The following is a 57463-nucleotide window of genomic DNA, read 5'->3' as shown; positions in this document are numbered from 1 at the left end:
ATCCTCACCCTCTTCGGGCAGATTGAGCTGGCCCAACGCATGCTCGACCAAAGGACGAACGCCCTGCCCGTGCGCAGCGGAAATCGGATAGACCTCGCCCAGACCGAGTTCATAGAACTCCGCCATGTGCAGGGAGTCCTTCATGCCTTCCGCCTTGTTGCCCACCAGAAGCGCGGGCTTGCCGAGGCGGCGCAGATACTTGGCGATCTCGTGGTCCTGCGCCGAAAGACCGGCACGCACGTCCACCACGAAGATGACGACATCGGCCTCGGCAACCGCCTGCTGCGTCTGCTTGGCCATTTCCTTGAAGATGCCGCTGGAGGCATCCGGCTCGAAACCGCCGGTATCGATCACGATGTACTCGTGCTTGCCCTGTCGGCCATTCCCGTAGTGCCGGTCACGCGTCAATCCCGCAAAGTCGGCAACGATGGCGTCGCGCGACTTCGTCATTCGATTGAACAAGGTGGACTTGCCCACATTGGGGCGTCCGACCAAAGCTATAACTGGCTTCATTTTGTGTTTGTTGTTTATTCAGGCCTGAAGCCGTAGATTCCACCGTCGTGGGTGACCACGACGAGCGTGCCAGCCGCCGCCACGGGGGCTGCGGCGACACCAGACTTGTCCGTCGAAAGACGGTTGAGTGGCGCGGAGTCTTCGCGCGAGAGCATGTGCACCTCGCCCGTCGAATCACCGATCACCACGGAGCGGCCCAGCACCAGCGGTGCCGTCAGCTGACGGTAGCGCAGGCGATTGCTGCTCCAGACCTTGGCGCCGTCGGCACGCTTCCAGGCGATGACCGTGCCGTTGCTTTCGACACCGTAGACGGCTTTTTCGTCGCCGTCAATGCCATCGCTGCCGGCAGCGGGCTGCGTCCAGGCCACGGTACCGCGTTCCACGTCGATGCAGCCAACCGTCGTCTGGAAGGCCCGCGCGCAGATGCTTTCGCCCACGCGGCTCACGCGACCGGCGATTTCCACCAGCCGCTCCACATCGTTGGTGCCCCGCGGGCTGGCCAGCGGCGCTTCCCAGCGGATCGAACCGTTGTCGGGGTTGAAGCCCACGAGACGTCCGGCCAGGCCGGTCACCAGCGTGTTGCCCACCGGCATCAGCACGCCCTGCTGGCGCAGCACCAGCGCCTCGCCCGGACGCTGCTGCACCCACAGACGCTGACCGGAGGCCGCGTCAAAGGCGTAGACCGAACGGTCCGCCGCCAGCACGAAAACGCGATTGCCCGCCACCAACGGAGCCGTGAACACCTGGATCGGCAGTTGTTTGCGCCACACTTCGCGACCGCCTTCGACGGCGATCAGTTCGTTGCTCTTGCTGACGACGGCGCTCCAGCGGCCATCGCTGCCCACGCCTGCCGACAGCGGCGTGCCGAGGCTCACGCGCCATGCGACCGCACCCGTGCGGGCATTGAGCGAGAGCACCTCGCCCGCATCCGAGGCCACGGTGACCGCATCACCGATGACGCGAGGCTCGAGAACGATGCCCTCGACCTTGCCCATGCTGCTCTTCCAGGCCTGCGAGACGGCGATCACCGGCACGTTGGGACCCAGATCAGCAGGCTTGGGAGCCGACTTGCTGAACATCGAGCAGCCGCTCAACGCCAGCGCGCTGAGCACCATACCTGCAGCGAAAACGCCGCGCGACTTGCTAGAGGAACTCATTTTCACTGGCTGCTCCCGGTTGTCTGAGCCGCGGCGACCTGCACCTTCGCGCCCAGCGAATTGAGCTTGGCTTCGATCACGCGGCGATAGCTGGAGCGTGAATCGAGCTTGGCATGCGCCTCTTGATATGCCGCAACGGCCGACTTGGCATCGCCGCTGAGCGCCAGCGCATCGCCCCGGCGATCTGCGAAGGAGGCCGCGAATTCGGGCGGCACATTGCCTTCGAGCTGCTTGAGCGCGTCGGGGTATGCCTTCTGATCGATCAACAGGGATGCCAGACGCAGACGGGCCAGCGACTTCTGGCCCTCGAACTTGGCGTCCTTGGCGACCCACTCGAGCGCGGCCTTGGCGCCGTCGATGTTCTTGGCCTCGACCATCACCTTGGCGGCGGTCAGACCGGCCTGCGCGGCCTGCGCCGTGCTGGGATAGCGCGACTTCATGTCGTCAAAAGCGCGCTGCACGCGCTGCGCGTCGTTGGCCTCGGCTGCGGAGTCCACTTCGTCGAACATGACGGCGGCCTGCATGCCTTGGCGGTTCTGCCAGTACTGATAGCCGTTCCATGACGCAAAGCCTCCACAGACCACCACCACCACGGCAGTGATCAGCGTGCCCCACTGTTTCCAGTAGTGCTTGAGCTGGTCTATCTGTTCCTGTTCTTCGAGGTCAAAATGATTGGCCATGATGATGTGTTCCGCTGCTTGTGCTTGAAATACTGGTTAACCGGTGATCTGGAGAGTCGCCGCCCACTGCGCTGCCGTGGCGAGCGGCTGCTCGGTCTGCTGTCCGCCGCCATCGCGCAGCGACTTGACCGTGACCGCGCCGCGCGCCATTTCGTCCGCGCCGAAGATCAGCGCGAAGCGCGCGCCGCTGGCGTCCGCCTTCTTGAACTGGGACTTCATGCTGCCCATGCCCTCACCCGCCGTGGTCGGCGTGTGCATCTGCACGCTCACGCCCGCCACGCGCAGCGTCTGCAGCGCAGCCATGACCGCCGGCAGGCTGCCCGCGTCGGGAACGATCGCATAGGCATCGGGGGTGAGTTCGGGGGCGGACTGTTCCTGCTCCTTGAGCAGCTCCAGCACCCGCTCCACGCCCAGCGCCCAGCCCACGGCCGGAGCGGGCTTGCCGCCGATCTGCTCGATCAGGTAGTCGTAGCGACCACCGCCGCAGATCGTGCCCTGCGAGCCGAGCTGCGTCGTGATGAACTCGAACACCGTGAGGTTGTAGTAGTCCATGCCGCGCACCAGACGCGTGTTCAGGGTCCACTTCACGCCGTTGGCGTCCAGAATCGATTTGACCGTGTCGAAATGCTTGAGCGATGCCTCGCCAAGGAAGTCGAACAGGCGCGGCGCAGCGTTGACCAAGTCCTGCATCGCCGGATTCTTGGTGTCCAGAATGCGCAGCGGATTGCTGTAGAGGCGACGGCGCGCGTCTTCATCGAGCTGGTCGACGTTCTTCTCGAGATACTCGATCAGCGCCGAACGATGCGCCTTGCGCTCGTCAGGCTGGCCGAGGCTGTTGAGCTGCAGCTCCACGTTCTGCAGGCCGATCTCCTGCCACAGGCTGTGGGCGAGCAGGATCAGCTCGGCATCCACTTCCGCGCCGGGAAATCCGAGCGCCTCCGCGCCGATCTGGTGGAACTGGCGATAGCGGCCACGCTGCGGACGCTCGTGACGAAACATCTGGCCCATGTAGTACAGGCGCTTGCCGCCGTCGTACAGCATGGTGTGCTCGACCACCGCGCGCACCACGCCGGCGGTCGCCTCGGGGCGCAGCGTGAGCTGCTCGCCGTTGAGCTTGTCCTCGAACGAGTACATCTCCTTCTCGACGATGTCGGTCACCTCGCCGAGGCCACGCACGAACAGCGCCGTGGGCTCGACGATGGGCGTGCGCATGTTGCGGTACGCAAAGCGCGCCATCAGGTTGCGGACCTTGTCTTCCAGCCACTCCCACTTCGCAGATTCGGGAGGGAGAATGTCGTTCATTCCCTTGACGGCCACCAATTTCTGAGTCTTGCTCAACTGAAATACCTTTTGTTGTCTTGAACGCGTGCAACCCGGTTGCCGCGTCTTGTTCATTCTGTCGAAACGGAGATTCTCGCCTGAATGCGAAAGGGCACCCCGAAAGCAGTGCCCGATCGCGTCAATCCGATGCGAGTTTCCTCGATCCCTCGGCCTCAGGCCGCCTGAGCGCCACCGCCGAAGCGTTTGGCGATATAGCCTTCCACCACCTGCTGGAATTCCTGCGCGATGCCCTCTCCGCGCAGCGTCATCGCCTTTTCACCGTCGATGAACACCGGCGCGGCAGGCGCCTCGCCCGTGCCGGGCAGGCTGATGCCGATGTCGGCATGCTTGCTTTCGCCGGGACCGTTGACGATGCAGCCCATCACGGCCACCTTCATCTTTTCCACGCCGGGATAGCGACCGCGCCAGACCGGCATCTGCAGACGCAGAAAATCATCGATCTGCTTGGCCAGTTCCTGGAACGTCGTGCTGGTCGTGCGACCGCAGCCCGGACAGGCCGTGACGCTCGGCACGAACATGCGCAAGCCCAGCGACTGCAGAATCTCGGAGGCCACCACCACTTCCTGCGTGCGTGCCTCGCCCGGCTGGGGCGTGAGCGACACGCGGATGGTGTCGCCGATGCCCTCCTGCAGCAGCACCGACAGCGCGGCGGTCGATCCGACGATGCCCTTGGTGCCCATGCCGGCTTCGGTCAAGCCCAGATGCAGCGCGTAGTCGCAGCGCTTCGAAAGCGCACGATAGACCGCGATCAGGTCCTGCACGCCGCTGACCTTGCACGACAGAATGATCTGGTCGCCATTCAGACCCATCTCCTCCGCGCGCTTGGCGGAGTCGACGGCGGACGTGATCAGCGCCTCGTACATCACCTGCTTGATGTCCCAGGGCTGGGCGCGACGGCTGTTCTCGTCCATCAAGGTGGCCAGCAGTTCCTGGTCGAGACTGCCCCAGTTCACGCCGATGCGCACAGCCTTGTCGTACTGGATGGCGGCTTCGATCATCTGACCGAACTGCCTGTCGCGCTTGTCGCCCTTGCCCACGTTGCCAGGGTTGATGCGGTACTTGGAGAGCGCCTTGGCGCAGTCCGGAAATTCGGTGAGCAGGCGGTGGCCGTTGTAATGGAAGTCGCCCACCAGCGGCACGTTCTCGCCCATGCGGTCAAGCTGCTCGCGGATATAGGGCACGGCAGCCGCCGCTTCGGGCGTGTTGACGGTGATGCGCACCATCTCCGAGCCCGCACGCGCGAGCTCCTTGACCTGAATCGCGGTACCCACCGCATCCACGGTATCGGTGTTGGTCATGGACTGCACGCGCACCGGCGCATCGCCACCCACGGTGACCACACGGTCACCCCACACCACCCTGGCCTGCCGCGACCGACGCGCCGCGGGGGCCGACATCGCCACAGGCTGATCCGAAAAGGACATGTTCACTTCACCTCAAAACGCGCGACCGAGCCGCGCGGGTAATTGCTCATGGCCATGGGCTGGCCACGCACGATGACTTCCGTGGCATCCGGGCGACCCACGGTCACGTTGAACGGAGGCGCACCGGTCGGCACGATGGTTTCGCCGGCCGACAGCTCGCGCTGCAGCACCACGCCATTCACGGCGCTCACCACCTTGACCCACGATGCCTCACGCGCCTTGATCTCCAGCACATTCGACGGATCGCCCGCCACCGCTGTCGAGGCGGGTGCTGCAGCCGCCACCGCCGCACTGGCAGAAGCAACCGGAGCGCTGGCCGCCGCCATCGCTGCAGGAGCAGGAGCGGCCGTCAGCGTCGTTGTCGCACCGGTGGATGTTCCCGTGGTTGCCGCAGCGGTCACGGGTTCACTCGCGGTGGGCTCCGTCACGGCGACCGCCTCGCGCGGTTCGCTCACGGTGCCACCTGACGATTCCTGAGCACTCCGGCCCTCCGCGCCCGAGGACGAATCCTTGTGCGGGAAGAATGCCACGGCCAGCGCGCCCACGAGCAGCACGACCACGGCAGCCCCCACCCAGCGCGACTTGTTGGGGCGCTCAAGCGAGCTTTCCACCTTGAAGCGACCGGTCGGGTCCTTGAACGATGCGTTGAGGCCGCGCGTCACATTGAGCGCCTGGGGTGCGCCCGAGGGCAGCAGCGCCAGCACCGGCGCGGACTCGATCTTCAGCGTGCGACACACGCTGGCGGCCAGCGCGCGCATGAACACGTTGTCGGGAAACTCGTCATAGCGGCCGGTTTCCAGCGCATCGATCTTGCTGACCGGCACCTTCAGCGCGACGGCCAGCGCAGCGATATGCACGCCCGCCGCTTCGCGCGCGTCACGCAGGATGTCACCTGCCGAGACGCCCGCGTACTGGGCCTGGTTGATGTCGTCTTCAGGCACTGCTGCACCCATGCCCTGCTGCTCACTCATTGAAAGCACCTCTCTCGTAGGCCAGCATTTGTTTGGAATCGGGGAAACGCTTGCGCAACTGGTCCGCCAGCTGTCGCGCGGCCACCGGGTCACCAAGGCCACGCTCGATCTTGATGCCCAGCCACAGCGATTCAGCGGTGGCGTAATTCCCGTTGTTCACGCGGCGCACATAGAACTGCGCACGCTTGAGATCACCCTTGTCGAACTTGAGCTTGGCCACTTCGTAACCGATGATCGGGTTGCCCGCGTCGAGTTCGTAGGCCCGCATCAGGATCGGCTCCGCCTGATCGGGCTTGCCCGCGCGGACCAGGCAGATGCCCTTGGACATCTGCGTCTTGTTGCCGCCCTGATATGTGGGCACGGCAAGCGCCTGATCGAACAGGGCCTCGGCCTTGGCGAACTGCTGCTTCTCGCACAGCAGCCACCCGAGGTTGTGCATGATGTCCGGATCGTTCGGGCGCATGCTCTGCGCGCGATTGAGGCTGTCCTCGGCCTGATTCAGGTCGTTCATCTGCATGTAGATCAGACCGCGCAGATGGTAGGCATCGACGAACGAGGAATCGAGGCTGATCGCCTGGCGAACCTCGTCGAGCGCCACCGCCGGCTGCCCGCCCTGCAGGTAGTTGGCAGCAAGCTCAAGACGGATGCGGGCGCGGCGGCGCACATCGGTATCGACGGAGCTGGACATCTGGCTGCTGTCGACCTCGCTCGTGGAGGTCGTGCTGACGCAGCCGCCGAGGCTCATGGAGGCGACGATCACCGTAGCTGCAGTAGACGCCATCAGCCCCGCACGCCGCCATTCCAAGCCCCATCCGTTCATACCGATCCCCTTGAATTGTTCATGCCCCAGGCCGGATCTCAGGAGATCGGCTTGAGTTCGATGGTCCGGAGCTTCGCCATGCGCTGCTCCACCTTCGTGCGGTCCCGCACGTCGCCCGCCAGCTGACCGCAGGCGGCATCGATGTCGTCGCCCCGGGTCTTGCGCACCGTCGTAACGATACCCGCATCGGACAGCATTTTTGCAAACATCGTCACCTGAGCGGCGCTCGAGCGCTTGAGCCCCGAAGCGGGAAATGGATTGAAGGGTATCAGGTTGAACTTGCAGGACACATTGTCTGCCCCCTGCCCGCGCACCAGTTCTATCAGCTGGTTCGCATGTTCGGCCTGGTCATTCACCCCGTCGAGCATGCAGTACTCGAAGGTGATGAAGTCGCGAGGAGCGTGCTCGAGATAACGGTTGCAAGTCTGCAACAGTTCCTTGAGCGGGTATTTGCGGTTCAGCGGCACGAGGTTGTCGCGCAGCTCGTCATTGGGCGCATGCAGCGAGACGGCGAGCGCCACCGGGCAGTCGAGCGCGAGCTTGTCCATGAACGGCACGACGCCCGACGTGGACACCGTCACCCGACGGCGCGACAGGCCGTAGCCGTGATCGTCGAGCATGGTGCGCAGCGCGGGCACCAGCGCCGAATAGTTCTGCAGCGGCTCGCCCATGCCCATCATCACCACGTTGGAGATGACGCGTTCATCGGTGTTGAAGCGCTTGCGCAGGAAATGCTCGGCGTACCAGAGCTGGGCCATGATTTCGCCGGTCGTCAGATTGCGGCTGAAGCCCTGATGCCCCGTCGAGCAAAAGCGGCAACCGACCGCGCAACCGGCCTGCGAGGAGACACACAGCGTGCCACGGTCATCCTCGGGAATGAAAACGGTTTCGACCGCATTGCCATCACCCACGTCGAACAGCCACTTGATCGTGCCGTCGGAGGAAATGTGTTCGGTCACCACGGGCAAGGCCGTGACATGCGCGACTCCGCGCAGTTTTTCACGCAGCGACTTGGCCAGATCGCTCATCTGGTCGAAATCGCTCGCGCCACGCTGGTGAATCCAGCGAAACAGCTGCGTGGCGCGGAAACGCTTCTCCCCCAGGCCTTCGCAAAAAGCGGTGAGGCCGTTCAAGTCAAAGTCAAGAAGATTCGTGGTCATAACGCAAACCAGTCCATGTCCACGCGGGAGAGAAGAGTTTCAAAAATCCAGCTTGCACGGGGGTGAGACTACCCCAATCCCGTGCAGTTCCCGAATCAACGAGCGTAGATGTTCATGCCGGGGAAGAAGAAAGCCACTTCGACGGCTGCGGTTTCAGCGGCGTCGGAGCCGTGCACTGCGTTGGCGTCGATGCTGTCGGCGAAGTCGGCGCGGATCGTGCCGGGTGCTGCCTTCTTGGGGTCGGTCGCGCCCATCAATTCGCGGTTCTTCAGGATGGCGTTTTCGCCTTCCAGAGCCTGGATCATCACGGGACCGGAGATCATGAAGTCCACCAGATCCTTGAAGAAAGGACGCTCCTTGTGCACGCCGTAGAACTGCTCGGCTTCCAGACGCGACAGGTGAGCCATGCGAGCGGCCACGACCTTCAGGCCGGCAGCTTCGAAGCGTGCGTAGATTTGACCGATCACGTTCTTCGCAACTGCGTCGGGCTTGATGATGGAGAGGGTACGTTCGATAGCCATTTAATGGTTTCCTGTTGATGTATGGACTTTTTTTGCCCGAAGAGCAAAACCGGGTATTTTAGCTTTTCGCCAAAACCTTGGCGAAGGCCTTTTCGCAATGGGTGAAATGCAACGTCCTCAAAGAGGCCGAAAAGGACGCGAAATCTTCGTGCCCCTTCATTTCACCGTCATGAAAACTGAGCGCCGTTCAACGGTCGCGGCGACGCGGGCCGTTGTTGCGCTGCTGCTGGCGCTGGCGCGAGAAACTGTCGCCGCCGATGTAGCCGACCGATGTTTTCATCGGATCGGGCTGCGAGGAACCGCCGCCGGACTTGCCGCCTCGGCCGCGATTGTTCTGGCTGCGGCCACCGGAGGCGGCGCGTTCCTGGCCGAAATAGCCACCCGAATCACGCTCGCCGCCCTGACCGCCGCCTTGGTTCTGGCGATTGCCACCGCGGCCACCATTGCCGAGCGGGCTGCGCAAGCCGCCAGTGCGGCGGTTGTTGCCACCGCGGCCCTGCCCTTGTCCTGCGCCCTGTGCGCCGCCACGCGTATCGGCACTGCCGCCTCCGCGCTTGTCCATCACCTCGCCGGCGCCGGCCGCCGCGACCAGCGCACGGATGTCGCGCTCGTCGAGCTCCATCCAGGCGCCGCGCTTGAGGCCGCGCGGCAGCATCATGGCGCCGTAGCGGATGCGGATCAGGCGGCTCACCGCATGACCCACGGCTTCCATCATGCGACGGACTTCGCGATTGCGGCCTTCCGAGATGGTGACGCGATACCACTGGTTCGCGCCTTCGCCGCCGCCATCCTCGATGGAGCCGAACGAAGCCACGCCGTCCTCGAGCTGCACGCCATCGCGCAGGGCATCCTTTTCCTCATTGCTCAGGGCGCCGAGCACGCGCACGGCGTACTCACGCTCCAGACCAAAACGGGGGTGCATCAGCTTGTTGGCCAGCTCGCCGGAGCTGGTGAACAGCAGCAGGCCTTCGGTATTCAGGTCCAGACGGCCGACCGACTGCCACTTGCCCTGCACGAGGCGCGGCAGTTTGCGGAACACCGTGGGGCGGTTCTGCGGGTCGTCATGCGTGACCACTTCGCCCACGGGCTTGTGATACGCCAGCACGCGCACCGGAGGCGGCGCGATGCGATAGCGGATCGGCTTGCCGTTGATCTTGATCTGGTCGCCGAACTGCACGCGCTGACCCACGTGGGCCGGCTCGTTGTTCACCGAGATGCGGCCTTCGAGAATCAGCTGCTCCATCTCGAGGCGCGAGCCCAGCCCCACCTGCGCAAGCACCTTGTGCAGCTTGGGCGTTTCGGCCTGCGGCGGCAGCACGCGCTTGGTCGGAGCGATGGTCTCATCCTCCTCGTCGCGGTCCATCTGGCCCGACACCACGTCGGCAAACTGGTAGCCATCCTCGGCACCGCCAGCGGCCTGCTGGGGACGACGACCATCGCGACGCTCGCCGCCACGGTCATTGCTGCTGCGCTCGCCGCGGTTGTCATTGCGCTGACGGCCACGGTCATTGCCGCCGCGCTGGTTGCGCTCACGACGCTCGCCATCGCGCGGCTGGGCCTGCTGCTCACCGGAATCGTCGGCCTCGGCCGAAGGCGCATCGGCAACCGGTTCAGCGGGCACAGCCTCCACGGCCTGCGGCTGCGCTTCGACAGGCTCAACTGCAACTGCGACAGCAACCTCGACTGCGACCGGCTCGGCCGCCACCGGCACATCGGCTTCGGCAACCTCGGCAGCCTTGGGCTTGCGGGGAGCACGCTTGCGCTTGGGCTTTTCCTCGCCGTCGACGGATGGCGCAACGGCCTCAGCTGGAGCGGAGGCGGCAGTGTCGGCAGAGGCGGCTTCTTCGGCCTGCACCTTGGTCGTGCGACGACGGCGCGGCTTCTTTTCTTCCGAAGCGGCGGCGGTCTGCGCGGGGTTCTGCTCGTCGGCAGATTGTTGTTCTGTTGAATCGTTCATATCTTCTTTTCCGCGTCGTCGTCATCTTCACCGGAAAGAGGAGGCTCTTGCTGCTCCCGTCCGGCTGACTCCTGCTCAACGCTTTCGCCCGAAGGCGCTGGTGTTGGGGGTACTTGCGTATCCGTCGTCTTGTCTGTGTTGTCTTCGTCGGCAACCACCGCTGCGGTTTCTGTCTCCGCCTCGGCCTGTGCATCCTGTGCTTCGCTGTGATCCTGCGGCTCCGCAGCCGGTTCTGCGATCTCCTGATCGGCGGACTCGGGCACATCCGGTTCCGCGACCTGCGTCTCGGGCGCTTCATGCGGCTCGGGCGACTCAGGTGCTTCCTGCAAGTCCTGCAAGTCCTGCAAGCTGGAGACTGCTTCATCCATCGCCGAATCGGCAAATTCCAGCGGCAATTCGCCGTCCGGGGTCATCCGGGCCGATTCGCCTTCCGCCATTTCCGCTGCGGACGTCTCAGCGGCTTCGGCACCGTCTTCGGTGCCCTGCCCGCCCGTCTCCAGCAGATTGCCCTGCAACGCATCTTCCTGCGCCTGCGCGCCGAGCGCATCCAGCATGGCGGTCTGGGTCGCGGAGTCTTCGAGCACCGGCAACTGGTCAAGCGACTGCAGCCCGAGGTCATCGAGAAACTGCCTCGTCGTGGCGAACAGCGAGGGACGACCCACTGTTTCGCGGTGACCGATCACCTCCACCCAGCCCCGATCCTCCAGTTGCTTGATGATCAGGCTGTTCACCGTCACCCCGCGAATGTCTTCGATGTCGCCACGGGTGACCGGCTGACGGTAGGCGATGATCGCCAGCGTCTCCAGCGTCGCCCGCGTGTAGCGCGGCGGCTTCTCGGGGTGCAGCCGGTCGAGATACTCGCGCATCTCGGGGCGGCTCTGAAAGCGCCATCCCGTGGCCACCGGCACCAGCTCCACTCCTCGCTGCGCCCAGTCGAGCTGGAGGTCGGTGAGCAGGCTCTTGATGGTGTCGGCACCCAGTTCATCATCGAACAATACGCGCAACTCGCGCACGGTCACGGGCTGTTGCGCGCAGATCAACGCGGTTTCAAGGACCCGTTTGGCATCCAGCGTATTCATGGTTCCGCAGTTCCGGGAAAGGAGCAGCGCCAAAGAATCAGGCCGCGGCTCGACAAGAGAGAACGCATGCGGCGCTATCTGCCGCGATAGAGAGACTTCGCTGGAATCCCGGACGCACATCCATCAACCGGGTGTCGACAGCATCTCCGCATTGTAACGCAGCCCCCAGAAATCAAGCGCGCCACGCATGTCTTCGGGCAACTCGGCGTGAAAAACCAACTGCTCGCCGCTCACCGGATGCGCGAACGACAGCCTGAACGCATGCAGCGCCTGGCGCTGCAGCGCGTCAACGACCCGGCCGCCATACATCGTGTCCGCCAACAAGGGATGATGGACCGATGCCATGTGCACCCGGATCTGATGGGTGCGCCCGGTGTGCAGCGTACAGCGCACGAAGCAGCCATCTTCCACGCTGTCGAGCACGGAGATGTCGGTCTGCGCGGTCTTGCCCGGATGGCGATCCAGCTCGACCACCGCCATGCGCAGCCGGTTGCGTGGATCACGCCCGATGGGCGCGTTCACATGGCGCTCGCGCATCCCCACCCATGGCCGGTGAGCGATCGCCAGGTACTGGCGACTGACCTCGCGCGCGGCGATCATGCGCACCAGCGCGTCCATGGTCAGGCGCGTGCGCGCCACCACCATCAACCCGCTGGTGTCCTTGTCGAGCCGGTGAACGATGCCGGCGCGCGGCAGCGTGCGGGCCTGCTCGTCGCGGCCCAGCAGCGCATTGAGCAGCGTGCCGCTCCAGTTGCCTGCCGCCGGATGCACGACCAGCCCCGCTGGCTTGTTGACCACCAGCAGGTGTTCGTCCTCGTAGACCACGTCAATGGGCAGATTCTCGGCCTTGAACGCCTGGCTCTGCTGCGTGGGCCGCATCTCGACGCGCAGCCGGTCGCCCGCCGCGACCTTGGCCGCCGGTTTGATCGCCTGCTTGCCGTTGAGCTCGACCGCCCCCGCCGCCTGCAACTGCTGCAGATAGCTGCGCGAGAATTCGGGTACGCAGTCGGTCAGCACCTTGTCCAGGCGGATCTGGTGCTGCTCGCTGGACACGACAAACTCGCGGACCTCGACGGGCTCGCCCGCCGTGCCGTCCGGCTCGTTGTCGTCATCGGATTCCTGCAAAACAATCGGGCTGGCGTCTGCACCCAGCCCGTTGATTGCGTTTTCAGTGTCATCGCCCGGCTGCGCAACCTGTGTTGCGGCAGCTGCGGGCTTCTTCTTGCTTGCCAAGATGGTCGTCAGATCGTGCGGATCAGCGCGAAGGCAGATAGCGCGAAGGATCGACCGGCTTGCCCTGACGGCGGATCTCGAAGTGCAGCTTCACGCGATCGGTGTCGGTGGAGCCCATCTCGGCGATCTTCTGGCCCTTGCGTACATTCTGGTCTTCCTTGACCAGCAGCGTCTGGTTGTGCGCATAGGCCGTGAGGAAGGTGTTGTTGTGCTTCAGGATGATCAGGTTGCCGTAGCCACGCAGACCAGCGCCCGCATAGACCACACGGCCATCGGCTGCGGCCATGACCGGATCACCGGCCTTGCCGCTGATGTCGTAGCCCTTGTTGCGCGCCTCGTCGAAGCCCGCGATCAGGCTGCCGCTGGCTGGCCACATGAAGTTGAGGTCATCACCACCTGCGGACGGTGCTGGCGTGGGAGCCGGTGCGGGCGCGGGTGCCGGAGCCGCCGTCGCGCTGGATGCGGTCGTTGCCGCAGATGCGGGCGGAGTGGCAGGTGCAGCGGTCTTGGGCGCAGCGGGCGCCGCACCCACGGGACGGGTCTCGGTCGCGGCCGTGGTGGTGGACGGGCTTTGTCCCGGCGGGACCACGCGCAGCACCTGGCCGACCTCGATCACATTGGCGTTCTCGAGATTGCTCCAGCGGGCGATGTCCTTCCAGCTCTGGCCGTATTCCAGACCGACGCGGATCAGCGTGTCACCGGGCTTGACGGTGTAGTAGCCAGGCTTGCCCATGTTCTCGTAGCCCGGCAGCGTGCGCGGATCAACGGCGGGCGTGCCCGATGGGTTGCTGGACGACGAGCCGGTGCCAACCGAGGTGCCACGGTCTTCGACGGGAGCCCTGTTCACCGAGGTGCTGGTGCAGCCGACCATCAGCATCGTGGCCGATGCGGCGCAAGCCCAAGCTACAAGACTACGCGATAAATTCATAACTTCATTCCTTCAGGCGACCCCCGATTTTAGGGGGACGAAATTCACGGCCTCCAAGACGGTTTGCTTGAGACCCGCGGCGGTCTTGTCCACCACGAGAAGTATCTGCCTACCATCCGGGCCAGCCATGGGGGCGACGAGGCGGCCACCCACGGCAAGTTGATCACACCATTGTTCAGGCAGTTTTTCACCACCGGCCGCCGAGATGATGGCCGCGTAGGGCGCCCCCTTGGGGTAGCCCAGCATGCCGTCACCCAGAATCAGATGCACATTGGTGAGTCTGAGCGGGCGCAGGTTGTCACGAGCCTTTTCGTGCAACGCGCGAAGCCGCTCAATGGTATACACCTCTTTGGCAATTCGCCCCAGAACTGCGGCCTGATAGCCACAGCCTGTGCCGATTTCCAGCACCCGCCCGAGCCCCTCGGCCTGCGCCACCGGCGCGCCCAGAAGCAATTCCGCCATGCGCGCGACGATACTCGGTTTTGAGATCGTCTGTCCCAGCCCAATCGGCAAACTTGTATCTTCATAGGCCTGATTGACCAAGGCACTGTCAACAAATCTATGCCGCTCGATCGCACCCATCGCCGCGAGCACCTTTGCCGATCCGATGCCCGAGTCAGCAAGGCGGCGCACCATGCGCTCACGCACAGCGGAAGAATCCAGTCCCACGCCTGCCGGAGCAGGCGCCACGCGCGGCAGCACGCGCGCGGGATTGCCCGTCACCGGCTTGGCAGTGCCGAACGACGTTCCCGAACCCGGGCTGGCGCTCGGCAGGCGGGCCGGGAAACCCGGTCGGCGCGGCTGGTTCATGCGCTCTCCTTGCCGGGATGCTGCAGGGATTGCCCCCAATAGCCCACGCGCTCGTGATCCGTCAGGTCGACCTTGAGGGGCGTCATCGACACATGGCCATGCGCCGTGGCGTGAAAATCCGTGCCCTCGGCCTCATCGAAGGCCGCGCCCGCACTGCCGATCCAGTACATGGTTTCGCCGCGCGGGCTCTGCTGTTCAATCACGCGCTCCGCCGCGTGGCGACGGCCCAGTCGGCACACGCGCAACGGCTTGAGCGCCTCGAAAGGCATGTTCGGAATGTTCACATTGAGCAGCCACGGCACGCCGCCCAGGTGCTTGCCCGCCTCGAGCTGCTGAACGAACTCGCGCGCCTTGGCGGCGGCGGCATCCAGCTCGCCCCAGCCCTTGTCGACTTGCGAGAAGGCAATCGCCGGAATGCCGAACAGATAGCCTTCCATGGCGGCGCCGACGGTGCCCGAGTAAATCGTGTCGTCGCCCATGTTGGCGCCGTTGTTGATGCCCGCGACGACCAGGTCGGGCTTGTAGCCCAGCAACCCGGTGAGCGCGATGTGCACGCAGTCCGCAGGCGTGCCGTTCACATAGCGAAAGCCTTTGGCGGCGCTGTGCACATAGAGCGGCGAATGCAGGGTCAGCGCGTTCGACTTGGCGCTGTTGTTGTGCTCGGGCGCGACAACCTCCACATCGGCAATGGTCTTGAGGGCGTCATGCAGGGCCACAATGCCCGGCGCCTGATAGCCGTCGTCGTTGGAAATGAGAATCTTCATGGTCTCAAATGCTGAATACCGGATTGTAGATGGGGCGGAACGTACCCCCGCCATTGTGATGCCTGCAAATGAAAGGACTCTGGACGTTTGCCCTTCTTGCGAGGACGCGCCGAACCCTGTTCGCGGTATCGTGAGTGTCCCACGAGCCAGCCATTGCCCCTGAAATGTCGATCCTCACCACCCGCCGCCAGTGGCTGATCCGCGCCGCGCAACTCTCCGCCATGTCCACGCTGCAGCGCGGGGCATGGTCGCAGAACGCGAAACTCCAGCACGCCCCTTTCAGCCTCGGCATCGCGAGCGGCGACCCTTCACCCGACGGCTTCGTGCTTTGGACCCGGCTGATGCCAGACGCCGCACCGCCCGCAGGCACGGCCCTGCCGCCGCAGGTGCTGAGCACCCTCGGCACCCAGACTCTGCGCTGGGAAGTGGCGAATGACGAGCGCTTCCGGCAGATCGTCGCGCGCGGCGTGGCCGAGGCCGACCCGCTCTTCGCCCACAGCGTGCACGTCGAGGTGCGCGGCCTGTCGCCCGGCCGCTGGTACTTCTACCGCTTCATGCATGGCGATGCGGTCAGTGCCACCGGCCGCACACGCACAGCTCCCGCCGCGCACGAGCTGCCCGAACGCCTGCGCGTGATCTACGCCTCGTGCCAACGCTGGGAGCATGGTTTCTATTCCGCGTGGCGGCATGCGGCCGCGCAGTCGCCCGACCTCGTGCTGTTTCTCGGCGACTACATGTATGAATACGCCTCCCCCGCCCGTCCCGAGGGCATGGCGCGGGTGCACCACCTGCATCTGCCGCGCACGCTCGCCGATTTCCGCGACCGCTACGCGCTGCACAAGAGTGATCCCGACCTGCAGCTCGCCCACACCGTCGCGCCCTGGATCGTCACCTGGGACGACCACGAGGTGCAGAACGACTACACCGCCAGCCAAGGCAAGGCCGGCATGACGCCCGACTTTCTGCTCATGCGAACCGCCGCATGGCAGGCGTTCTACGAACACATGCCGCTGCGCGCCTCGACGCTGGCGGCCAACGACGGCTTTCACAGCCTGCAGCTCCACCGTCGGTTTCAGTGGGGCCGCCTTGCCAACATCCACCTGCTCGACGCCCGACAATACCGTGACCGGCAGGCGTGCCGAAAGATGGACGGAGCCGCCAAGGCGCAGCATCCCGACCAATGCGCCGAACTCGCCGACCCCGCGCGCAGCTTTCTCGGCCTCGATCAGGAGCGCTGGCTGGAACAAGGCTTGCTCGCCGACGCGCATGGCAGCAAGCCACACTGGAGCGTCATCGCCCAGCAGACCCTTTTCTCACCGCGCACCTATCCGTCAGGCACGCAATCGACCGACAGCTGGGACGGCTACCCACCCGCCCGCGACCGCCTGATCCGCGCCATCGACGCAAACCCGCCACGCAACACGGTATTTCTCGGCGGCGACATCCACCAGAACTACGTCTGCAACGTGGAAGCCCTCAACGCCCGCGAGGGAAACGGCAAAAAGCCGCGTGTCATCGCCAGCGAGTTCTGCGGCACGTCCATCACCTCGCGCTCCGGCACCACGCAAGACAAGGTCGACGCCATCCGTCAGCACAACCCGCACGTGCTCTTCGCCCGCAGCGAGGAACGCGGCTACGGCCTATGCGACATCACCCCTGACCGGTGGACCACCACGCTGAATGCGGTGGCCAACCCGCTGAACGCCGACAGCGGCGTGCTTGAGTTGGCGAAGTTTGTGGTGGAAGACAGGCGCCCCGGGATCCAGCTCGCTTAGAAACCTCGGCGCGAATCCGCCGTTAAACGGCTTGTGCAAATCAGAATGACATACAAGGCGAATTGCGCAGCGGTAGCCGTAGTCATCGCGAGAATTTTCAACGCCGCAGACTGCCCGACTCCGCACAAGCATGCGTCGATCAGATCGGCGCAGAGGGCACTGGCTGCACATCCGCTCGTGCGTCGAATGCACCCGACTTCGCGAGCTGGCGAAGATTCAATAACGGATCGGCCAGCACATGCGAGGGTACAGAAATGCCTTTGGCGATCAACAATTTCGCGGAACGCATCTCGCGCCCCCAATTGACGGTGACGGCGGCCGTGACGAGACCCTCCCTCAGCCCCCAAAACATGAAGTTGCTGGCGAGCGGATCACCGCGTCGAATCCAGTCGGACGCCGCCATATCGCCCGCAAACTGGATGTTCATGCCACATTGATCCGTCCAGAACCACGGCGGTTGAGGAGGGTCGGAGTCAAGTCCCAGCAGCGTGCGTGCCGCGATGATCGCTTGCGTGTTGGCGTTCTCCCAGGTTTCCATTCGGCGTGGAACGCCGCGACCATCGACGCATACCGTGACATCCCCAGCCGCCAGAATTCCAGGCACGGAGGTCTGGCAGTGCTCGTCCACCATCAATGCGCCGTTCAGAAGGTCTACACCGGCAGTTCGCAGCAGGCCATCATCCACAACGGCACCAACGCCGTAAATGACAAGGTCACCTTCCAAGGCCACGCCATCCGACATCACCAGACGGATGCCGGACGCGAGGCGGCATGCCGACTCCACTGAAGTCCCCAGATGAAAACGGACACCCCGCCGCACATGCGCATCATGAAGCAGGCGGCTGACGACCTCCGGTGCATTGCGCGACATGACCCGCGAAGCGGGATCCACCACCTCCACGGTCAAACCCAACTCGACCAGACTCGACGCCAACTCCAGCCCGATGACGCCCGCACCGACCACGACGGCTCGCGCACCTCTTTCCAACTGCGATCGAAGACGCGTCGCGTCTTCCATGGTACGCAGCCTATGCACCCGATCCCCCAGCGCATCGAGCATCGGCAGTCGCCGCGCCCGCGCTCCCGTTGCCAGAATCAGGAAGTCGTACTCAAGCCAGGTGTCATCACTCAGCCACACTCTGCGAGACACCGCAGCGATTTCCACTGCGCGCACGCCAAGCCGGAGATCGACCCGGATATCGGAGTAATGCCGGGCCTCTCGAATCAGCACCCGCGTTTCGTCCGGGCGCAACAATGCCTCTTTGGACAAAGGTGGTCGCTCGTAGGGCAGCTGGCGCTCCTCGCCGACCAACGTGATCGCGCCGACATGGCCGAGCTTGCGCAACTCCATGGCGGCCGCAGCTCCTGCCTGCCCCGCGCCCAGAATCACCACGGGCGCATTGAATGGGTCCTTCATGATGCGTCTCCCATTTTTATGTAGCGCTACAGCGACAAACCACCGGCCACATGGCGGATTCCGCGAATGCCCAGCCCCGCATCGGCCTGAATCATCACGCCGCTCAGCGCACGGTTGTTCTGGCGCGAGGCCAGCAGCACGAACGGCCCCACGAAATCTTCGGGGGATGGGAAGAACTGCAACGGCAAGATCGTCTTGATCGCTTCGGGAGAGCGCGAATCCATGATGCGCCGTCCCGCCTGCCCGAGCGCCTGCGGGCCGCGCAGATCGGTGTTCATGCCGCACGGACCGATGCCATTGACTCGGACTTTGGGGGCCAGTTCGTAAGCCAACTGACGCACAAGGCCCGCTGTCGCGTGCTTGCTCGACGTGTAAAGAGGTCCACCTCCTCCGGGATAGAACGACGAATTGGACATCGTGAAGATCATGCTGCCCTCGCTCTTGACCAACTCGGTCGCAGCCGCCTTGGCGCCCAGCAGATAGCCCTTGACGTTCACCGCGAACAATTCATCAAAGCCCGCAGCAAGCGACGCGGCATCCGTGTCCATCAAGCTGGCACCATGGTCCCAGATCGCCGCATTGCCAATGAAGCAGTCGAGCCGTCCAAAACGCGCAATGGTGGCATCCACGGCTCTGGCGTTGTCTTCCGGAAGGATCACATTCCCCTGCACCGCGACGACCGCATCCCCGAAGCGGCGCACCAGACTCTCGCACTTCTCGAACGAGCGCTCCAGTACCGCGAGGCGCGCGCCTTCTTGCATGAAGCGCTCAACGATGGCCAAGCCCAGACCCGAGCCCCCGCCCGTGATGAGCACCACCTGATCCTGCAGCCAGCCACAGGTCATGCTGCAGCCCCCAAAGTGAGGCAGATCTTGCCGTCCACCAGCGTCACCGGATAGGTTCTGATGGCGTCCGTGGCGGGCTGACACAGAGGCACTCCGGTGCGCACACAGAATCTGGCCGCGTGCAGCGGGCATTCAACGGTACCGTCATCTTCGACATAGCCCTCCGACATCGACGCGTTTCCATGGCTGCATCGGTCATCCACCGCGAAGTACTCGCCGCCGATGTGAAACAGCGCAATCTCCAAGCCGTTTACTTCGACCTTCAGCGCACCGCCCTCGTCGATGGCGCCTGCATCGCACGCAACAATCTGGCTCGTCATACCTTCCCCCTCATTTTTCTTCTTTCAGAACAGCACACTCAGGTTGTGCGAAGTGATCACGACCTGATCCAGCGTGATTTCGCGAAAGTAAATCCGCCAGCCGTTTGCGGTATCTGCGGCGCGGCGAATCCGGTCCACGCGCGTGCCTATGTAGGTATTGAGATCGCGCTCCTTCTGCGAGCGGTGCAGCACATAGTTGCAGCGAACCTCGTAGCCATCGCCATCGACAGCCGCACTGATACGCAGGTTGGTGATCAGATGGCGCGTGCGCGAAGGCGGCTCCTCGGCCCATGCCATTCCCGTCTCGAGGCGGGCGATGCGGCGCTCCAGTTGGCCCCATGTCTCATTGAAGATCCATGTGGTCGGCGGCTGAATGCTCTTGCGCCTATCCCGGGTCTGCGCATTCGTCGTGCTGCGCATGAAGTAACGCACATCGCTGGCGATCACGCCCAGCCAGCCGCGGAAATTCCAGTCGTCCAGAAGCTCGGCCTCCAGAAAAAGAAAGTCCGCAATCTGATGATGAAGAGCCACATCCACCACGGGCGACGGAGTGGCAGGGATGTCGATGACGGATGCATTCATTTGACCAACTCCAGTTCGTAGCTGCGGCTTCGTTCATGCACTTCGGCCCAGGTGTCACAGACCAGCAGATCGACCCAATGCTTGTAGAGACCGCGCGCAGCGGTCTCCGAGAAGATGTAGTTGGTGACGCCGGGCATGTCGTCGCGCTTGCGCTCGTTGCCCAGGCCCATTTCGAGGCACAGCCTGGTCGACCGCGCGAACTTGCCGCGCAGCACCTTCTGGATTTCCGTCCAGTTTTCTGAGTCGTCCTGCTCCAGAAAACCCGCCGGCCCGAAAGCCCGAGTTTCGCTGCGCTCGAACGCTTCCTTGACGTGCTCCGGAGCCGCCTTGTCGGCGATGCAGAAGTTCCAGACCTCCACCCGATTCGGTCCGCGCGGATGCCACACGCGCAGCGTCGCCGTGCCGTTGAGCCAGCTCATCGTGGGGAACATATTGTTGTGACCCGCCAGCCGCAGCGCCCGCACCTCGCCCAGCCGCTCTCGCGCCTCATCAAACGTTTCGCGGAAATACTGTGACACCTCTCCATCGACCCATACGTTCGCGTCCGGCCGTTCGGTGAAGAAGAAACCGCTGCCATGACCGCGCTCGCCGTACTGAACGGCGTCCTTGGCTGTCTCCCAGACCGGTCTGGCCGTCTGGCCCGAGCCCAGATGCCGCTCATCCGCATCAGGCTTCGCGCCAAGCACCTGCACCGCCGAAACATGAGAGAACAGCGCGTGATATTGATCCGATGCAAACTGCTCTGCAGGCAGCTTCCAATTGCAGTCGATGGTCCATTTCTGCACACCGCCGATGATCTCGGTACCGCCTTCCCGGCGATCCAGCACGCCGTCCAGATACCAGGCGATGTCGCCCATGTAGTCTTCGAGCTCCGGAGCTTCCGGATCCCAGTTGCCGAAAATCAACCCCTTGTATTCGCGCACCCTGGTGACCTCGCGCAGCCCCCATTTCTCCTTGCACAGCCCCTGCGGATAAGCCTTGTGCTCAAGTGGCACATCGATCAGCGAGCCATCCACGCCATAGCTCCAGCCATGGTAGGGACAAGTGAATGCCTTGGCGTTGCCGCTGTCCGCATGGGACACTCGCATCGACCGATGACGGCACTGGTTCAGGAAGGCTTTGATTGAGTCATCCTTTTGTCGCACGACGACGATGGGGTCTTCCGCCATGTAGGTGTTGAAGAAATCACCCGCCTTGGGTATCTGGCTGACGTGGCACAGAAACAGCCACGTGCGGCCGAAGATGCGCTCCAACTCAAGCTCGTAGAGCTCAGCGTCGGCATAGATGGCGGGATGAATGCGCCCGGTTTGGACATCGACCATTCCCTCGATGTCTTTTGAACTGATCGCCATGGTGTCTCCTCACTTTGGGGGCTCGATCGCGGCCCGATGATTCAGTCCGCAAATGGTAGGGATGCACTCTGGATGGGTGAAATACTTTCTTCCTCTTTCATGATCGGAAAGTCCGATACATGCCTTGCCACTTCATGGAGCAACATCAAGACACGGCGCCGATTTCAACGGAAGAATCGCTGACCTTCTGGCTCTTGGCAGATCGGATATTGCGATGCACAAAATCTTCGACTTGCCCGGATCGGGTGCACTCAGGACGTTCTTCGTCCCAAAGACACACTGATGAACTTCCGCCGCTTGCGCTGCTTCGTGGCTGTGGCCGAGGAGCTCAGCTTTACCCGCGCGGCGGAACGGCTGCACACGTCCCAGCCCTCGCTGAGCGAGCAGATCCGCAATCTGGAAGATGCTCTGGGTCTCACGCTGCTCACACGCAGCCCGAGAAAGGTCGAATTGACAGCCGTGGGCGTCGTGTTTCTGGAGGAGGCTCGTCAGGTGCTCCGTCAGGTCGAATACGCGGTGGCCCGCACACGATCCGCGGCAGAAAAGGCAAGGGAAAGCCTGAGCATCGGCTTCGTTCCGTCCGCCGAGGTGCAAATCTTCCCTGCGGTGCTCCCTGCCCTGCGCCTGCAGTTCCCACGCGTTCAGGTGGTACTCAAGAGCCTCACCCCACCCGAGCAGCTTGCGGCGCTGAACAGTGGCGAGATCGACATCGCCTTCACCCGCCCGCCGCTCAACGCCAACAAGATCTTCAGCGAGGTCATCCTCAGCGATCCCCTGCGCGTGTTCATGCAGAACCGCCACGCCCTTGCCAGATCGGCACGAATCGCTCCCAAGCGCCTGCATCTGCTGCCCCAGATCGGCACCGACGCCTCGTTCAGCGGCGCGCTCAGCGAGCTCACCGAGGCCTATCTGCAGGACCATGGCGTTCAGGCGGGGGAGATACAGGCGTCTTCCAACATCCTGATGAGCATGAACCTCGTGGCCGGAGGCTTTGGCTACGCGCTGCTTCCTGCCTACGCTGAAACCTTCACCCCGAAAAACGTGGTCTCCCGCGCCCTGCTGGGTGCTGCTCCCACCATCGATCTGATCATGGCCTGCGCCAAGGAAGAGGCCGCCCGCTCACCCGTGCTTCTGACGCTGATGGCGCTGGTGCGTGACTCCATGGAAGCCACGTCGCCGTGAATGAAGACAGGCCTTGCACTAGCGGGCCGCCAGAGGCGGCAGAGCGGGCTTGCGTCGCGACAGCCATCGTCTCGTCCACTCCAACGCGGGCTTCTCCACCAAGAACCATGAAAGCGTCGCGAGTCCGAGCGTCAACACCAAGGAGAGTCCCACGCAGACTGCCAGCGACCATCCGTGCGCCAAAGACACCTCGGTCACCGCCTGCTGGATCGGAAACGCGTAGATGTAGGTGCCGTAGGAAAGATCCGCCCTGGGCTGTCCTCGTATCCATGCGGCGCCGGCGAACGCCAGATACATGGTCAGACAGCTCAGTCCCACCCAGACGCCCATCTGCACCCACATGAACTCCGAGGAGCATCGTGCCGCCGTCAGGGCCGCGACGCCCACCAGTCCATGCCACCAGCGCACGCCCCACCCTGCCTTCGCCCACGCACTACCGACGAAGAAATAAACACCCAATGACGTGATCTGCCTGAGCGACCAAAGCTCCTTGAACCATTGCGGCGCCGCGGCCGGAGCGTCCGGCCAATCGAATGCCGTTGCCAGCAGCCAGATGGCGGCCAGCGACAACGCCATGGCAAGGTAGGCCCAGCGCCACCAACGGATGAGCGTCAGCGAGACCAGCGCGAGCAGCAGATACATCGCGAGCTCGTAGCGGATCGTCCACAGCGAGCCATTCACCGCGCGCGCAAAGGGATTGTTCTCGAAGACCCCCGGCAGGACCTGCACCGTCGCCAGCCCCGCCGCGTTGTTCACGAAATTGGCCCACGTGACGGGACTGCTCCAGTACGCCGCCTGCGGCCAGGTCGTCATCAGCGCGCCGATCACCGCAATGGAAAACACCGTCGCGCAGATCAGCCCCGGATAGATGCGCGCCACCCGCCTGATGACGAAGTCAGACCATCCGGCACTGCGCTCCCAGCTCTGGGCGATCAGGTATCCACTGATGACGAAGAAGACACACACGGCCGCCGAACCAAGGCTGTGCCCCATGAAGGGAATCGGCATCTGCAGATGGTAGAGATAGGCCCCGTGGCTGAAAAGAACGGCCACTGCCGCCAGCAGACGCAGCAGATTGAAATTGTTTCGATGATCGGCGGAGCTGGACACGGCTGAAGACACAGTCAAGGTAGGTGAGGCCCGCCGACTGTAGCGTAAGCCCGCGCCGCCGCGCCGCTCCCGGTGGGCTTGCGGAAAACCACATCAGGATTCCCCACCCCGGAGTTCGCGGACAATACCCGGTTCCCAGAATACGAACAGCCAGTGAAATCGACAGCAATGAACGAAAAGTCAGAACAAAAACAGGCCCCCGCGGAATCTGATTTCTCGGCGCACACGCCGATTGTGAAGAAATAAAGATGCGCCGAAAGGCGCATTTTTCATTTTCCCCTTTATCGACAATCACTTAAGAAGCATGCGCCGCAATACGCTGGAGCGCACCATGGGCGTGGATTGGCATGGTTTGGCGATGGAATTACACCAAAATTACACCAGCAAAATGGCCCGGAAACTGCTGCATATTCCAGCGTATGGCGGCGTACTTTTACGGCACTCGCCAGGACTTTTCCAAGCACGCTGAAATGCCCGTTGCACCTACGCCCACCTGCGCTACAGCAGGTTCCACCCACGGCTGGCGTGTGTCATCGTTGCGCTGCATTACAAAGAGCAAACCAAGTGCCGCACTCACCCTCTGATTTCTACCTGACCCATCTGGTCGATCTGCACCAACGGCTGTGCGACAGCCCGGTCGCACGCGCGTACCTCACCGGCACGGGCATTCGCCTCGATGGCACCGAACTGAGCCCCACAGACTCCTATGACCTGCCGATGGGTCGTTTCTCGATCACAGAGTTCGCACATCTGTTCTCGGTGTTCGATGGCAGCCGCGTTCACCAGCAGGTCGAGCACGCCTTCGGCCCGGATGAGGCGCCGCCGGGCCTGTATTTCACGATCGCCAACCCCCACCTGATCCAGCACCCCGCAAAGAACCGCCTGGGCCTGTACGCCGACCCGGATGGCAGTACCGATCTATTCATCGACGGCCTGCATGTCGATCGCTACGTCCTCAGCGAGCGGAACACCCCGCCCTCGCTAGGCACGGTAGCCTTCGCGCTGTGCGCGATCACGGCTCATTTGGCCGGCCTCTCCCACGTGACTCTGGTAGCCGCAGGCGGGAACGGATTTGACCAGAGGTACATCGGCTACAAGGTCTGGCCCAAACTGGGCTTCGATGCACCGCTGTGGCCAGACGAAGTTGCCCAAGCGCCTCATCTGGCCCACTGTCAGAGCGTGCAAGACATACTGGCAACCGATGCTGCCTGGTGGGACAAGTACGGTAGCCAACGCCTGATGACTTTCGATTTGACCGCCAATAGCACGTCTTGGCGAAACCTGCTACCCTATGTCAATAGAAAGCTCTCTGAAGGGAGACTTCCATGAAGAACCTTGCAACCCGTAAATCCACCGAAGCCCCGCAGAAAACCACTGCAGAGGGTGGTCGCGTCTTTACGTTTCCCCACAAGCGTATCCCTGTCGTCACCCGGGAAATGTGGCAGCAAATGAAAGCCGCTGCACGCACACCGCACAAGGGACGGCAGTACCCCGAGATCATCGAAGTGCCGGACGGCTCGATCTGAGCGCCCTACTCCACTCATGAACCCGCCAGCATCGGCGGGTTTTTTGTTTGTAGCGGCCGTTAGAACGAGGAACGCGCAGCCAGGCTGCGCGTTCTCGGTTCTTGGGTGGCAAGCGACGGGCGAGCCCATCGCCGTCATCCTGGCTTCGGGGCGGAAGCCTTGGGCTTGTCGCCCCGCTTGAATCCCCTGTCCCCGGCCATGAAGGCTTCGAGCATGTACGGAATCAGCGCCGCCGCATCGACCGCCTCGCCATAGGTCTGCGCATGGAGCATGGCGTATCTGTCGAGGTCTGCACGCAGGCTGGTTGGGCAGGTGAAGGTCAATTTCGTGCTCGCCTGGGACGGCAGCGGCCCCAGGCGGAGTTTTCTGGCTGTGCTCATTTCATACTCCCCCGCGGTGGATGAAGAGCGGCTGGTAGGGACGCAAGACCAAATCCGTTTTGACCACAATCCGCACCGGCAACCCCGGCCGCGCCGTCAGCGTCGGCTGGACGTTCATATTGCGCCGGGTCAGCTCTTGGCCCACGTGGTTGATGCTGTCCTGCGCGCTGTCACGCCCGGCGATGATGATGCGGTTGCCGTTCTGCCGGTTCTCCGGCGCGGCCAGTTCGGCGCCCACGCCCAGCAGCGTGGTCAGCGCCGCACCGGCGACGATGCGGCCCCAATGCCTGTCCACCTCATCCTCCAGCCCGGCATAGCCCGACGGGTCGGTGCCCACCAGGTTGTCGAGCGTGAGCGAAGACGTATCCGGCAGGATGATGCGGTTCCACACCATCTGTACGCGGCTCTGCCCGAAGCTCACCTGGCTGTTGTACTTGCCCAGGATGCGCGAGCCCTGCGGGATCAGCAGGAAGCGCCCGGTGGCCGTGTCATAGACCGGCTCCGTCACCGTGGCGATCACATCGCCCGGCAGGTCGGATTTGATGCCCGTCACCAGCGCCGCCGCGATCACCGTTCCGGCCATGACCTGGTACGGCGATGCGGGCATCTGGAGGCTGCCGGAATTGCGGGTTTCCGTAGAACCGCCTTTCAGGAACGCCTCTTTCTGACCCTGCCCGTTCTGCGCCACGGCGGGGTCGGTCGGTTGGGCCGCCGTTGAGGCCGGCCCGGCCGCCATCGGGTCGAAGCCCGCCATGGCGGATGACGGGCCAGCCCCAGCGACTTGGACGGGCGCAGCGCCCCCGGCCTTGCCCTGCTGGCCCGAACGGAAGAACACCGACGAAGCCGCCGCCGCTTCGGCCTCTTTGCGCAAGGCATCGTTGGGATCATGCCCCGGAGGCGTGTAGGTGGGCTGCTGCGCGGCCACGATGGCCGGGCCAAGGTCGCCCGGCAGCGGCGGCCCCAGCTCTGGCACCTTCGGCAGCTTGGAGTAGTCCGAAGGCAACCCGTCCAGCCCTTCAGACTTGGACACGCGATCAACGTTGTACAGCTCCGTCAAACCGCCACCGCGCCGATGCGGCTGCAAGGCCCAGATGGTGGCCCCGAGCACGGCGACCGACAGGCCGCCGGTGAGGATGGCCAACGTGCGCCGATTCAGCCGCGCGACTGCGCGAGGCTGGGCGCGCAGCGCTACCGCCTCGGGCGCCACCTTGGCCGCCGAAGGCACGGCAAGGTCGGGAGAATGGTCTTCCTGCATGTTCAGTCCCTCCGCTTGCCATCGGTGCGCTCGATGCGTACCACGTCGCCCCCACCCTTCCCATTCCCGCCACCCAGGCGCAGCTCGGCTGCGCCGAACAGCCGATCCACGATCAGGTACGGCGAGCGGAAACGGTAGTTGACGAGTTGGCCGTCGCCCTGCGCGCCGATCACGAACAGCGGCGGCAGTTCACCTTGCGCGATGCCCGCCGGAAACTGCACATAGACCTTCTGCCCGTCGTCAAACGCGCGTTCCGGCTTCCACGAGGGATTGCTGCCTCTGATTGCATAGCGAAAACGGATCTTCTCCAGCGACAGGCCGGCATCGACCGGCGCGGCGGTACTGGCCGCCTGCGCCTGTCGCTGCAGGGCCAGCATCCTGTCCTTGGGGTACTCCCAGGAGACCGACGCCATCCAGGTCTTTTCGGTCGAGGCTAGCTCCAGCAGGTAGGTGCGCCTATTCGTCGTAATCACCAGATTGGTCTTCAGGCCCGAGCGAATGGGCTTGACCATCACATGCACGCGCACGTCGGCGCCGGAGCCGCTGGAGGTGTCCCCTACGATCCAGCGCACCGTGTCGCCAGCGGCCACCGTCACCAGCTCCTCGCCAGGCTGGAGCGCCACCACGGTCACGCGGCCCACAGCCGCATAGACCTGGTACAGCGCTCCATCGGTGAACGGCCAGACCTGGATCGCGTTCACGTAACCCTCGCGCGTAGGCGCGACACGGGCCTCCGTGTTCGCACGGGTCACGCGCACCCTCTCATCGGGCGATTCCGGCGTGGTCTTGGCATCGCCGCCAGTCTGCGGCTTCATCTGCCCGGGCAGTGCCAGCGGCTCGGGCACCGTGACGACCTCCACCGGCTTGGGCACCTCAGGCAAGGGCTGGGCCTGCATCGGATCATCGAGCAAGATGGATGGCGGCGGCTTGCCCTGCGAGGCGCAGCCCGCCAGAGTCAACAGAATCACCGGCAAGGCGGATTTACGGAAAAGATCATTCATGGTTTTGCTCCTTCGTTCGACTCCAGTTCACGGCTCCACGCCAGTCCGTTGACGTAGATACCCAATGGGTTCTTGCGCACGCGCTGCTCGGTGCGCGGGGTCTGCTGCACGATGGACACCACCGCGTTCCAGCGCTCGGTGCGGTCGAGCGCGCCGTTCACGTAGCGCGTCTCCGTCCAGCGCACGTTGAAAGACGTGTCGCTGGCGCGGGTCACGGAAGTGATCTGCACCGTCACCGACTCCTTGCCGATGCGAGCGAATGGGTCATTGGTGCGGGCGTAATCGTTGAGCACGGCAGCGCCCTTGTCGGTCGCGTAGTCGTAGGCATCAAGCCAGTTCTGCCGCACCACGATGGGGTCGATGGACAGGCCGCGCACCAGGCCGATGAAGCGGCCCAGGTGGTAGGCCACCTGGGCATCGCTGGGCTGGTACGGCGTGGCGGCTTCGCCCACCGCGCGCACCTGGCCCGCGCTGTCCACTTCGATGACGTAGGGCGTCACGATGGACTGCGCCGAACGCCAGACCAGGCCGCCGGCCATGAGCACGGCCAAGGTGAGGCAGCCGAAGGCCATGAAACGCCAGTTTTTGGCCTGCACGCGGGCCGAGCCGATGCGGTCATCCCACACTTGCGCGGCGGATTGGTAGGGGGTCGCTGGCTGCGGCGTGTCGCCATAGCGCACCTGCGGTCGTTTGAATCGCATGGAAGTTCTCCTTGAAGATCAGGAATCCGAGTCGCGCAGACTCGGACCTTGGCTGGAGCTACCGCCGTCCCCGCCGCGCAGCGTGTGGGCGGCGGTCGTAGCGGCATGGGCGAGCTGCTGCCTGCGATGCAGGCGCTGCGCCCACGCGGGCTGCTCCTGCGGGGCGGCCTTGGATGCGTGTTCATCGCCGGGTTCGGCGCCGGTCGCGGGTGCACCCGTGCCGAAGGCGGCGGCCGCGCGTTCGCGCATCGAGCGCGCGCCCTGGGCCACCTTCTGCCCGGCGGCCTTGGCGACATTGCCCACACCGGTGGCTGCGCCCTGCAAGCCGCCGCCAGCCGCGGCAGAGCCCGCATCGAATGCCGACTTCGCGCTGCCGGCGGTCGATGCCATTGAGCGCGCCGCGCTGCCCGCCATACGGGCGGCACCAGGGGCCATGCGCGCGCCAGCGGCCACGGCGCTGCCTGCGCCCATGGCTGCAGCACCCATGGCTACGCCAGCCCCCGCCGCGCCCAGCGCGGCACCCGCCATCGCTCCGGCCCCAAGCTGCGGCCCGCCGGACACCAGCCCCGTCGCAATGCCCGGCCCGAAGATGCCCAAGGCCAGCATGGCCAGCGACGCCAGCATGATGACCAGCGCACGGTCGATGGAAGGCTCGGAGCCCGCCGGTATCCGAAACTCGGTAAACAGCCCGGTGCCGATCCCCACGATGACAGCCAGCACCAGCACCTTGATGCCCGACGAGATCACATTGCCCAGCACCTTCTCGGCCAGGAACGCGGTCTTGTTCCAGAGGGCAAAAGGCACCAGCACGAAGCCCGCCAGCGTGGTCAGCTTGAACTCAATCAGCGTCACAAAGAGCTGCACCGCCAGCACGAAGAACGTCAGGATGACGATGAACCAGGCGAGAAACAGCACCACGATGGTGTCGATATTGCTGAACACCTCCGGGAACCCCGCCATCTCGCTGATCTGCTTGAGGATCGGTGCCGCCGCATCAATGCCCGTCTTCGCCAGCCGTCCCGGCTGCAGGAAGTTCTCCATACTCAAGGAAGAACCCGAGGCCGTCAGACCCAGCCCTGCAAAGGACTTGAACAGGATGCCCGCCAAGCTGTTGAAGTTGCCGATGATGTAGGCGAAGGCACCCACATACAGCACCTTGCGCAGCAGCTTGGCAATCACATCCTCGCCCTGGCCGCTGGCATGGCCCATCGCCCAGAACAGCCCGGCGATCGTCATGTCGATGACGATCAGCGTGGCGGTCAGAAACGCCACCTCGCCCTGCAGCAGCCCAAACCCGGAGTCGATGTAGCGCGAGAACGTGTCGAGGAAGCGGTCGATGACCGTCACGTCGTTCATGAGCGGCCTCGTCAGCGGTTGTAGAAATTAACCGGATGTGGCGTGTACGGCGTGCCCTCTCCGAGAAAGCGCCGTCGCACTTCGCGGGCGCGTTCGGTGGTCGCCGCTTGCCGCGCGAGCTCCAGCGAGGCCGCCCGGTCCTGCGTGAGCTGCAGCCGCTGGGTTTGGATCGACTGCTTGGCCTGAAGCGCCAGAAGCTGGTTGGTCGCCTGCATGGCCTGCAGCGCCCCCACGGCTGACTGGCTCTTGCCCACCAAGTCGGCCAGCACGCCTTCGTCATCGGTCAGGTTCTTCGATGCCTGGGCCTGCATCTGCATCGCGGTCTGCAGGCCATTGAGCGTGTTCTTCCAGCGCTCCTGCGTGTCGCGGTACATCTGGTCGCCGCTGATGGTGGCCGCATACTGCTCCGGGTACAGGCGGGCAAAGTCCTTATCCATCCTGGCCACGTCATAGGCCAGACCCTTGGCCTGGTCGATCAGCCGCTGGGTCATCGCCAGATTGGCACGCAACTGGCCGACCACGCTGGACGGCAGGCTGGCCAGATTCCTGGCCTGGTTCTCCAGCATCTTGGCCTCGTTCTGCAACTGCTTGATCTGGTTGTAGAGCTGCTGCAGCGTCTGGATGGCGGTCAGCATGTTCTGCACGAAGTTCGACGGATCGAACACGATGAGGGCCGCCGCAGGCTGGGCGAACATCAGCGAGCCGGACAGCGCGACAGCGATGGCGGTGGAAAGGATGCGGGGTTTCATGGCGAGATCTCCTGTGGTGGCGGGGAAGGAAACGAGGACAACAAGTCGGCGGCCCAATCCAGGCCGCGATGGCGCAGCCAGGCGGCTGCGAAGGGAGAGGACAGTGGGGAGGATGAGGACGAAGGCAGCGAAGCCAGAACGGCGTCCATGTCGCGCTGGTCCTGTGGCGAGGAAGCGCCCGCAAATGCCAGGGTCGCCGGCCCCAGGTCGAGGTCGAACAGGCGGTTGCCGAGACGCGATTGGTAGTAGTAGTCGCGCTTCGGCACCGCCGTGGCGACGATCTCGATCTGCCGCGCATTCAGCCCGAAGCCCTCGTAGATCGTGCGAATCTGCGGCTCGGTCGCCTGCGGGTTCGGCAGGAAGATGCGGCTCGCGCAGCTTTCGATGATGGCCGGCGCTATGCTCGAATCCTTGATGTCCGCAAGGCTCTGCGTGGCGAAGATGACGCTGACGTTCTTCTTGCGCAGCGTCTTGAGCCACTGGCGGATGCGCGCCGCAAACACCGGGTCATCGAGGAACAGCCACGCTTCATCGAGGATCAGCAGCGTCGGTGCCCCGTCAAAGCGTTCATCGAAGCGCGCAAAGAGGTAATGCAGCACGGCCATGACGGCGGCCTTGCTGTGCATCAACTCCTCCATCTCGAAGCATTGCACGTCGGCCATGCCGAGCCGGTCGTGGTCGGCGTCCAGCAGCTTGCCGTGGGCACCACCCAGCACATAGGGCGCGAGCGCCTGGCGCAGTGCATTCGACTGCAACAGCACCGACAGGCCGGTCAAGGTGCGCTGCTCCACGGGCGAACCGGCCAGGCTCCCCAGCGCAGACCACACGGCCGCCTTCTCGTCCGGGCCGACGGCCACGCCCTCGTGCAACAGGCGGCCCGCGATCCACTCGGCCGCCCAGGTGCGGTAGCCCTCGCGGTCGATACGCGCCAAGGGCTGGAAGGCGATTTCTCCATCCGTGCCCAGGTCGTAGTGCTCGCCGCCCAGCCCGAGGATGGTGGCGCGCATTGAGCGGCCCATGTCGAAGGCGAAGATGCGCGAGCCGCGATAGCGGCGGAACTGCATCGCCAGCGTGGCGAGCAAGACCGACTTGCCCATGCCGGTCGGCCCTGCCACCAGCGTGTGGCCCACGTCGCCGATATGCGTCACCAGCCGGAACGGCGTCGCGCCATCGGTGCGCGTGACGATCAGCGGCGGGCCGCCCAGGTGGCCGTTCTTCTCCGGCCCGGCCCATACCGCCGACACCGGCATCAGGTGCGCCAGGTTCAGTGTCGAGACGATAGGCTGGCGCACATTGGCATAGGCATGGCCCGGAATGGATGAGAGCCAGGCATCGACCGAATTCAAGGTTTCAGGGATCGTCACGAAACCCCGGCCCTGAATCACCCGCTCCACCATGCGCAGCTTCTCGTCGGCTGTGGCCGGGTTGGCGTCGAGCACCGTCACCGTGGTGGTGACGTAGCCGAAAGCCACCTGATCGCTGCCCAGCTCCTGCAAGGCCGCATCGGCGTCCGTTGCCTTGTTGCTCGCGTCGGTATCGACCAGCGGGGTTTCCTGCTGGAAGATGGTTTCGCGCAGCAAGGCGATGACGTTCTTGCGCTTGGCGAACCACTGGCGGCGCAGGCGTACCAGCTCTTTCTCCGCCTCGGCCTTGTCCATGCACAAAAAGCGCGTGCTCCAGCGGTAGGCAAAGCCCAGACGGTTGAGGTCGTCCAGCATCCCCGGCCAGGTCGAGGTCGGGAAGCCCCTCACCGTCGCCACTCGCAGGTGCTGGTCGCCCAGCATCGGGGCCAGTCCGCCGATCAGCGCGGAGTCCGTCAGCAGCGCGTCGATGTGGAACGGCACCTCGGGCACCGCCACGCCGTAACGCCGCGTCGAGATGGTCGCGTGCAGGTAGGTTAGCGTCTGCGCGTCATCGAGCCACACGATCTCCGGCATCACACCGTCCAGCAGGTCAAACATCCGATCCGTCTCCGCCACGAAGGCGGTCAGGCGCTCGCGCCAGTCCGCGCCTTCGGTGGGCCGGTTCTCGTAGAGCATCCCGGCCGCACGGGCGCGGGATTCCTCGGGCGGCAGGTACACGATGGACAAGTGATAGCCGCTCTCGAAGTGGTGGCCCGAGTCCTCGAAGGATGCGCGGCGTTCCTCGTCCACCAGCCACGACAGTGGCTCAGGGAATTGGGAGCGCGGGTAGTCGGCAGCGGCCCGGCGCTCGGCCTCGATGAACAAGGCCCAGCCCGAGCCCAGGCGGCGCAGCGCGTTGTTCAAGCGCGCCGCCGTGGCGATCAGCTCGCCTTGCGTGGCGCTGTCGAGGTCAGGCCCCCTAAAGCGCGCCGTGCGCTGGAAAGAGCCATCCTTGTTCAAGACGACACCCGGCGCAACGAGTCCGGCCCAGGGCAGCCAGTCGGCCAGCAGCGCGGGCCGCTGGCGGTATTCGGCAAGGTTCAGCATGGCATCCCCCTACACGTCCAGCAGCGGCCGGTGCTTGATGTGGCGCGCAAAGACCTGCATGAACTGCGGATCGACGCGCGCGCCCCACACGGCGAGCGCATGGCCGCCGATCCAGAGCACCACGCCCGGAATCCACAGTTGCAGGCCCAGGCCCACGGCGGCGGCCAAGGTGCCGTTGGCAATCGCCACCGTGCGCGGCGCACCGCCCAGCAGAATCGGCTCGGTCAGCGAACGGTGCAAGGGCACCTCGAAGCCGGGCATTCCATCGTGCGGGCCGTTCATACAACGGCCCCGCCCGAGAAGCTGAAGAACGACAGAAAGAACGACGAGGCCGCGAACGCGATGGACAGGCCAAAGACGATCTGAATCAGCTTGCGAAAGCCCCCGCTCGTATCGCCAAAGGCCAGTGCCAGGCCCGTGGCAATGATGATGATCACCGCAATGATGCGGGCTACCGGCCCCTGAATCGACTCCAGGATGGATTGCAGCGGGCCTTCCCACGGCATCGAGGAACCGGCGGCCTGCGCGGTTCCGGCCAGGAACAGCAGCAGCGCGGACAGCAGCAGCCCGTGCGCCGCGGGGCGGGCCAGGCTGTGCAGCCACGCAAGACTGGACAGGTTGAAATGCGGATTTACGGAAACACGGAAAGCATGGGCGTGTGTCGTCATGGAAGTTCTCCAGAAAGGTCGAGGGATGGGGAAGTCGCCGCAGCGGGTGCGGCCTCGGGAAATGGCGGTAACTCGGGAAACGGCGTGTCCTGCGCGTCCGCCCCGCAATCCGCCAATCGGTAGCCCGCGCCGTCGAAGCCGACGACGCGGGAAATGCTCTCGATGCGGCGCTTGCGCCCGCGGCCGGCGATATGGACCACCACATTGACCGCCTCAGCGATCAGCGCACGCGGCGGGTTCACCGCCACTTCGAGAATCAGTTGCTCCAGGCGCAGCAGCGCGCCCAGCACGGAACCCGCGTGGATCGTGGCGATGCCGCCCGGATGGCCTGTGCCCCATACCTTGATGAGATCCAGCGCCTCGGGGCCGCGCACTTCGCCCACGACGACTCGATCCGGGCGCAGACGCATCGAGGAGCGAACCAGATCGGTCATGGACACCACGCCTGCGCGCGTGCGCAGCGGCACATGGTCCTGGGCTGCACACTGCAGCTCCACCGTGTCTTCGAGCACCAGCACTCGGTCCCCCGTGGCGGCGATCTCGGCCAACAGCGCATTGGCGAGCGTGGTCTTGCCGCTGCTGGTGGCGCCAGCGATCAGGATGTTCTGGCGATCGCGCACGGCGCGCACCAGAAACGCCGCCTGGGCAACGGTCATCATTCCGTCCACGACGTACCGCTCCAGCGGAATCACGCCGATGGCGCGTTTGCGTAGCGCGAAGGCCGGGCCGGGAGCCGCGGGCGGCAGGATGCCCTCGAAGCGCTCGCCTGTCTCGGGCAGTTCGGCTGACAGCAGCGGCTGGCCACGATGCACCTCCGCGCCGACGTGAGCCGCGACGAGCCGGATGATGCGCTCGCCATCCGCTTCGGACAGCTCCATGCCCATCGGTGCGCGGCCCGATGAAAGCCGATCCACCCAGAGGGTGCGATCCGGGTTGAGCATGATCTCCACCACGTCCGGGTCTTCGAGCGCGGCGGCGATCAACGGCCCCATCGCCGTGCGCAGCATCTGGATACGGCGATCCAGCGACGTGGCCGTGAAAGAGGATGGAGGTGCGGTGTTCATAGGGCGCGCTCCTGTGCTTCGGCCGCGGCCTCTGTGGCGGCCATGTCCTCCATTCGCACCGGATCAGGGTGAAGCTCCTCCACCACGTCGCGTACCAGGCTGCGCCCGCGCAGCAGATGGCGGCCAAGCTGTTCCACGAATTGCTCAAAGCGCGCCTTGCCCTGGGCGCGGGCGGCGTCCTGATGTGCTTCGGGCACGGGCGTGCTGACCGTGAGGTAGTAGCGGATGAACAGCGCCAGCGTTTCGATGGAGATGTTCTGGTCACGCTCCATGCGCTCGGCCTGGCGCGACAAGCGATCCAGCCGCTTGGCGATGGCCGCCTCGCGCTGGTCGGCGGCATCGGGCGACAGCCACGATGCCAGCGCCGTCGCGACGATGGATGACTTGGAAACGCCCTTCAAGGCGGCTACTTCATCGAGCCGCTTGGCGTGCTCTGGCTGGATGAAGAGGTTCAAGCGGTGCTGGGTCATAGGTCGATTCCGTCATCAGGATCAAGGGATGCCAGCCGGGCCGTGCGCTGCAGGGCCGGATCAAGCTGGCGAGGAAGGGGAAGCGGCAGGTCGTCGTCGTCATCGAGCAGCGCGAGGTCGGCTGCGGGTGCAGCCCGCTCGGGGTCATAGGCGACGGTTTCGGAGAGTTCGGGCTGACGGCGCGGGCCGCCGTCGTCGGCGGTGCCCAGGTGCTCCAGGCCATCGGCGGATGCCGTGGCCGGTGCGGCGGGCGTCGGCGGAATCGCCAGCACGCTCCAGTCGTCCGGGCGCGATGGCGGCGCATCGGCATAGCTGCCAGCGGCGAGCGCAGGCGGCGCCAGCACGCGACGCTTGAAATTGGCGTCCGCGTAGTAGCGCAGCTTCTTGGCCTTGATCGGCGCGACGCTGGACACCATGACCACCGCCTCGTCAGGCGGAAGCTGCATCACCTCGCCCGGCGTCAGTAGCGGGCGGGCCGTCTCCTGGCGCGACACCATCAGGTGGCCCAGCCACGGCGCGAGCCGATGGCCCGCGTAGTTGCGCTGCGCGCGCAGCTCTGTGGCCGTACCCAGCGTCTCGGAGATGCGCTTGGCGGTGCGTTCGTCGTTGGTGGCGAATGTCACCCGGACGTGGCAATTGTCGAGGATGGAGTGGTTCTGCCCATACGCCTTGTCGATCTGGTTGAGCGACTGCGCGATGAGGAAGCTGCGGATGCCATAGCCCGCCATGAAGGCCAAGGCCGTCTCGAAGAAGTCGAGCCGGCCCAGGGCCGGAAACTCATCGAGCATCAGCAGCAGCTTGTGGCGGCGCTCGATGCCGTCGCTACCGTCCAGTGATTCGGTCAGGCGCCGGCCGATCTGGTTGAGGATCAGGCGGATGAGCGGCTTCGTGCGCGAAATGTCCGAAGGCGGCACCACCAGGTACAGCGACACTGGATGCTCGGATGCGATCAGGTCGGCGATGCGCCAATCACAACGCGAAGTGACTTCGGCCACCGTGGGGTCGCGGTACAGGCCGAGGAACGACATGGCGGTGCTCAACACGCCGGAGCGTTCGTTGTCGCTCTTGTTCAAGACCTCGCGTGCCGCCGATGCCACCACCGGATGCGGGCCTCCACCATCCCCGTTCACCAGGTGCGGCGTGGTCATCATCCGGTGCAAGGTCAGCTCGAAGGGACAGGCTGGGTCACTGAGGAAGTTCGCCACGCCCCGCAGCGTCTTGTCCTCTCCGGCGTAGAGCACGTGTAGGATGGCCCCGACCAGCAGTGCATGGCTGGTCTTCTCCCAGTGATTGCGCTTCTCCAGCGCGCCTTCGGGGTCAACCAGAATGTCCGCGATGTTCTGCACGTCGCGCACTTCATGGTCGCCCTTGCGCACTTCCAGCAGCGGGTTGTACGCCGCCGACTTCGCATCGGTGGGGTTGAATAGCAGGCAATGCGAGAAGCGCGAGCGCCAGCCTGCGGTGATGCTCCAGTTCTCGCCCTTGATGTCGTGGATGACGGCCGATGCGGGCCAGGACAGCAGCGTTGGCACCACCAGGCCAACGCCTTTACCGCTGCGCGTGGGCGCAAAGGCCAGGACGTGTTCCGGCCCTTCGTGCCGCAGGTACTGCTGGCGATGCAGGCCCAGGAACACGCCTGCGGGCTGGTCAAGGTGGGCCTTGCGCACATCCTCCGTGTTCGCCCAGCGCGCCGTGCCGTAGGTCGTCACCAGCTTGGACTGGCGCGAGCGCCAGATCGACATGCCGATGGCGACCACCACGGCCACCAGGCCACTGCCGCCGGCAATCGCGCCGCCGATGTCGAACACGCGCGGCGCATAGGCGTCGAAAAAGAACCACCACTCGAACAGCCGCCAGGGGTGGTAGACCGGCGTGCCGAGAAAATCGAACCACGGAGAGCCCAGGCGTAGCTGGTAGCCCAGGGCCGCTGCCGTCCATTGCGTGGCGCTCCATACGCCAACGATCACGATGCCGAATACAACGGCGATCTGACCGAACAGCACGTTCGTCCCTTGCATCCCGATCTCCCCGATCACGGCACAACAACGTGCCACAGGCATCAGGATCAGGGCCTTCGGGAGAAGGGGTCAACGGCCAAAACCGCGGCATTCATTGCTGAAAAAGCAATGTTTCCTGCCAGGGAAAAGACAATAAAAATGCCGCAGGCCATGAGGCGCTGCGGCGTAGCGAGGTAACAGTGCGCAATATGTCGCTGGAATGCGACCGCGCAGCGCTTACGTCGGACTATTGGGCTTTTTGCTCCGGCCGTTCGCCGTAAAAGCGCCGCTTGGCCGCCTGCGCAGCAGCAACGCAAATTTCGTCATTGACCTTGGCACGATCCTCCGTGCACAGGCGACGGATTTCCTGGATGCGCTCCGGGTTCGCAACCAGCGAATCCACGGTATCTACAGACTTGGACGGGCCGCAGGCCGTCAAGGCAACGGCGATAAGGGGCATCAGGATCTTCATGTTGGGTATCCTTTCCAGGCGTGAATTTATGAGCTATCAGCGACATTGCCGTCACTGCCAGAATCGATGGTTACGACCCGTTCGATGAATCGCGCCAACACGGAGGAAGGCTCAATATCCCGACGCAGCAAATAAGTCGTCAACATAGGGGAGTCTCCAGCCAATTGCCGGGCCTTGACTCCAGGCTCACGATTGAGTGCAAGATGGGCAGCGCCCGCAAAACCCACCGCAAGCCCTGCAGACACCAAAACCATCATCACGTCGAACGAAGCCACACGCTGGCGAATCCGAAGTTCCTCCTCGCGCTTTTGCAGGAAGCGATCCACTTGCTGGGCATATCCCATGCAAGCGGCGGGATCACCCAGTACCAACTGCTGCTCCAGTACCTTATCCAGCGGAATGTACCTGTGCTCCAGCAACGGGTGGCGCGAGGACAGGGCCACCATCAATTCGTCTTGCCAGGCGGTAGTCGCCACGACGCCGTCGCCCGCCGCATCCACCATGGAAAATCCCACGTCGTACAGATCCTCATGCAGCCCCTGGATTTGCTGATTCAACGGCACCTCGAACAGCCGGATTTCGATTTCGGGATCTTCCTCGCGGCATTGCGCCAGCAAGGTGGACAGGCGCGATGGGGTAATGCAGTCGGACAAAGCGATGCGCAACTGGCCATGAAAGCCATTGGTGGCAGATTTGACACCATCTCGTGCCTGATCCAGCGCGGCAAAGATACGCGGCACCCGTTCCAGGAACGCTTTGCCGGCATGACTCAGTTTGATGCTGCGCGAGGTGCGAGTGAAGAGTTGCACTCCCAACTCCTCTTCCAGTTCCTTGATGGCTCGTGAAAGAGGAGAGGAATCCATATGCAGCTTCTGCGCTGCGCGTCCAAAGTGGAGTTCTTCGGCCACTGCAAGAAAGCAGCGCAAATGTCTAAGCTCCATTGCAACTCCTCCCTTGTAACGTCGCTCATGATCGCCACACCACCAGCAGATCCTTGGCCTGCGCCCGGTCGCCCGGCCTGACCAGCACCCGCTCGACCACCCCGTCGCGTTCGGCTGTCATATGGGTCTCCATCTTCATCGCCTCCAGCGACAGCAGCGTGGCGCCAGCCTGTACATGCTGACCGGCGGTGACGGCCACGGTCACGATGGCCCCCGGCATGGGCGCGCCCACATGCAGCGGGTTGCCGGGCTCCGCAGTCTCGCGCTGCGCCGCCGTGGCCGCCCCCGCCCTGGCCACGCTGGTCATGCGCGACTGGCCGTTCATCTCGAACTGCACCTTCGCCACGCCCTCTTCCTCATGGATGGTCTGCAGGCTCACCAGCAGCGTCTTGCCCTGGTCGATCTCCAGTGCCACCTCGTCGCCCGGCTTCATGCCATAGAAGAAGGTGGGCGTGGGCAGCACCGAGACGTCGCCATGCTGCTGCAGGTGGCGGTGGAAGTCGGCCGCCACCTTGGGGTACATCAGCGCGCTGGCCAGTTGCTGGTCGTCCAGTTCCTCCAGCGGCAGTCCACCTGCCTGCGCTGCCTGCACGCGGGCGGCTTCCAGGTCCACCGGCGGGAGGTGGTCGCCAGGACGGTAGGGTTCGGGCGGCTCCGCCTTCAGCACCTTGCGCGACAGCTCCTGCGGGAACCCGTCCGGCGGGAAACCCAGTTCACCCTTGAACAGCGACACGACCGACTCGGGGAAAGCCACCTCGTGCGCCGGGTCCTCCACTTGTTCGGGCGAGAGATCATTGGCCACCATCATCAGGGCCATGTCGCCAACCACCTTGGAGGTCGGCGTGACCTTGACGATGTCACCGAACAGCTGGTTCACATCGGCATAGGCCTGCGAGACCTCGGTCCAGCGGTGCTCCAGGCCCATGGCACGGGCCTGCTCGCGCAGGTTGGTGTATTGGCCGCCCGGCATCTCGTGGCGGTAGACGTCGGCGGTGCCGGAGCGGATGTCGCTCTCGAACGGGGCGTAGAAGCAGCGCACACCCTCGAAGTAGGTCGAGGCCTGGTGCAGCGCGTGCTGGGACAGGCCGGGATCGCGGTCAGTGCCGGCCAGCGCAGCGGCCATGGACGACAGGTTGGGCTGGGCCGTGAGCCCGCTCATGGCGTCGAGCGCACCATCCACGGCATCACAACCCGCTTCGACAGCCGCCAGCACCGAGGCGGCGGCGATGCCGCTGGTGTCGTGGGTGTGGAAGTGCACCGGCAGGCCGGTTTCTTCCTTCAGGGCCTTGACCAGCGCGGCGACGGCACGCGGGCGGCAGATGCCGGCCATGTCCTTGATGGCCAGGATGTGTACGCCAGCCTGCTGCAGCTCCCTGGCGATGCCGACGTAGTACTTCAGGTTGTACTTGCTTCTGGCAGGATCGAACAGGTCCCCGGTGTAGCAGATGGCGCCCTCGCACAGTGCACCGGTTTCCAGCACGGCATCGATGGACACGCGCATGTTCCGCACCCAGTTCAGCGCGTCAAAGACCCGGAACAGGTCCACGCCGGCCGCGGCCGCCTGTTGGACGAAGAACTGCACCACGTTGTCCGCATAGCTGGTGTAGCCCACGCCATTGGCGCCGCGCAGCAGCATCTGGAACAGGATGTTGGGCACACGCTCGCGCAGCTGGGCCAGGCGCTGCCAGGGATCTTCCTTGAGGAAGCGCATGGCCACGTCAAAGGTGGCGCCACCCCAGCATTCCAGGGAGAACAACTGCGGCAGCTCGCGTGCATAGAACGGCGCAATGGGCAGCATGTCGGCCGTGCGCATGCGGGTGGCGAACAGGGACTGGTGCGCGTCGCGCAGCGTGGTGTCGGTCATCAGGACCGGCTTGTGCTCCAGCATCCACTGGGAGAACTTCTGGGGGCCGAGCGCCTTGAGGCGGTCGCGGCTGCCGGGCGGGATGGGCTCGCTCGGGTCCACGCAAGGCAGCACCGGCTTGGGGAACGGCAGCTCGGGCATCTTGCGCCCTGCCATCTCGGGGTTGCCGTTGACGGTGATGTCGCCCAGGAAGCCCAGCAGCTTGCTGCCGCGATCGCGCCGCTTGGCGAACTCCAGCAGCTCGGGCGTGGTGTCGATGAAGCGCGTGGTCACGGCACCGGAGGCGAACTGGGGGTGGTTGATCACGTTCTCGAGGAACTGCAGGTTCGAGGCCACGCCGCGGATGCGGAACTCGCGCAGGGCCCGGTCCATGCGCTGCACCGACTCCTTGGCCGTGGGCGCCCAGGCGGTGACCTTGACCAGCAGCGAGTCGTAGTACGGGGTGATGACGGCGCCACTGTAGGCCGTGCCGGCATCGAGCCGGACACCAAAGCCCGAGGCGCTGCGGTAGACGGACAGGCGGCCGTAGTCGGGCAGGAAGCCGTTCTCCGGGTCTTCGGTGGTGATGCGGCACTGCACGGCCGTTCCGTTGAAGCGGATCTGCGCCTGGGCGGGCACGCCGCTGGCGCGTGGCCCATCGGTACCCTCAGCGTCCTCGGTGATGCCGATCTGCCCGCCCTCGCTGATGCGCAGCTGGGCCTTGACGATGTCCACGCCGGTGATCAGCTCGGTGACTGTGTGTTCGACCTGGATGCGCGGGTTGACCTCGATGAAGTAGAACTGGCCGGTGTCGGCGTCCATCAGGAACTCGACCGTGCCGGCGTGGGTGTAGTTCACCGCAGCCATCAGCTTGATAGCGCTGTCGCATAGGGCCTGGCGCTGGGCGTCGTCCAGGTACGGAGCGGGAGCGCGCTCCACCACCTTCTGGTTGCGGCGCTGCACGGTGCAGTCACGCTCGAATAAATGCACCACGTTGCCATGGCGGTCGCCGAGGATCTGCACCTCGACATGGCGGGCACGCTGCACCAGCTTCTCGAAATACACCTCGTCGTTGCCGAAGGCAGCCAGGGCCTCGCGCCGGGCGGCCGCCAGCGCCTCGGGCAGCTCCGCCTCACCGCGGATGACGCGCATGCCGCGCCCTCCTCCGCCCCAACTGGCCTTGAGCATCACGGGGTAGCCGATGCCGGCAGCCAGCCGCTGGCATTCCTCCAGGTCCAACGGCAGCGGGGGCGTGGCCGGCATCACCGGCACGCCTGCAGCCACGGCGGCATGGCGCGCCGCCACCTTGTTGCCCAGCGTGCGCATCACCTCGGGGCGCGGACCGACCCATTCGATGCCGGCGGCGATCACCGCCTCGGCGAACTCTGGGTTCTCGGATAGGAAGCCGTAGCCGGGGTGAATGGCGTCCACCTTGGCGGCGCGGGCGATACGCAGGATGTCGTCAATGTCCAGGTAGGCCTGCAGCGGCTTCTTGCCTTCGCCCACCAGGTAGCTCTCGTCCGCCTTGAAACGGTGCAGCGCCAGCCGGTCCTCGCGCGAGTAGATCGCTACGGTGCGGATATTCATCTCCGAAGCGGCGCGCATCACGCGGATGGCGATCTCGGAGCGGTTGGCGATTAGCAAAGAAGATATTCGACGAGTCGTTTGCATAGCAGACAAATTCACAATGCCCACGCATCCGTCGGCTGGCTAGCCTTAATGGACACATGGAAGGCTTCATTACAACGATGGATGTTCACGGTGCCAGTCGGTGACACTCTGATAGGCCATGCCAGCCCTCACCAAAAGCGCCTCGTCAAAGTGCCTGCCTACGAACTGAAAGCCTACGGGCATTCCATTGGACGGGTAACCGCCTGGCAAGGTGATAGAGGGGCTTCCCGTCATGTCGATTGGACAGGTGAAACTCAGCATCGCAGCTAGCAATTCCTGATCTTCACCGATAGCGGCAACCCGCTCCAGCGTTGGAGATGCCACGCCAGTTGCTGGAAACAGAAGCAGATCCACGGTATCGAACAACGCTTGCATCCGGCCTGAAAACTCATGCCGATGCAGCACGATCTTCTGGTAGTCCATGGCGCTCTTTGCCCGCCCCTGATCTATCAGTGCCGCCAAAGAAGGGCCATAGGCTTCCCGGTGCTTTGGATACGTGGCTTCGTGGGCAACGGCCACCTCAATGGCACACAGATCAACCCAGTCTTCAAAAGCCTTGGTCGGATCGGGAACACTCACATCGACAATTTCACCGCCCAGCAGTTTGACCGTCTCGATCACTCCGGCAAGAACCTGCTGCGTCGGTTCATCCACGCCTTGAGCATTCAGCTTCCGATCCACACCTACCCGTACGCCTTTCAAGCCGAGCTTGGCACCAGCCAGATAGTCGGGCACTGCGACACGGCTGGTCGTTGCATCCTTGGGATCAACACCAGCGATAGCTCCAAGCATCGCGCCCGCATCCGCAGCGCTACGCGCCATAGGCCCAATGTGATCGAGGGTTGCCGCCAACTCAAACGTGCCGTAGCGACTGACTCGACCCCATGTAGGCTTGATCCCCGTGATTCCATTGGCTGCAGCAGGAAAGCGGATGGAGCCCCCGGTATCGCTCCCCAGTGAGCCATAGCACAGGCCTGCGGCCGTAGCGACGCCTGATCCACTCGAAGACACGCCGGGCCAATGGTTGGCATTCCACGGATTGATGGGCGGAGAGACGCTGGGATGGTGATCCACATACGCGCCTTCGGTCATCTGCGTCTTGCCGAGCAAAACCGCCCCCGCGGCCCGCAGCCGCGCAACAACCGTTGCATCCTCCGTCGGCTTGAAATCTTTGTAGAGCGTCATGCCTGCGGCGGTGGTGACATCCTTCGTCCAGCACAAGTCCTTGACGGCAATGGGAACACCATGCAAAGGACCACGCACGATACCATCTTCTATCTCGCGGTCGGCTCGCCTGGCTTCGGCTAGCGCCAGCTCTGCCGTCACCGTCGCATAGCTTTTCAGGCGGCCATCGAGCTGCGCAATTCGTTTTAGCTGCGCCTGAGTGGCCTCCACCGATGACAGTTCACGCGCATGAATGCGGTGCGATATTTCAAGCAATTCGAGATAATGCAGTTCTGTGGTCATTGGCTTTCACCTATTGCTGTGGGTGGAGGCATTAGCTGCCGGTGCTTAAACACTCTAGGGGCGCTTTTCCCATTCAAATTGACCACACCCGCCATTTCGCTGTGCTGGGCGAGACAACCTAGGCATGTGCGGGCCACTTCCACCACCGGCACGAGCAGCAATCTAAAAAATCCATCCGCAAATTCGATGCCGCTTGATCTTGTTGGCGAGCCCGGCACAGTCGCATGGCCGTCTCAGTCAATACCTGGCTGTCATCTCTGCTCCAGAATGAACCTGCGATCACCCTTGCCCGTAGCCTCAGCCGCAGGCATGACCGACGTCCCCCCGGATTTGAGTAGCGTGTGAGCCTGGAGTCCAATCCCGAAGACAGGAGATTGGACGTGAAGAAGAGATTTACAGAAGAGCAGATCATTGGCTTTCTGCGGGAAGCGGAGTCTGTACTCCCAGTGGCAGAGCTGTGCCGCCGGCACGGCTTCTCCGAGGCCAGCTACTACCTCTGGCGCAACAAGTTCGGCGGCATGAGCGTCTCGGACGCCAAGCGCCTGAAGGAACTCGAGCTTGAAAACGCTCGCCTCAAGCGGCTGCTGGCCGAGTCAATGCTTGAGAACGAGGTGACGAAAGAAGCCTTGAGAAAAAAGTGGTGAGCGCACCCGCACGGCGCGAGCTGGTGCGCCACATGGTCGGCTGCGGACTGAGCGAACGCCGATCGCTGCGCGTCATCGGCATGAGCGCCAGCGCCTACCGTTATGAGCCCTCTGCAGACCGAAATGGCGCCTTGAAGGACAAGATCATCGCCCTGGCACAACGCCATCGCCGTTACGGCGCCGGCATGATCTACCTCAAGCTGCGCCAAGCCGGTGAGATCGTCAACCACAAGCGCGTCGAGCGCCTGTATGCCCAGGCGGGTCTGCAGGTCAAGAAGCGCAAACGCAAGAAGATCCCGCTGGCTGAGCGTCACCCCCTGCAACGTCCGATGGCCGCCAACCAGGTGTGGTCGATGGACTTTGTCTTTGATCGAACGGCCGAAGATCGCACCATCAAGAACCTGACGGTGGTCGATGATGCAACCCATGAGGCGGTGGCCATCGTGGCCGAGCGGGCGATGGGTGGCAACCAGTTGGTGCGCATCCTGGATCAACTCGCAACCACAAGGGGCCTGCCCAAAGCGATCCGAACCGATAACGGCAAAGAGTTCTGCGGACGAGCCATGCTGAACTGGGCTCATGCCAGAGGTGTTCAGTTGTTCCTCATCGAGCCGGGCAAGCCCAACCAGAACGCATACATCGAATCGTTCAATGGCCGATTCAGGGAGGAATGTCTGAACGAGCACTGGTTCACCAGCATGGCACACGCCCGTGTGACCGTCGAGGCTTGGCGTCGCGAATACAACGAGGAACGCCCGAAAAAGTCCCTGGGCGGACTGACCCCGGCGGCCCATGCCCAAAAGCTGATGCAAAACTCGTTAAATTAACCCTGGACTCCAAAGCCCAGTGCTACTGAAAACGGGGGGACGTCGGTAGCGCAAGCCGAAAAGTCTCGCGCCTGCATAGTTGTCCGTGCCAGCAACACAAATTGGCGCTCATAAACAAGTCGTATTGTTTCTCGCCTCATAGAGTGCATTCACCAACATCCCATTAATGAGGAAGCACCGTGAAACAGCAAGACAAATTTTCCCCCACTGCCTGCGCTCTGGCTCTATGCGCCCTTACCGCATGTTCCCCCGCCATGGCGGCAGACCCCATCAAAATTGGCCTGCTGGAAGATGTCTCGGGTGATCTTGCGTTGATCGGGATGCCCAAGCTCCATGGGTCTGAACTCGCGGTAGAGGAAATCAACAAGGCCGGCGGCATCATGGGCCGCAAGATCGAACTCATGCACTTGGATCCGCAAGGGGACAATGCACGCTACCAGGAGTTCACGCGACGCTTGCTGAGCCGCGACAAGGTGGACGTGCTGATCGGCGGCATCACCTCCGCGTCGCGCGAGGCCGTACGCCCCATCGTGAATCGCACGAAGACGCCCTACTTTTATACCAACCAGTACGAAGGCGGCGTCTGCGATGCGAACATGATCAGCACCGGTGCTGTGCCCGAGCAGCAGTTCTCGACGCTGATTCCCTACATGGTCGAGAAGTTCGGGAAGAAGGTCTACGTGATTGCCGCCGACTACAACTTCGGCCAGATATCCGCAGACTGGAACCGCATGCTTCTCAAGGAGTTGGGGGGCACAGTAGTTGGCGAGGAGTTCATTCCGCTGGGTGTCTCCCAGTTCGCACAGACCATCCAGAACATCCAGCGTGCCAAGCCTGACTGGCTGCTCACCATCAACGTTGGCGCTGCGCAGGACTCGTTCTTCGAACAAGCGCAAGCCGCCAAGCTCAACCTGCCGATGGCCTCGTCGATCAAGATCATGCTGGGTTTCGAGCACAAGCGTTTTGCCCCGCCGGCGCTCAACCGGATGAATGCTTCAGCCAACTGGTTTGAAGAAATCGATACGCCGCAGGCCAACGCCTTCAAGCAGCGCTGGCGCGCGAAGTACCCCGATGAGGCCTACATCAACGACATGGGCTACAACGCCTATGTCACGGTCTATCTCTACAAGAACCTCGTCGAAGCGGCCAAATCCACCAAGCTGGACGATCTTCGCAAAGTGATCGCGACCGGCGATGCCTGCGTGGATGCACCCGAAGGCAAGGTCTGCATCGATCCCAAGAGCCAGCACACCTCGCATCACATGCGACTGATTTCGGTGGACGAGAAGCACAACGTGAAAGTGATGAAAGATTTCGGGACCATACAACCGTACTGGCTCGGAAAGATCGGATGCGACTTGACCAAGAAAAACGACAAGAAGCAGTACACGCCATCGGAACTGCCAGGCAAGTCCTGAGTTCCGCGCCAGGAGACAAGCAGTGCTCACCGATATTTTTTCAATTGCCTATCAGGTCGCGGATGTATTCGCCTTCCTGATTCTGTCGGCGGCGGGGCTCGCCATCGTGTTCGGCATGATGGGCGTGATCAACATGGCACATGGTGAGTTCATCATGTGCGGTGCCTATGTCACCGTTGCGCTGGTGCATGCCGGTCTTCCTCTGCCGCTGGCGCAAATCTGCGCGGCACTGGTCGCCGGCCTGATTGGCGTTGTGCTCGAGTGGACCGTGGTTCGCAAGCTCTACAAACGGCCCGTTGATTCGCTGCTCGCCACCTGGGGATTGAGCCTCATCGTTACACAGGGAATGCTGTTGCTGTTCGGTTCATCCGTGCGTGGTATCGGCACACCCGATGGCAGCTTTTCCGTCGGCGACTACAGCTTTTCCATCTACCGCGTAGTGCTTTTCGGCGTGTCGCTGGCTGTGCTGGGCTTCATTTACGTGATCTTCATGCGAACCCGCTTCGGCGTATACGCACGGGCCACGATGCAGAACGCCGCAATCGCCCAGGCCACCGGTGTGCGGGTCGGCAATGTCTATGCGTTGAGTTTTGGCATCGGATCGGCATTGGCAGGTCTGTGCGGCGCGATGTACGCGCCGACGATGACCCTCATTCCGACCATGGGTGCGACCTTCCTCGTCGAGAGCTTCGTTACCGTGGTGGTAGGCGGCTCCAATGTGCTGCTGGGGACTGCGCCTGCAGGCATTCTGCTCGCAACGATTCGCTCGGGCCTTAACGCATGGGGCGGCCAGATCATTGGTCAGATTGGCATGCTGCTCGCCGTCATCGTCGTCATCCGCATCCTGCCGGAAGGCATCTCCGGCCTGTTCCGTCGGCGTACCAAATGAAAGGCAGTCCAGCCATGTTCATCCAATTGCTCAATGGCCCGCAGACGGCGGGCACTACCAAGCGGTTCTGGATATCAGCAGCACTGGTGCTGCTTGTTGCCCTGGTCTATCCGCTGTTTGCTGACTCCTACGACGTAGGGAATACCGCCTACCTGCTGCTATGGGTTTTCATGGCAATGGGCCTCTGCCTGATCTGGGGTTACGGCGGCATGATGTCCTTCGGACAAACGCTTTTCTTCGGCTTAGCCGGCTATGCCTATGGCGTGCTGGCGATCAACTTCGGCGGCGAGGGATTCACCACCATCTATGCGACTGTGCTGGCACTCGCGCTGGCCGCGCTAGCTGCCGCAGTGCTCGGCTACTTCATGATCTGGGGACGGGTCAACGGAGTGTTCTTCGGCATCGTCACCTTGTCGGCAGCACTTGTACTGGCGTTCTTCCTCGGTCAGACGGCCGGCCCCGAGTGGCGGATCGGCGGGGCGAGGCTGAATGGCTTCAACGGCATGAAGGGTATGGCGTCGCTGAACATTCCGTGGCTGGGCGGCGAAGCACTTTACCTGGAAGAAACAGCGCTGTACTACGCCGTGGTGTTGCTGCTGGCGATTGTCTACCTGGGCCTGCGCATCCTGTTGAACTCGCGCTTCGGCAATGTGGTCGTCGCCGTCCGGGAAGATCCGCAGCGGGCGGAGCTGCTGGGCTACGACGTGCGCAAATACCAACTGGCGACATTCGTCATCGGATCCATGCTCGCAGGTCTGAGCGGCGTTCTCTATACGTCCTGGGGGCAGTTCATTACGCCAGCCAGTATCGGCTTGCCGGCAGCTGCGATGCCCATCGTATGGGTCGCGTTCTCAGGGCGTGGTGATATTACTGCGGCAGCGGTCGGCTCCTTTCTGCTGCTGTGGGGCTTCCAGACACTCACGGTCTACAGCCAGCAGGCAGCGCTCCTGATCATGGGCGTTCTGCTGCTCGGTACGGTCATGGTGGCACCCCAGGGCTTTGTTCTTGGCGTCACAAAGCTCATCGGAAGGATGAAGCGCGCTTCGAGCACACCATCAGATCTCAAGCAGGAGGCCCTGTGAAATCTGCACTTCTACAAACCTCACAGCTGACCAAGAGATTTGGTGGCCACACGGCAGTCTCCGATGTCAATCTGACGGTAAAGCAGGGAGAGATTCACTGCCTGATCGGCCCGAATGGAGCTGGCAAGAGCACGTTGTTCAAGTTGATCGTTGGCACCCATGAGGCCAGCGACGGTCGCATCGAGTTCGCGGGGCAGGACGTTACCAGTCGCAGGCCTTATGAGCGAGTGCAACGCGGCATGAGCATCAAGATGCAAGCCCCTAGCGTGTTCAAGGAACTGCCGGTAGCGCAGAACCTGCACATCGCCTTGCAGCACCACGTTCGCAAATCGGAGCTTGCGCGCGAAGAGGAGCGTCTGCTGGCACTACTCGATCTTGCACAAGATGCATCCAAGCCAGCTGGTGCCTTGGCACATGGGCAACAGCAATGGCTGGAGATCGGTATGGCGCTCGCCTCCAATCCCAAACTTCTGCTTATGGACGAGCCGACGGCAGGCTTGTCTCCCGAGGAAACGCACAAGACCGGTGAGCTGATCAAGCGCCTCAATCGCGAAGGCATGACTGTCTTGGTGGTAGAGCATGACATGGCCTTCATCAGGCAGATCGCGCAGCAAGTGACGGTATTGCACTTCGGCAAGGTATTCAGCGGAGGCAGCATCGACGAGGTCATCGCAGATCCGCGTGTGGCGGAAATCTATCTGGGCAAGAAACATGAACACTGAAACACTGCTGGACGTTCAAGGAGTGCGTGCGAGCTATGGCGCCACGCCTATCCTGCAAGGGGTGGACTTCGACATAGCGCGCGGAGAGATCGTCGGGCTGATCGGCCGCAACGGGGTTGGAAAGACCACCACCATGCGATGCCTGATCGGTCAGCTACGCTCCAGCTCAGGTGCCGTGCGCCTGCTGGGGCGTGATATTGCAGGTCTGAGCAGCGATGCGCGCGCGCGCTGCGGCATTGGCTATGTGCCGCAAGGACGGGACGTATTCCCACAGATGACTGTGGCGGAAAACCTGATGGTTGGCGAGCTTGTAGGCGGCCCCAAGGGCAAGAAAAGTCCCGAGCTCGTCTACCAATATTTCCCTCGCCTGGCTGAGCGCCGCAACCAGATGGCCGGCACCATGTCAGGCGGAGAACAGCAGCAACTCGCCATCGGCCGCGCCTTGATAGGCAATCCGGTACTGATGCTCCTGGACGAACCGTCCGAGGGGATTCAACCGTCGATCGTGCAGCTCATCTGCGATGTCCTGCGTTCCATACGCCGCGATCTTGGCATGACCATTCTTTTCGTGGAACAAAACCTCGACACTATTCTCGACCTGGCCGAGAGGGCCATCGTGATGGAAAAGGGCCGCGTCGTAGGCCACATCGATCCGGGCTCTGTGGATGCCGACAACGTGCGGCATCACCTCATGCTGTGAGGTAGCAGGCGCCGTAAGGCGCCTTTTTTAATGCAAGATGTTTTGCAGCAGGCTTCCCGGAGTCATTCCAAAGGCTCGTTTGAAAGCACGGGAAAAATGAGCAAGATTGTTGAAACCACACTGGTAGGCAGCCTGCGATACCTGCGAGACGCGGCGCTCCGAGAGAACTGCATAGCTGGCTTCCAGGCGCCGCTGCGACAAGTGGTGCATCACCGTGGTGCCGCGTTGCGCAAAGGCACGCGTCAGCGTACGGCCCGAGACATGCAGCGCCGCTGCCACGTCGGCGCTACTCAGGTCTCCATCGTCAAGATGCGTGCTGATGTAGCGGTCGGCCTTGTCGAAGAGAACCTCGTAGCGAGAGGCGAGCGTGCCCTCGATAGCCGCGGCCTGGATCTCCATCGCGGCGGTCAGGGTATCAACGAATGCCGATGCCAGCCGAGCTTCCGCTGTGCCACAGGGGCCATGGATGCCGGGCCACTGGTAGGCCTCTTCTGCCATTTCGTGCAGCCTATGCGCCATCGCACCACCTTGCCCTATGCGGACCGCCATCATGTTCTCCGCACCGCGAAAGCGCGATAGCAACTGCTGTCGCGGAATTCTTACGAGCAGCACTGCCTCTGGCTTGAGCCCATTCAAGAACGGCTTGGCGGCATCGCAAAGGATGACGTCGCCAGGCGCCGCAGAAATCTCCCGGCCACCTTGCACCATGGTTGCAACACCAGCTTGGACCAATAGAGCTACGAAATCCTCATTCGGCTGGGCTCGCACCATGCGTTCGGTGCGATGGAAGGTATGCGCCACAGACTCCATGCGGCAAACCGTCAAGCCCCCAAACGAATGCCCTGAGAGCATCCCCTCGAAGTTTCCACAATCATCGAAATCCGCAACTGCGGGAATCAGGCGCTTGCACACCAGTTCCGCCCAGTAGTCCTGACGTCGGCCTGCCTCTACGTCAATCGTCGAGTAGTTGAAAGTCATTGCATCTCCACGACGTGCCTAGGATTGCTCGGTCTCCCCAGGCCTGGCACTAGCCTGAAGCAGACATCAACTGAATGAACCAAAGCAAAATCCGTACCATGTCAATTATCCAAGACGATCGTCATCGCACAATACTGATGGTTGACCTTTTCGAAATTCGGATTCAGCCGGGGACTTCAGTCACCTTGGTACTGCTCGCAGAGGCCTGCGAATCATCTGCAGGCTGCAGCAACGCCCGATGGGCATGAAGTGCATCAGCCACGATCGTGGACAAACCCTCGGTCTGGAGCGCATCAAAGACTCCGAGTAACTGTCGGCGCATCCGTGGGTCCCAGAACTGGCGTATATGGGTTGCCACGCCAAGCAGCGCCTCCTCCCGGTCGGGCTGGGCCTGAAAGAATTCGCCGATGCGGTTGGCCAGTTGTACGAGTGTCTTCGGATCCATGGAATTCCTGATCAGTGGAGGACAATCTGTCCGGTCAATGCAAACAAGAGAGGCCAGCTGCGTCCTCGGGGAAGCCAAATCGCTGCGCATCGGTGTAGGCCACAAAGTCCTCCTGGCGAGCAAAACCCGCCAACGCAAGGCCACAATCGGAAGCAACACGCACTGCGTGCGCGGTTGGCGCCGATACAGCAACCAGCATCGAGGCCCCGATCATTGCGGTTTTCTGCACCATTTCGAAGCTGGCTCGGCTGGTCACGCAGACAAATCCAAGTACAGGGTCAACGCTCGCACGCACCATGGCGCCAGCCAGCTTGTCGAGTGCGTTGTGTCTGCCGACATCCTCGCGCACGATCTGGGCTTTGCCTTGAGGATCACACCATGCGGCCGCGTGCATGGCTCCTGTGGCCTGCTGGAGCACCTGGGCTTCACGCATCGACTGCAGTGCACGCGCCAGCGCCCCAGGGCTTACCCAGACGCACTCATTCTCCTTGAACACTGGCAACGGTCGCCGCACATGCTCCAGGCTTTCGGTGCCGCACAAGCCGCAGCCCGTGCGGCCAGCCAAGTTGCGGCGGCGTTCTTTGAGGCGAAAGGCGCAGGCCGCGCTCACTTCCATCTGGATCTCTAGTCCGTCGCATGTCGGCAGCACTTCGACACCGTAGAGTTCCGCGGCATCGACCAACAGCCCTTCAGTGAGCCCAAAGCCGAGCGCAAACTCTTCCAGATCGTTTGGGGTGACCAGCATCACCGCGTGGGAGATGCCGTTGAAAACCAGCGCCACCGGCACCTCATCGGCCAGCCAGTCGGCCACGCGGCGCAATACGCCGCCACGGTACGCACTGACCGCAACGGACTGCGCACCGCTGGAAACGCCATGAACAACAGGTTGCGTCATTTTCCAGCCACCTCCTGTGTCAGTTCCTTGGCGCGAGCCAGCAGTTCATGCTGGGTGGCCCGGAATGCCGAATACTTTTTCTGCCAGGCTGACGGCTGGGCCACGGGCAAGACTTGAACCGCAGTCACCTTGTACTCAGGGCAGTTGGTGGCCCAGTCGGAACTGTCGGTGGTGATCACGTTGGCACCGGATTCGGGGAAGTGGAAGGTGGTGTAGACCACGCCTGGCTGCATGCGCTCGCTCACCAGCGCGCGCAGCACCGTCTCGCCTGCGCGGCTGGTGATACCGACCCAGTCTCCGTCCTTGATGCCGCGCTCCTGTGCATCGTGCGGATGAATCTCGAGGCGATCCTCGGCATGCCATTGGTTGTTGTCCGTGCGGCGCGTCTGAGCCCCCACGTTGTACTGGGACAGAATCCGGCCTGTGGTGAAGAGCAACGGGTACTTGCGCGTTACCTTTTCGTCGCTCGGCACGTACTGCGTGACCACAAAGCGGCCCTTGCCGCGCACGAACTTGCCGACGTGCATGGTTGAGATACCCGCCTCATCGGTGTCATCGTTACAAGGCCACTGCACGCTGCCAAGGCGATCGATTTTCTCGTAGTTCACCCCTGCGAAGCTTGGCGTCAGCGCCGCGATTTCCGCCATGATCTCTTCGGGATGCTGGTAGCGCATCGGGTAGCCAAGCGCGTTGGACAGCATCATCGTTGCCTCCCAGTCACCCACCCCCGACAGGGGCGGCATTACCTTGCGCACGCGGCTGATGCGCCGCTCGGCATTGGTAAAAGTGCCATCTTTCTCCAGGAACGAGGAGCCAGGCAGGAAGACGTGCGCGTATTTGGCGGTTTCGTTCAAGAAAATGTCCTGCACCACGATGCACTCCATCGCCATCAAGGCCGATGCCACATGCTGCGTGTTCGGATCGGACTGCACGATATCTTCGCCCTGCACGTACAGCCCCATGAAAGTGCCGTCGTGTGCGGCATCGAACATGTTCGGAATGCGCAGGCCCGGTTCTGGATTGAGCGTGACACCCCAAGCGGCATCGAACTGAGAACGCACAGTACTGTCAGAGATATGCCGGTATCCCGGCAGCTCATGCGGGAACGACCCCATGTCGCACGAGCCTTGCACATTGTTCTGGCCACGCAGCGGGTTCACACCCACGCCCTCGCGCCCCACGTTGCCCGTGGCCATGGCCAGGTTGGCAATGCCCATCACCATGGTTGAACCCTGGGCATGCTCGGTCACGCCCAAGCCATAGTAGATAGCCGCATTCGCTCGCTCGCCCTCCAGCAATCGACCTTCCGGATTGCCCGTTGCATACAACCGCGCAGCGCCTCGAACCAACTCCGCCGCAACGCCTGTGACGGCCTCAAACGCTTCAGGCGAGTTCTCCGGCCGCGCGACGAACTCCTTCCAGTCGAGAAAGCTCTTTTCCTCGCAGCGCTCTGAGACATAGCCTTCCGCCAGCAGGCCTTCAGTGACGATTACGTGAGCCATCGCGGTGATCATTGCCACATTGGTGCCAGGCCGCAGCGCCAGATGGAAATCAGCCTTGACATGCGGGGAATCCACCAGATCGATGCGGCGCGGATCTACCACGATCAGCTTGGCACCTTTGCGCAGTCTGCGCTTCATGCGCGAGGCAAACACCGGATGGGCATCGCTCGGGTTGGCGCCGATCACCATGATGACGTCGGAATGCTCCACCGACTTGAAGGTCTGGGTCCCCGCCGAGGTCCCAAAGGTCTGGCCCAGGCCATAACCCGTCGGCGAGTGGCAGACACGTGCGCAGGTGTCTACGTTGTTGTTGCCGAAGGCTGCGCGTACCAGTTTTTGCACCAGATAGGTTTCCTCATTGGTGCAGCACGAGGACGTGATTCCTCCAATCGCATCACGCCCATGTTCGGCTTGCAGGCGTTTGAACTCAGTGGCAGCGTATTGGATGGCTTCGTCCCAGCTCACCTCCTGCCACGGGTCGGTGATCTTCTTGCGAATCATCGGACGGGTAATCCGGTCCTTGTGCGTGGCATAACCCCAGGCGAAACGCCCTTTGACGCAAGAGTGTCCCTCGTTGGCCTTGCCATCCTTCCAGGGCACCATCCGCACCACTTCATTGCCCTTCATCTCCGCTTTGAAGCCGCAGCCCACGCCGCAGTAAGCGCAGGTCGTGATGGCGCTGTGCTCCGGCTGGCCCAGCCAGATGACGCTTTTTTCCTGCAGAGTTGCCGTCGGGCAGGCTTGTACGCAGGCGCCACAGCTCACGCACTCGCTGTCCATGAAGGCTTGATCCTGCCCTGGGGAAACACGCGAGTCAAAGCCCCTGCCGCTGATGGTGAGTGCAAACGTCCCTTGGGTTTCTTCGCAGGCCCTCACGCAGCGGTTGCAGACGATGCATTTGCTCGGATCGTAGGTGAAGTAAGGATTCGATTCATCCTTGATCGAATCGAGATGATGAGCCCCGCCATACTGGGCGCCCACGCCGTAGCGCACGTTGCGCAGGCCAGTCACGCCCGCCATGTCCTGGAGCTCGCAGTCACCGTTGGCGGCGCAGGTCAGGCAGTCCAGCGGATGGTCGGAAATATACAGTTCCATCACCCCCTTTCGCAGATCCTGCAGCTTGGGGCTTTGCGTGCGCACTTTCATACCGGCTTCGGCAGGTGTTGTGCAGGAGGCCGGGTAGCCTCGCCGGCCCTCGATTTCGACCAGACACAGCCGGCAAGAACCGAATGCGTCCAGGCTGTCGGTGGCGCAAAGCTTGGGCACATTGATGCCGGCCTCGACGGCTGCGCGCATCAGCGAAGTGCCCTTGGGCACCGAAATGGCTTCACCGTCGATTTCCAGGGTGACGGTCTCGGTCTCAGTACTGGCGGGCGTTCCGTAGTCGATCTCTTGCGGGAGGGGTTCGAACATCATGGTCTCCTAGGATGTATGTTCTTGCGGCATTTCGATGCCGAAATCCTCGGGATAGTGGTTGAGCGCGGAGAGCACGGGATATGGCGTCATGCCTCCCATGGCGCACAGGCTGCCGTGAAGCATCGTGTCGCACAGATCACGCAGCAGCGTCACCTGCTGATCGCGGTCGTCGGCGATTCGGTGGATCACCTCCATGCCGCGCGTCGAACCGATACGACACGGCGTGCACTTACCGCAGGACTCGATCGCACAAAACTCCATGGCATAGCGCGCCAACTTGGCCATGTCGGCGGTATCGTCATGCACCACCAAGCCACCGTGACCCACAACCGCACCAACGGCCGCATAGGCCTCGTAGTCGATAGGAATGTCCCACTGCGAGTCGGGCACATAGGTGCCCAACGGCCCGCCGACCTGCACGGCTTTGATCGGCCGACCCGAGCGGCTACCGCCGCCAAAGTCGTAGAGCAATTCGCGCAGCGTGAGGCCAAAGGCTTTCTCGACCAGGCCGCCGTTCCGGATGTTGCCGGCCAGTTGGAATGGCAAGGTGCCACGCGAACGGCCCATGCCATAGTCGCGATAGAAGGCCGCGCCGCGAGCAAGTATGAGAGGTACGCAGGCAAGGCTGATCACGTTGTTGATGACGGTGGGCTGTCCGAAGAGACCCTGCAGCGCCGGCAACGGCGGCTTGGCACGCACAATGCCTCGCCTGCCCTCAATGCTTTCCAGCATCGCTGTTTCTTCGCCGCAAACGTAGGCACCCGCGGCCTTGCGCACCTCAAGGCGAAAAGCCCTGCCCGATCCAAGTACATCGTTCCCCAGATAGCCGGCAGTTGTGGCGCGAGAAATGGCCTCGTTCATCACGGCTATGGCATGAGGGTATTCGGAACGGATATAGACATACCCCTGTGTGGCACCCACGGCCATTGCCGCAATGGTCATGCCCTCAACCAGCATGTAGGGATCGCCCTCCATGACCATGCGATCAGAGAATGTCCCCGAGTCGCCTTCGTCGGCGTTGCAGACTATGTATTTCTGGGTTGCATTGGCCTTGCGCACCGTCTGCCACTTGATGCCGGTGGGAAAGGCTGCTCCCCCCCGTCCCCGCAACCCGGAGTCGACCACTTGCTGCACAATGGCCTCACCGTCCAGGACGCTGGCGCGCCTCAGCCCCTCCCACCCGCCATGCGTCTCATAGTCCTGCAAGGAGAGCGGATCCGTTATCCCCATGCGCGCGAAGGTCAGGCGCTCTTGCTTGGCAAGATAGGGAATTTGCTCAGTCAAGCCCTGGCTCAATGCATGTCCGCCGCCTGCCAATAGTTGCGCGTCAAGCAGCGAAGTCACATCATCCGGCGCTACCGGGCCATATGCCACACGGCCTTGCGGAGTCTCTACCTCAACCAGAGGTTCCAGCCAGAACAGCCCACGCGAGCCGTTGCGCACGATCTCAATGTTCAAGCCCCGGCGCAAGCACTCGATCTGCAGTACGGTGGCCACTTCGTTGGCGCCTACAGCCAGCGCCGCTGAGTCACGTGGCACGAAAACCTTGATGGCTCCGCTCATACGCCCTCCCCTGGGTTGGTCGCTATCAGCTGATTGAACTTCTTCAGCGTCACCCGAGCGTGCAATTGGTTATCCACCATGATGGCGGGCGATGAGGCGCACATGCCCAGGCAATACACCGGCTCCAATGTGTATGCCCCGTCGTCGCTGGTGTGATGCGACTTGCACCCGAGCACCTGCTCGGCATGGGCCAGCAACGCATCCGCACCGCAAGCCTGGCAAGCCTCAGCGCGGCATACCTGTATCACGGTGCGGCCGGTGGGCTTGCTGCGGAAATAGTGGTAGTAGGTGATAACGCCATGCACCTCGGCCCGCGACAGATTCAAGCCTTTTGCGATCAAAGGCACCGCGTCGTCCGGGATATAGCCGAGCAAGTCCTGCACTGCATGAAGCAGGGGCAACAGCGCTCCCGGGACTTGCGGGTACTGCG

53 protein-coding genes (2 of these 53 only partly in view) are annotated in these 57463 nt (G+C 63.2%); 10 read left to right on the top strand and 43 right to left on the bottom strand.

The window, feature by feature from the left end; translation table 11 throughout:
- The 15 genes from der to surE all read right to left on the bottom strand — a co-directional run.
- Positions 1–513 carry the beginning of a ribosome biogenesis GTPase Der gene (gene der, locus ISG32_RS23315; protein ID WP_194773418.1) on the bottom strand. The gene continues 822 nt to the left of window position 1, outside the view, so only the first 513 of its 1335 coding nucleotides appear in the window; the start codon lies at positions 511–513; the stop codon falls past the left edge of the window.
- Between the two features lie 14 nt (positions 514–527).
- A complete protein-coding gene (gene bamB / locus ISG32_RS23310) occupies positions 528–1670 on the bottom strand; it encodes an outer membrane protein assembly factor BamB (RefSeq protein ID WP_194773417.1) in 1143 nt (380 codons plus the stop codon).
- Between the two features lie 2 nt (positions 1671–1672).
- Positions 1673–2350: a YfgM family protein gene (locus ISG32_RS23305; protein WP_194773416.1), complete on the bottom strand. Its 678-nt coding sequence runs from the start codon at positions 2348–2350 to the stop codon at positions 1673–1675.
- Positions 2351–2386: 36 nt separating this feature from the next.
- A complete protein-coding gene (gene hisS / locus ISG32_RS23300; RefSeq protein WP_228530041.1) occupies positions 2387–3652 on the bottom strand; it encodes a histidine--tRNA ligase in 1266 nt (421 codons plus the stop codon).
- 191 nt (positions 3653–3843) lie between these two features.
- Entirely contained in the window at positions 3844–5115 is a 1272-nt protein-coding gene (gene ispG / locus ISG32_RS23295) for a flavodoxin-dependent (E)-4-hydroxy-3-methylbut-2-enyl-diphosphate synthase (RefSeq protein WP_194773414.1), read from the bottom strand.
- A gap of 2 nt (positions 5116–5117) precedes the next feature.
- On the bottom strand, positions 5118–6086 hold the full coding sequence (locus tag ISG32_RS23290) for a helix-turn-helix domain-containing protein (RefSeq protein ID WP_228530040.1): 969 nt from the start codon (positions 6084–6086) through the stop codon (positions 5118–5120).
- The gene (gene pilW / locus ISG32_RS23285) at positions 6079–6867 is read right to left on the bottom strand and encodes a type IV pilus biogenesis/stability protein PilW (RefSeq protein ID WP_228530039.1); all 789 of its coding nucleotides are present in this window, start codon (positions 6865–6867) and stop codon (positions 6079–6081) included. The genes ISG32_RS23290 and pilW overlap by 8 nt, the downstream gene beginning before the upstream one ends.
- 77 nt (positions 6868–6944) lie before the next feature.
- The gene (rlmN, locus tag ISG32_RS23280) at positions 6945–8066 is read right to left on the bottom strand and encodes a 23S rRNA (adenine(2503)-C(2))-methyltransferase RlmN (protein WP_194773412.1); all 1122 of its coding nucleotides are present in this window, start codon (positions 8064–8066) and stop codon (positions 6945–6947) included.
- 95 nt (positions 8067–8161) lie between these two features.
- Positions 8162–8587: a nucleoside-diphosphate kinase gene (gene ndk / locus ISG32_RS23275; RefSeq protein ID WP_166067001.1), complete on the bottom strand. Its 426-nt coding sequence runs from the start codon at positions 8585–8587 to the stop codon at positions 8162–8164.
- Positions 8588–8774: 187 nt separating this feature from the next.
- Positions 8775–10544, bottom strand: coding sequence for a pseudouridine synthase (locus ISG32_RS23270; RefSeq protein ID WP_194773411.1), 1770 nt, complete (start codon positions 10542–10544; stop codon positions 8775–8777).
- Complete coding sequence (gene scpB / locus ISG32_RS27660) at positions 10541–11623, bottom strand: SMC-Scp complex subunit ScpB (RefSeq protein ID WP_228530038.1); 1083 nt, start codon at positions 11621–11623, stop codon at positions 10541–10543. Before scpB ends, ISG32_RS23270 begins: the two co-directional genes overlap by 4 nt.
- Positions 11624–11746: 123 nt before the next feature.
- Positions 11747–12856, bottom strand: coding sequence for an RluA family pseudouridine synthase (locus ISG32_RS23260; RefSeq protein WP_407645089.1), 1110 nt, complete (start codon positions 12854–12856; stop codon positions 11747–11749).
- Positions 12857–12878: 22 nt separating this feature from the next.
- Positions 12879–13784: a peptidoglycan DD-metalloendopeptidase family protein gene (locus ISG32_RS23255; RefSeq protein WP_194773410.1), complete on the bottom strand. Its 906-nt coding sequence runs from the start codon at positions 13782–13784 to the stop codon at positions 12879–12881.
- 12 nt (positions 13785–13796) lie between these two features.
- On the bottom strand, positions 13797–14594 hold the full coding sequence (locus ISG32_RS23250) for a protein-L-isoaspartate(D-aspartate) O-methyltransferase (protein ID WP_194773409.1): 798 nt from the start codon (positions 14592–14594) through the stop codon (positions 13797–13799).
- Positions 14591–15358 carry a 5'/3'-nucleotidase SurE gene (surE, locus tag ISG32_RS23245; protein WP_194773408.1) on the bottom strand — a complete coding sequence of 256 codons (768 nt, stop codon included), beginning with the start codon at positions 15356–15358 and terminating at the stop codon, positions 14591–14593. Before surE ends, ISG32_RS23250 begins: the two co-directional genes overlap by 4 nt.
- A gap of 164 nt (positions 15359–15522) precedes the next feature.
- Between surE and ISG32_RS23240 the strand changes: the two genes are divergently transcribed.
- Entirely contained in the window at positions 15523–17133 is a 1611-nt protein-coding gene (locus ISG32_RS23240) for an alkaline phosphatase D family protein (protein ID WP_194773439.1), read from the top strand.
- Positions 17134–17272: 139 nt separating this feature from the next.
- Here the strand turns inward: ISG32_RS23240 and hcaD are convergent, their stop codons facing one another.
- Genes hcaD through hcaE form a run of 5 tightly spaced genes read right to left on the bottom strand, consistent with a single transcriptional unit; the run spans position 17273 to position 21649 of the window.
- Positions 17273–18550: a 3-phenylpropionate/cinnamic acid dioxygenase ferredoxin--NAD(+) reductase subunit gene (gene hcaD / locus ISG32_RS23235; RefSeq protein ID WP_194773407.1), complete on the bottom strand. Its 1278-nt coding sequence runs from the start codon at positions 18548–18550 to the stop codon at positions 17273–17275.
- Between the two features lie 26 nt (positions 18551–18576).
- Positions 18577–19395: a 3-phenylpropionate-dihydrodiol/cinnamic acid-dihydrodiol dehydrogenase gene (gene hcaB, locus ISG32_RS23230; RefSeq protein WP_194773406.1), complete on the bottom strand. Its 819-nt coding sequence runs from the start codon at positions 19393–19395 to the stop codon at positions 18577–18579.
- On the bottom strand, positions 19392–19715 hold the full coding sequence (gene hcaC / locus ISG32_RS23225; RefSeq protein WP_194773405.1) for a 3-phenylpropionate/cinnamic acid dioxygenase ferredoxin subunit: 324 nt from the start codon (positions 19713–19715) through the stop codon (positions 19392–19394). The genes hcaB and hcaC overlap by 4 nt, the downstream gene beginning before the upstream one ends.
- Before the next feature lie 24 nt (positions 19716–19739).
- Positions 19740–20297 carry a 3-phenylpropionate/cinnamic acid dioxygenase subunit beta gene (gene hcaF / locus ISG32_RS23220; RefSeq protein ID WP_194773404.1) on the bottom strand — a complete coding sequence of 186 codons (558 nt, stop codon included), beginning with the start codon at positions 20295–20297 and terminating at the stop codon, positions 19740–19742.
- Positions 20294–21649: a 3-phenylpropionate/cinnamic acid dioxygenase subunit alpha gene (gene hcaE, locus ISG32_RS23215; protein ID WP_194773403.1), complete on the bottom strand. Its 1356-nt coding sequence runs from the start codon at positions 21647–21649 to the stop codon at positions 20294–20296. Before hcaE ends, hcaF begins: the two co-directional genes overlap by 4 nt.
- 282 nt (positions 21650–21931) lie before the next feature.
- On the opposite strand from hcaE, the gene ISG32_RS23210 reads away from it, so the two are divergent.
- Positions 21932–22831 carry a LysR substrate-binding domain-containing protein gene (locus ISG32_RS23210; RefSeq protein WP_194773402.1) on the top strand — a complete coding sequence of 300 codons (900 nt, stop codon included), beginning with the start codon at positions 21932–21934 and terminating at the stop codon, positions 22829–22831.
- 18 nt (positions 22832–22849) lie between these two features.
- Here the strand turns inward: ISG32_RS23210 and ISG32_RS23205 are convergent, their stop codons facing one another.
- The gene (locus ISG32_RS23205) at positions 22850–23941 is read right to left on the bottom strand and encodes an acyltransferase family protein (protein ID WP_194773401.1); all 1092 of its coding nucleotides are present in this window, start codon (positions 23939–23941) and stop codon (positions 22850–22852) included.
- Between the two features lie 564 nt (positions 23942–24505).
- On the opposite strand from ISG32_RS23205, the gene ISG32_RS23200 reads away from it, so the two are divergent.
- Both ISG32_RS23200 and ISG32_RS23195 read left to right on the top strand, forming a co-directional pair.
- Positions 24506–25270: a hypothetical protein gene (locus ISG32_RS23200; protein ID WP_194773400.1), complete on the top strand. Its 765-nt coding sequence runs from the start codon at positions 24506–24508 to the stop codon at positions 25268–25270.
- Entirely contained in the window at positions 25267–25467 is a 201-nt protein-coding gene (locus ISG32_RS23195) for a hypothetical protein (protein ID WP_194773399.1), read from the top strand. Before ISG32_RS23200 ends, ISG32_RS23195 begins: the two co-directional genes overlap by 4 nt.
- Before the next feature lie 134 nt (positions 25468–25601).
- On the opposite strand, the gene ISG32_RS23190 is transcribed toward ISG32_RS23195, so the two are convergent.
- From ISG32_RS23190 to ISG32_RS23115, 16 genes are all read right to left on the bottom strand, one after another.
- Entirely contained in the window at positions 25602–25847 is a 246-nt protein-coding gene (locus ISG32_RS23190) for a DUF2274 domain-containing protein (protein WP_194773398.1), read from the bottom strand.
- Position 25848: 1 nt separating this feature from the next.
- The gene (locus ISG32_RS23185) at positions 25849–27102 is read right to left on the bottom strand and encodes a TrbI/VirB10 family protein (protein ID WP_194773397.1); all 1254 of its coding nucleotides are present in this window, start codon (positions 27100–27102) and stop codon (positions 25849–25851) included.
- 2 nt (positions 27103–27104) lie between these two features.
- Entirely contained in the window at positions 27105–28103 is a 999-nt protein-coding gene (gene trbG / locus ISG32_RS23180) for a P-type conjugative transfer protein TrbG (RefSeq protein ID WP_194773396.1), read from the bottom strand.
- Positions 28100–28804, bottom strand: a complete 705-nt coding sequence (gene trbF, locus ISG32_RS23175; RefSeq protein ID WP_194773395.1) for a conjugal transfer protein TrbF — start codon at positions 28802–28804, stop codon at positions 28100–28102. The genes trbG and trbF overlap by 4 nt, the downstream gene beginning before the upstream one ends.
- An 18-nt stretch (positions 28805–28822) precedes the next feature.
- Positions 28823–30160, bottom strand: coding sequence for a P-type conjugative transfer protein TrbL (trbL, locus tag ISG32_RS23170; RefSeq protein ID WP_194773394.1), 1338 nt, complete (start codon positions 30158–30160; stop codon positions 28823–28825).
- A gap of 11 nt (positions 30161–30171) precedes the next feature.
- Complete coding sequence (gene trbJ, locus ISG32_RS23165) at positions 30172–30909, bottom strand: P-type conjugative transfer protein TrbJ (RefSeq protein WP_194773393.1); 738 nt, start codon at positions 30907–30909, stop codon at positions 30172–30174.
- Positions 30906–33359 (bottom strand): conjugal transfer protein TrbE, encoded by a 2454-nt coding sequence (trbE, locus tag ISG32_RS23160; protein WP_194773392.1) that lies wholly within the window; start codon positions 33357–33359, stop codon positions 30906–30908. Before trbE ends, trbJ begins: the two co-directional genes overlap by 4 nt.
- Before the next feature lie 9 nt (positions 33360–33368).
- A complete protein-coding gene (locus ISG32_RS23155) occupies positions 33369–33641 on the bottom strand; it encodes a VirB3 family type IV secretion system protein (protein ID WP_059401277.1) in 273 nt (90 codons plus the stop codon).
- Positions 33638–34027 (bottom strand): TrbC/VirB2 family protein, encoded by a 390-nt coding sequence (locus ISG32_RS23150; protein ID WP_194773391.1) that lies wholly within the window; start codon positions 34025–34027, stop codon positions 33638–33640. The genes ISG32_RS23155 and ISG32_RS23150 overlap by 4 nt, the downstream gene beginning before the upstream one ends.
- On the bottom strand, positions 34024–35091 hold the full coding sequence (gene trbB / locus ISG32_RS23145) for a P-type conjugative transfer ATPase TrbB (RefSeq protein WP_194773390.1): 1068 nt from the start codon (positions 35089–35091) through the stop codon (positions 34024–34026). Before trbB ends, ISG32_RS23150 begins: the two co-directional genes overlap by 4 nt.
- A complete protein-coding gene (locus ISG32_RS23140) occupies positions 35088–35561 on the bottom strand; it encodes a CopG family transcriptional regulator (RefSeq protein ID WP_194773389.1) in 474 nt (157 codons plus the stop codon). Before ISG32_RS23140 ends, trbB begins: the two co-directional genes overlap by 4 nt.
- Positions 35558–37579 carry a conjugal transfer protein TraG gene (locus ISG32_RS23135; RefSeq protein ID WP_194773388.1) on the bottom strand — a complete coding sequence of 674 codons (2022 nt, stop codon included), beginning with the start codon at positions 37577–37579 and terminating at the stop codon, positions 35558–35560. Before ISG32_RS23135 ends, ISG32_RS23140 begins: the two co-directional genes overlap by 4 nt.
- 226 nt (positions 37580–37805) lie before the next feature.
- Positions 37806–38030 carry an EexN family lipoprotein gene (locus tag ISG32_RS23130; RefSeq protein ID WP_194773387.1) on the bottom strand — a complete coding sequence of 75 codons (225 nt, stop codon included), beginning with the start codon at positions 38028–38030 and terminating at the stop codon, positions 37806–37808.
- 26 nt (positions 38031–38056) lie between these two features.
- Positions 38057–38971, bottom strand: coding sequence for a LysR family transcriptional regulator (locus ISG32_RS23125; RefSeq protein WP_194773386.1), 915 nt, complete (start codon positions 38969–38971; stop codon positions 38057–38059).
- Positions 38972–38996: 25 nt separating this feature from the next.
- Positions 38997–42485: a pyruvate carboxylase gene (locus tag ISG32_RS23120; protein ID WP_194773385.1), complete on the bottom strand. Its 3489-nt coding sequence runs from the start codon at positions 42483–42485 to the stop codon at positions 38997–38999.
- A gap of 69 nt (positions 42486–42554) precedes the next feature.
- The gene (locus tag ISG32_RS23115) at positions 42555–43952 is read right to left on the bottom strand and encodes an amidase (protein ID WP_194773384.1); all 1398 of its coding nucleotides are present in this window, start codon (positions 43950–43952) and stop codon (positions 42555–42557) included.
- A gap of 380 nt (positions 43953–44332) precedes the next feature.
- Between ISG32_RS23115 and ISG32_RS23110 the strand changes: the two genes are divergently transcribed.
- The 6 genes from ISG32_RS23110 (at position 44333) to ISG32_RS23085 (ending at position 50234) form a co-directional block, all read left to right on the top strand.
- Positions 44333–45423 (top strand): IS3 family transposase gene (locus tag ISG32_RS23110; RefSeq protein WP_194773383.1). Its coding sequence is split into 2 segments (ribosomal slippage): positions 44333–44591 and positions 44591–45423, totalling 1092 coding nucleotides; the frame shifts between segments, so codons are not numbered across the junction.
- Between the two features lie 254 nt (positions 45424–45677).
- Complete coding sequence (locus tag ISG32_RS23105) at positions 45678–46841, top strand: urea ABC transporter substrate-binding protein (RefSeq protein WP_194773382.1); 1164 nt, start codon at positions 45678–45680, stop codon at positions 46839–46841.
- A gap of 22 nt (positions 46842–46863) precedes the next feature.
- A complete protein-coding gene (locus ISG32_RS23100; protein WP_194773381.1) occupies positions 46864–47730 on the top strand; it encodes an ABC transporter permease subunit in 867 nt (288 codons plus the stop codon).
- Between the two features lie 14 nt (positions 47731–47744).
- A complete protein-coding gene (locus ISG32_RS23095; RefSeq protein ID WP_228530037.1) occupies positions 47745–48812 on the top strand; it encodes a branched-chain amino acid ABC transporter permease in 1068 nt (355 codons plus the stop codon).
- Entirely contained in the window at positions 48809–49534 is a 726-nt protein-coding gene (locus ISG32_RS23090; protein WP_194773379.1) for an ABC transporter ATP-binding protein, read from the top strand. The genes ISG32_RS23095 and ISG32_RS23090 overlap by 4 nt, the downstream gene beginning before the upstream one ends.
- Positions 49524–50234, top strand: coding sequence for an ABC transporter ATP-binding protein (locus ISG32_RS23085; RefSeq protein ID WP_194773378.1), 711 nt, complete (start codon positions 49524–49526; stop codon positions 50232–50234). Before ISG32_RS23090 ends, ISG32_RS23085 begins: the two co-directional genes overlap by 11 nt.
- A 27-nt stretch (positions 50235–50261) precedes the next feature.
- Here the strand turns inward: ISG32_RS23085 and ISG32_RS23080 are convergent, their stop codons facing one another.
- From ISG32_RS23080 to ISG32_RS23055, 6 genes are all read right to left on the bottom strand, one after another.
- Positions 50262–51212 (bottom strand): helix-turn-helix domain-containing protein, encoded by a 951-nt coding sequence (locus tag ISG32_RS23080; RefSeq protein WP_194773377.1) that lies wholly within the window; start codon positions 51210–51212, stop codon positions 50262–50264.
- A 163-nt stretch (positions 51213–51375) separates the two neighbouring features.
- Entirely contained in the window at positions 51376–51657 is a 282-nt protein-coding gene (locus ISG32_RS23075; protein ID WP_194773376.1) for a formate dehydrogenase subunit delta, read from the bottom strand.
- Positions 51658–51691: 34 nt separating this feature from the next.
- Positions 51692–52552, bottom strand: a complete 861-nt coding sequence (fdhD, locus tag ISG32_RS23070; protein ID WP_194773375.1) for a formate dehydrogenase accessory sulfurtransferase FdhD — start codon at positions 52550–52552, stop codon at positions 51692–51694.
- Positions 52549–55467: a formate dehydrogenase subunit alpha gene (gene fdhF / locus ISG32_RS23065; protein ID WP_194773438.1), complete on the bottom strand. Its 2919-nt coding sequence runs from the start codon at positions 55465–55467 to the stop codon at positions 52549–52551. The genes fdhD and fdhF overlap by 4 nt, the downstream gene beginning before the upstream one ends.
- A gap of 9 nt (positions 55468–55476) precedes the next feature.
- A complete protein-coding gene (locus ISG32_RS23060; protein WP_194773374.1) occupies positions 55477–57033 on the bottom strand; it encodes a formate dehydrogenase beta subunit in 1557 nt (518 codons plus the stop codon).
- A protein-coding gene (locus ISG32_RS23055; protein WP_194773373.1) for a formate dehydrogenase subunit gamma crosses the window boundary here: on the bottom strand, positions 57030–57463 show its 3' portion. The gene runs 52 nt beyond the window's last position; the window shows 434 of its 486 coding nt (coding positions 53–486); its start codon lies beyond the right edge, outside the window; it ends in the stop codon at positions 57030–57032. Before ISG32_RS23055 ends, ISG32_RS23060 begins: the two co-directional genes overlap by 4 nt.

Source organism: Diaphorobacter caeni (assembly GCF_015354245.1).
GTDB lineage: Bacteria > Pseudomonadota > Gammaproteobacteria > Burkholderiales > Burkholderiaceae_C > Diaphorobacter_A > Diaphorobacter_A caeni.
This window is presented reverse-complemented; position numbering and strand designations above follow the sequence as displayed.

Coding starts and splice junctions, on each gene's coding strand:
- trbE (WP_194773392.1), bottom strand. CDS start 33,359: ATGCTGAACCTTGCCGAATACCGCCAGCGGCCCGCGCTGCTGGCCGAC.
- hcaB (WP_194773406.1), bottom strand. CDS start 19,395: ATGACCTGTGGCTGGCTGCAGGATCAGGTGGTGCTCATCACGGGCGGG.
- ISG32_RS23095 (WP_228530037.1), top strand. CDS start 47,745: ATGTTCATCCAATTGCTCAATGGCCCGCAGACGGCGGGCACTACCAAG.
- ISG32_RS23290 (WP_228530040.1), bottom strand. CDS start 6,086: ATGAGTGAGCAGCAGGGCATGGGTGCAGCAGTGCCTGAAGACGACATC.
- ndk (WP_166067001.1), bottom strand. CDS start 8,587: ATGGCTATCGAACGTACCCTCTCCATCATCAAGCCCGACGCAGTTGCG.
- ISG32_RS23140 (WP_194773389.1), bottom strand. CDS start 35,561: ATGACCCAGCACCGCTTGAACCTCTTCATCCAGCCAGAGCACGCCAAG.
- trbB (WP_194773390.1), bottom strand. CDS start 35,091: ATGAACACCGCACCTCCATCCTCTTTCACGGCCACGTCGCTGGATCGC.
- ISG32_RS23185 (WP_194773397.1), bottom strand. CDS start 27,102: ATGCAGGAAGACCATTCTCCCGACCTTGCCGTGCCTTCGGCGGCCAAG.
- hcaD (WP_194773407.1), bottom strand. CDS start 18,550: ATGAAGGACCCATTCAATGCGCCCGTGGTGATTCTGGGCGCGGGGCAG.
- ISG32_RS23240 (WP_194773439.1), top strand. CDS start 15,523: ATGTCGATCCTCACCACCCGCCGCCAGTGGCTGATCCGCGCCGCGCAA.
- trbL (WP_194773394.1), bottom strand. CDS start 30,160: ATGAACGACGTGACGGTCATCGACCGCTTCCTCGACACGTTCTCGCGC.
- ISG32_RS23270 (WP_194773411.1), bottom strand. CDS start 10,544: ATGAACGATTCAACAGAACAACAATCTGCCGACGAGCAGAACCCCGCG.
- hisS (WP_228530041.1), bottom strand. CDS start 3,652: ATGAACGACATTCTCCCTCCCGAATCTGCGAAGTGGGAGTGGCTGGAA.
- hcaF (WP_194773404.1), bottom strand. CDS start 20,297: ATGAATGCATCCGTCATCGACATCCCTGCCACTCCGTCGCCCGTGGTG.
- trbJ (WP_194773393.1), bottom strand. CDS start 30,909: ATGAAACCCCGCATCCTTTCCACCGCCATCGCTGTCGCGCTGTCCGGC.
- trbF (WP_194773395.1), bottom strand. CDS start 28,804: ATGCGATTCAAACGACCGCAGGTGCGCTATGGCGACACGCCGCAGCCA.
- hcaE (WP_194773403.1), bottom strand. CDS start 21,649: ATGGCGATCAGTTCAAAAGACATCGAGGGAATGGTCGATGTCCAAACC.
- ISG32_RS23115 (WP_194773384.1), bottom strand. CDS start 43,952: ATGACCACAGAACTGCATTATCTCGAATTGCTTGAAATATCGCACCGC.
- ISG32_RS23210 (WP_194773402.1), top strand. CDS start 21,932: ATGAACTTCCGCCGCTTGCGCTGCTTCGTGGCTGTGGCCGAGGAGCTC.
- hcaC (WP_194773405.1), bottom strand. CDS start 19,715: ATGACGAGCCAGATTGTTGCGTGCGATGCAGGCGCCATCGACGAGGGC.
- ISG32_RS23105 (WP_194773382.1), top strand. CDS start 45,678: ATGGCGGCAGACCCCATCAAAATTGGCCTGCTGGAAGATGTCTCGGGT.
- ISG32_RS23130 (WP_194773387.1), bottom strand. CDS start 38,030: ATGAAGATCCTGATGCCCCTTATCGCCGTTGCCTTGACGGCCTGCGGC.
- ISG32_RS23305 (WP_194773416.1), bottom strand. CDS start 2,350: ATGGCCAATCATTTTGACCTCGAAGAACAGGAACAGATAGACCAGCTC.
- ISG32_RS23195 (WP_194773399.1), top strand. CDS start 25,267: ATGAAGAACCTTGCAACCCGTAAATCCACCGAAGCCCCGCAGAAAACC.
- ISG32_RS23155 (WP_059401277.1), bottom strand. CDS start 33,641: ATGAACGGCCCGCACGATGGAATGCCCGGCTTCGAGGTGCCCTTGCAC.
- surE (WP_194773408.1), bottom strand. CDS start 15,358: ATGAAGATTCTCATTTCCAACGACGACGGCTATCAGGCGCCGGGCATT.
- ISG32_RS23135 (WP_194773388.1), bottom strand. CDS start 37,579: ATGCAAGGGACGAACGTGCTGTTCGGTCAGATCGCCGTTGTATTCGGC.
- ISG32_RS23120 (WP_194773385.1), bottom strand. CDS start 42,485: ATGCAAACGACTCGTCGAATATCTTCTTTGCTAATCGCCAACCGCTCC.
- ISG32_RS23080 (WP_194773377.1), bottom strand. CDS start 51,212: ATGACTTTCAACTACTCGACGATTGACGTAGAGGCAGGCCGACGTCAG.
- scpB (WP_228530038.1), bottom strand. CDS start 11,623: ATGAATACGCTGGATGCCAAACGGGTCCTTGAAACCGCGTTGATCTGC.
- ispG (WP_194773414.1), bottom strand. CDS start 5,115: ATGTCCTTTTCGGATCAGCCTGTGGCGATGTCGGCCCCCGCGGCGCGT.
- ISG32_RS23255 (WP_194773410.1), bottom strand. CDS start 13,784: ATGAATTTATCGCGTAGTCTTGTAGCTTGGGCTTGCGCCGCATCGGCC.
- trbG (WP_194773396.1), bottom strand. CDS start 28,103: ATGAATGATCTTTTCCGTAAATCCGCCTTGCCGGTGATTCTGTTGACT.
- ISG32_RS23085 (WP_194773378.1), top strand. CDS start 49,524: ATGAACACTGAAACACTGCTGGACGTTCAAGGAGTGCGTGCGAGCTAT.
- ISG32_RS23250 (WP_194773409.1), bottom strand. CDS start 14,594: ATGAACCAGCCGCGCCGACCGGGTTTCCCGGCCCGCCTGCCGAGCGCC.
- pilW (WP_228530039.1), bottom strand. CDS start 6,867: ATGGCGTCTACTGCAGCTACGGTGATCGTCGCCTCCATGAGCCTCGGC.
- ISG32_RS23125 (WP_194773386.1), bottom strand. CDS start 38,971: ATGGAGCTTAGACATTTGCGCTGCTTTCTTGCAGTGGCCGAAGAACTC.
- fdhF (WP_194773438.1), bottom strand. CDS start 55,467: ATGTTCGAACCCCTCCCGCAAGAGATCGACTACGGAACGCCCGCCAGT.
- ISG32_RS23190 (WP_194773398.1), bottom strand. CDS start 25,847: ATGAGCACAGCCAGAAAACTCCGCCTGGGGCCGCTGCCGTCCCAGGCG.
- ISG32_RS23060 (WP_194773374.1), bottom strand. CDS start 57,033: ATGAGCGGAGCCATCAAGGTTTTCGTGCCACGTGACTCAGCGGCGCTG.
- fdhD (WP_194773375.1), bottom strand. CDS start 52,552: ATGACGCAACCTGTTGTTCATGGCGTTTCCAGCGGTGCGCAGTCCGTT.
- ISG32_RS23075 (WP_194773376.1), bottom strand. CDS start 51,657: ATGGATCCGAAGACACTCGTACAACTGGCCAACCGCATCGGCGAATTC.
- rlmN (WP_194773412.1), bottom strand. CDS start 8,066: ATGACCACGAATCTTCTTGACTTTGACTTGAACGGCCTCACCGCTTTT.
- ISG32_RS23150 (WP_194773391.1), bottom strand. CDS start 34,027: ATGACGACACACGCCCATGCTTTCCGTGTTTCCGTAAATCCGCATTTC.
- bamB (WP_194773417.1), bottom strand. CDS start 1,670: ATGAGTTCCTCTAGCAAGTCGCGCGGCGTTTTCGCTGCAGGTATGGTG.